The sequence below is a fragment of the Rhodovulum euryhalinum genome (assembly GCF_004342445.1).
GTDB lineage: Bacteria > Pseudomonadota > Alphaproteobacteria > Rhodobacterales > Rhodobacteraceae > Rhodovulum > Rhodovulum euryhalinum.
Window position 1 is genome coordinate 1 of record NZ_SLWW01000007.1, and the last position, 57383, is coordinate 57383.

47 protein-coding genes, 1 tRNA gene and 1 pseudogene (1 of these 49 running past the window's edge) are annotated in these 57383 nt (G+C 68.4%); 30 read left to right on the plus strand and 19 right to left on the minus strand.

Annotated elements, in window-relative coordinates; genetic code table 11:
* Nucleotides 1-83 (plus strand): annotated as a pseudogene (locus EV655_RS09510) (IS5/IS1182 family transposase); the annotation flags it as partial.
* Between the two features lie 50 nt (nt 84-133).
* Here EV655_RS09510 and EV655_RS09515 read toward each other — a convergent pair.
* From EV655_RS09515 to EV655_RS09530, 4 genes are all read right to left on the minus strand, one after another.
* Nucleotides 134-916 carry a DUF3825 domain-containing protein gene (locus EV655_RS09515; RefSeq protein WP_132544190.1) on the minus strand — a complete coding sequence of 261 codons (783 nt, stop codon included), beginning with the start codon at nt 914-916 and terminating at the stop codon, nt 134-136.
* 156 nt (nt 917-1072) lie between these two features.
* Nucleotides 1073-2740, minus strand: coding sequence for an energy-dependent translational throttle protein EttA (gene ettA / locus EV655_RS09520; RefSeq protein WP_132544192.1), 1668 nt, complete (start codon nt 2738-2740; stop codon nt 1073-1075).
* A gap of 146 nt (nt 2741-2886) precedes the next feature.
* Nucleotides 2887-4377, minus strand: coding sequence for a D-alanyl-D-alanine carboxypeptidase/D-alanyl-D-alanine endopeptidase (dacB, locus tag EV655_RS09525; protein ID WP_132544194.1), 1491 nt, complete (start codon nt 4375-4377; stop codon nt 2887-2889).
* A gap of 54 nt (nt 4378-4431) precedes the next feature.
* The gene (locus EV655_RS09530) at nt 4432-5040 is read right to left on the minus strand and encodes a nicotinate-nucleotide adenylyltransferase (RefSeq protein ID WP_132544196.1); all 609 of its coding nucleotides are present in this window, start codon (nt 5038-5040) and stop codon (nt 4432-4434) included.
* A 134-nt stretch (nt 5041-5174) separates the two neighbouring features.
* Between EV655_RS09530 and EV655_RS09535 the strand changes: the two genes are divergently transcribed.
* Together EV655_RS09535 and metG are read left to right on the plus strand one after the other, a co-directional pair.
* Nucleotides 5175-6413, plus strand: coding sequence for an MFS transporter (locus EV655_RS09535; RefSeq protein ID WP_132544198.1), 1239 nt, complete (start codon nt 5175-5177; stop codon nt 6411-6413).
* Nucleotides 6414-6469: 56 nt separating this feature from the next.
* The gene (gene metG, locus EV655_RS09540; protein ID WP_132544200.1) at nt 6470-8185 is read left to right on the plus strand and encodes a methionine--tRNA ligase; all 1716 of its coding nucleotides are present in this window, start codon (nt 6470-6472) and stop codon (nt 8183-8185) included.
* 97 nt (nt 8186-8282) lie between these two features.
* On the opposite strand, the gene EV655_RS09545 is transcribed toward metG, so the two are convergent.
* From EV655_RS09545 to EV655_RS09560, 4 genes are all read right to left on the minus strand, one after another.
* Nucleotides 8283-8726, minus strand: a complete 444-nt coding sequence (locus EV655_RS09545; protein WP_132544202.1) for a universal stress protein — start codon at nt 8724-8726, stop codon at nt 8283-8285.
* Nucleotides 8723-11332 carry a TRAP transporter permease gene (locus EV655_RS09550; protein WP_132544204.1) on the minus strand — a complete coding sequence of 870 codons (2610 nt, stop codon included), beginning with the start codon at nt 11330-11332 and terminating at the stop codon, nt 8723-8725. Before EV655_RS09550 ends, EV655_RS09545 begins: the two co-directional genes overlap by 4 nt.
* A 134-nt stretch (nt 11333-11466) precedes the next feature.
* On the minus strand, nt 11467-12435 hold the full coding sequence (locus EV655_RS09555) for a TAXI family TRAP transporter solute-binding subunit (RefSeq protein WP_132544206.1): 969 nt from the start codon (nt 12433-12435) through the stop codon (nt 11467-11469).
* A gap of 43 nt (nt 12436-12478) precedes the next feature.
* Nucleotides 12479-13351, minus strand: a complete 873-nt coding sequence (locus EV655_RS09560; RefSeq protein ID WP_132544208.1) for a MurR/RpiR family transcriptional regulator — start codon at nt 13349-13351, stop codon at nt 12479-12481.
* 129 nt (nt 13352-13480) lie between these two features.
* Between EV655_RS09560 and EV655_RS09565 the strand changes: the two genes are divergently transcribed.
* The 3 genes from EV655_RS09565 (at nt 13481) to draG (ending at nt 16577) form a co-directional block, all read left to right on the plus strand.
* Nucleotides 13481-14800 carry an aspartate aminotransferase family protein gene (locus tag EV655_RS09565; protein ID WP_132544210.1) on the plus strand — a complete coding sequence of 440 codons (1320 nt, stop codon included), beginning with the start codon at nt 13481-13483 and terminating at the stop codon, nt 14798-14800.
* 67 nt (nt 14801-14867) lie between these two features.
* Nucleotides 14868-15686: an NAD(+)--dinitrogen-reductase ADP-D-ribosyltransferase gene (locus EV655_RS09570; RefSeq protein ID WP_132544212.1), complete on the plus strand. Its 819-nt coding sequence runs from the start codon at nt 14868-14870 to the stop codon at nt 15684-15686.
* A gap of 9 nt (nt 15687-15695) precedes the next feature.
* Nucleotides 15696-16577 (plus strand): ADP-ribosyl-[dinitrogen reductase] hydrolase, encoded by an 882-nt coding sequence (draG, locus tag EV655_RS09575; protein WP_132544214.1) that lies wholly within the window; start codon nt 15696-15698, stop codon nt 16575-16577.
* 15 nt (nt 16578-16592) lie between these two features.
* Here the strand turns inward: draG and EV655_RS18875 are convergent, their stop codons facing one another.
* Nucleotides 16593-17816, minus strand: a complete 1224-nt coding sequence (locus EV655_RS18875; protein ID WP_132544216.1) for a cyclin-dependent kinase inhibitor 3 family protein — start codon at nt 17814-17816, stop codon at nt 16593-16595.
* 374 nt (nt 17817-18190) lie between these two features.
* Here EV655_RS18875 and EV655_RS09585 point away from each other — a divergent pair, with 374 nt between their 5' ends.
* The 9 genes from EV655_RS09585 (at nt 18191) to EV655_RS09625 (ending at nt 24606) form a co-directional block, all read left to right on the plus strand.
* Complete coding sequence (locus EV655_RS09585) at nt 18191-18694, plus strand: type III secretion system chaperone family protein (RefSeq protein WP_132544218.1); 504 nt, start codon at nt 18191-18193, stop codon at nt 18692-18694.
* A gap of 31 nt (nt 18695-18725) precedes the next feature.
* Nucleotides 18726-19547: a pyrroline-5-carboxylate reductase gene (proC, locus tag EV655_RS09590; protein ID WP_132544220.1), complete on the plus strand. Its 822-nt coding sequence runs from the start codon at nt 18726-18728 to the stop codon at nt 19545-19547.
* Nucleotides 19544-19882, plus strand: coding sequence for a tRNA-binding protein (locus tag EV655_RS09595; RefSeq protein ID WP_132544222.1), 339 nt, complete (start codon nt 19544-19546; stop codon nt 19880-19882). The genes proC and EV655_RS09595 overlap by 4 nt, the downstream gene beginning before the upstream one ends.
* Complete coding sequence (locus tag EV655_RS09600) at nt 19882-20835, plus strand: 2-hydroxyacid dehydrogenase (RefSeq protein ID WP_132544224.1); 954 nt, start codon at nt 19882-19884, stop codon at nt 20833-20835. Before EV655_RS09595 ends, EV655_RS09600 begins: the two co-directional genes overlap by 1 nt.
* Nucleotides 20836-21015: 180 nt before the next feature.
* Nucleotides 21016-21987 (plus strand): class II fructose-bisphosphatase, encoded by a 972-nt coding sequence (glpX, locus tag EV655_RS09605; protein ID WP_132544226.1) that lies wholly within the window; start codon nt 21016-21018, stop codon nt 21985-21987.
* A 3-nt stretch (nt 21988-21990) separates the two neighbouring features.
* Nucleotides 21991-23739 (plus strand): single-stranded-DNA-specific exonuclease RecJ, encoded by a 1749-nt coding sequence (recJ, locus tag EV655_RS09610; RefSeq protein WP_132544228.1) that lies wholly within the window; start codon nt 21991-21993, stop codon nt 23737-23739.
* A 79-nt stretch (nt 23740-23818) separates the two neighbouring features.
* Nucleotides 23819-23893: transfer RNA gene (locus EV655_RS09615), tRNA-Glu, on the plus strand.
* A gap of 276 nt (nt 23894-24169) precedes the next feature.
* Nucleotides 24170-24352: a YodC family protein gene (locus EV655_RS09620; RefSeq protein ID WP_132544230.1), complete on the plus strand. Its 183-nt coding sequence runs from the start codon at nt 24170-24172 to the stop codon at nt 24350-24352.
* The gene (locus EV655_RS09625) at nt 24349-24606 is read left to right on the plus strand and encodes a DUF6953 family protein (RefSeq protein WP_132544232.1); all 258 of its coding nucleotides are present in this window, start codon (nt 24349-24351) and stop codon (nt 24604-24606) included. The genes EV655_RS09620 and EV655_RS09625 overlap by 4 nt, the downstream gene beginning before the upstream one ends.
* A 229-nt stretch (nt 24607-24835) precedes the next feature.
* Here the strand turns inward: EV655_RS09625 and EV655_RS09630 are convergent, their stop codons facing one another.
* Genes EV655_RS09630 through EV655_RS09655 form a run of 6 tightly spaced genes read right to left on the minus strand, consistent with a single transcriptional unit; the run spans nt 24836 to nt 36128 of the window.
* On the minus strand, nt 24836-26710 hold the full coding sequence (locus EV655_RS09630) for a 4-alpha-glucanotransferase (RefSeq protein WP_132544234.1): 1875 nt from the start codon (nt 26708-26710) through the stop codon (nt 24836-24838).
* Entirely contained in the window at nt 26707-28797 is a 2091-nt protein-coding gene (gene glgX, locus EV655_RS09635; protein ID WP_132544236.1) for a glycogen debranching protein GlgX, read from the minus strand. Before glgX ends, EV655_RS09630 begins: the two co-directional genes overlap by 4 nt.
* On the minus strand, nt 28794-30221 hold the full coding sequence (gene glgA, locus EV655_RS09640; protein ID WP_132544238.1) for a glycogen synthase GlgA: 1428 nt from the start codon (nt 30219-30221) through the stop codon (nt 28794-28796). The genes glgX and glgA overlap by 4 nt, the downstream gene beginning before the upstream one ends.
* Nucleotides 30218-31483, minus strand: coding sequence for a glucose-1-phosphate adenylyltransferase (gene glgC, locus EV655_RS09645; RefSeq protein ID WP_424511311.1), 1266 nt, complete (start codon nt 31481-31483; stop codon nt 30218-30220). Before glgC ends, glgA begins: the two co-directional genes overlap by 4 nt.
* 21 nt (nt 31484-31504) lie before the next feature.
* A complete protein-coding gene (glgB, locus tag EV655_RS09650) occupies nt 31505-33706 on the minus strand; it encodes a 1,4-alpha-glucan branching protein GlgB (RefSeq protein ID WP_132544242.1) in 2202 nt (733 codons plus the stop codon).
* Nucleotides 33707-33749: 43 nt separating this feature from the next.
* The gene (locus EV655_RS09655) at nt 33750-36128 is read right to left on the minus strand and encodes a glycogen/starch/alpha-glucan phosphorylase (RefSeq protein WP_132544244.1); all 2379 of its coding nucleotides are present in this window, start codon (nt 36126-36128) and stop codon (nt 33750-33752) included.
* A gap of 549 nt (nt 36129-36677) precedes the next feature.
* Here EV655_RS09655 and EV655_RS09660 point away from each other — a divergent pair.
* The 7 genes from EV655_RS09660 to EV655_RS09690 all read left to right on the plus strand — a co-directional run bounded on the left by EV655_RS09660 (nt 36678) and on the right by EV655_RS09690 (nt 45097).
* Nucleotides 36678-38555 (plus strand): PhoX family protein, encoded by a 1878-nt coding sequence (locus tag EV655_RS09660; protein WP_132544246.1) that lies wholly within the window; start codon nt 36678-36680, stop codon nt 38553-38555.
* A gap of 91 nt (nt 38556-38646) precedes the next feature.
* Entirely contained in the window at nt 38647-40626 is a 1980-nt protein-coding gene (locus tag EV655_RS09665) for a hypothetical protein (RefSeq protein ID WP_132544248.1), read from the plus strand.
* Between the two features lie 248 nt (nt 40627-40874).
* Complete coding sequence (gene rpsD, locus EV655_RS09670) at nt 40875-41495, plus strand: 30S ribosomal protein S4 (RefSeq protein ID WP_132544250.1); 621 nt, start codon at nt 40875-40877, stop codon at nt 41493-41495.
* Nucleotides 41496-41637: 142 nt separating this feature from the next.
* A complete protein-coding gene (locus tag EV655_RS09675; protein WP_132544252.1) occupies nt 41638-42174 on the plus strand; it encodes a TIGR00645 family protein in 537 nt (178 codons plus the stop codon).
* 72 nt (nt 42175-42246) lie between these two features.
* Nucleotides 42247-43332 carry a histidinol-phosphate transaminase gene (gene hisC, locus EV655_RS09680; RefSeq protein WP_132544254.1) on the plus strand — a complete coding sequence of 362 codons (1086 nt, stop codon included), beginning with the start codon at nt 42247-42249 and terminating at the stop codon, nt 43330-43332.
* The gene (locus EV655_RS09685; RefSeq protein WP_132544256.1) at nt 43329-44249 is read left to right on the plus strand and encodes a prephenate/arogenate dehydrogenase family protein; all 921 of its coding nucleotides are present in this window, start codon (nt 43329-43331) and stop codon (nt 44247-44249) included. Before hisC ends, EV655_RS09685 begins: the two co-directional genes overlap by 4 nt.
* A complete protein-coding gene (locus EV655_RS09690; protein WP_132544258.1) occupies nt 44246-45097 on the plus strand; it encodes an extensin-like domain-containing protein in 852 nt (283 codons plus the stop codon). The genes EV655_RS09685 and EV655_RS09690 overlap by 4 nt, the downstream gene beginning before the upstream one ends.
* On the opposite strand, the gene EV655_RS09695 is transcribed toward EV655_RS09690, so the two are convergent.
* A complete protein-coding gene (locus EV655_RS09695) occupies nt 45098-46099 on the minus strand; it encodes a DUF2125 domain-containing protein (RefSeq protein ID WP_132544260.1) in 1002 nt (333 codons plus the stop codon).
* Nucleotides 46100-46164: 65 nt separating this feature from the next.
* On the opposite strand from EV655_RS09695, the gene EV655_RS09700 reads away from it, so the two are divergent.
* The 3 genes from EV655_RS09700 (at nt 46165) to EV655_RS09710 (ending at nt 49663) form a co-directional block, all read left to right on the plus strand.
* The gene (locus tag EV655_RS09700; RefSeq protein WP_132544262.1) at nt 46165-46704 is read left to right on the plus strand and encodes a gamma-glutamylcyclotransferase; all 540 of its coding nucleotides are present in this window, start codon (nt 46165-46167) and stop codon (nt 46702-46704) included.
* Nucleotides 46705-46773: 69 nt separating this feature from the next.
* Nucleotides 46774-47976 carry a biopolymer transporter ExbB gene (locus EV655_RS09705; protein ID WP_132544264.1) on the plus strand — a complete coding sequence of 401 codons (1203 nt, stop codon included), beginning with the start codon at nt 46774-46776 and terminating at the stop codon, nt 47974-47976.
* A 4-nt stretch (nt 47977-47980) separates the two neighbouring features.
* Nucleotides 47981-49663 (plus strand): peptidoglycan -binding protein, encoded by a 1683-nt coding sequence (locus EV655_RS09710; RefSeq protein ID WP_132544266.1) that lies wholly within the window; start codon nt 47981-47983, stop codon nt 49661-49663.
* Between the two features lie 64 nt (nt 49664-49727).
* Here the strand turns inward: EV655_RS09710 and EV655_RS09715 are convergent, their stop codons facing one another.
* Nucleotides 49728-50540 (minus strand): protein-disulfide reductase DsbD domain-containing protein, encoded by an 813-nt coding sequence (locus EV655_RS09715; protein WP_165905316.1) that lies wholly within the window; start codon nt 50538-50540, stop codon nt 49728-49730.
* A 136-nt stretch (nt 50541-50676) separates the two neighbouring features.
* Between EV655_RS09715 and EV655_RS09720 the strand changes: the two genes are divergently transcribed.
* Nucleotides 50677-51234 carry a YqgE/AlgH family protein gene (locus tag EV655_RS09720; protein ID WP_132544601.1) on the plus strand — a complete coding sequence of 186 codons (558 nt, stop codon included), beginning with the start codon at nt 50677-50679 and terminating at the stop codon, nt 51232-51234.
* A 3-nt stretch (nt 51235-51237) separates the two neighbouring features.
* On the opposite strand, the gene EV655_RS09725 is transcribed toward EV655_RS09720, so the two are convergent.
* Nucleotides 51238-52197, minus strand: a complete 960-nt coding sequence (locus EV655_RS09725; protein ID WP_243645050.1) for an L-threonylcarbamoyladenylate synthase — start codon at nt 52195-52197, stop codon at nt 51238-51240.
* A 135-nt stretch (nt 52198-52332) separates the two neighbouring features.
* Here EV655_RS09725 and EV655_RS09730 point away from each other — a divergent pair, with 135 nt between their 5' ends.
* The 4 genes from EV655_RS09730 (at nt 52333) to mobA (ending at nt 56669) form a co-directional block, all read left to right on the plus strand.
* Nucleotides 52333-54042: an acyl-CoA dehydrogenase gene (locus EV655_RS09730; protein WP_132544270.1), complete on the plus strand. Its 1710-nt coding sequence runs from the start codon at nt 52333-52335 to the stop codon at nt 54040-54042.
* On the plus strand, nt 54042-55091 hold the full coding sequence (locus EV655_RS09735) for an MBL fold metallo-hydrolase (protein WP_132544273.1): 1050 nt from the start codon (nt 54042-54044) through the stop codon (nt 55089-55091). The genes EV655_RS09730 and EV655_RS09735 overlap by 1 nt, the downstream gene beginning before the upstream one ends.
* A gap of 279 nt (nt 55092-55370) precedes the next feature.
* The gene (locus EV655_RS09740) at nt 55371-55997 is read left to right on the plus strand and encodes a hypothetical protein (protein WP_132544275.1); all 627 of its coding nucleotides are present in this window, start codon (nt 55371-55373) and stop codon (nt 55995-55997) included.
* Between the two features lie 81 nt (nt 55998-56078).
* Nucleotides 56079-56669 carry a molybdenum cofactor guanylyltransferase MobA gene (gene mobA, locus EV655_RS09745; protein WP_132544277.1) on the plus strand — a complete coding sequence of 197 codons (591 nt, stop codon included), beginning with the start codon at nt 56079-56081 and terminating at the stop codon, nt 56667-56669.
* A gap of 227 nt (nt 56670-56896) precedes the next feature.
* Here the strand turns inward: mobA and EV655_RS09750 are convergent, their stop codons facing one another.
* Nucleotides 56897-57383, minus strand: partial view of a CIA30 family protein gene (locus EV655_RS09750; RefSeq protein WP_132544279.1) — the 3' portion only. The gene runs 53 nt beyond the window's last position; the window shows 487 of its 540 coding nt (coding positions 54-540); the start codon falls outside the window, past its right edge; the stop codon is at nt 56897-56899.

A 57383-nucleotide genomic window follows, 5' to 3' on the forward strand; every position in this document is an offset into this window, starting at 1 on the left:
GCATCGCCACCCGCTACGACCGCTGCCCGATCCTATTCCTCTCGGCCTGCGCTCTGGCCGCGACCGTCATCTATTGGTTGTGAGTCCTGACTCTAAGCTGCCGACGGTTCCTTTGCGATCGTCGACCTCCAAATTACGGCTGCAGCCAGTCCTTGTCTGGCCGAGCGAGTTGCCGTGCGTTGTTGTAGGCCATGTCCAGGGTCAGGCATGTCGAAGCACGGTAATGGTCGCCAAACAACTCCACCGTAAGGGCTAAATCGGCAACTTTGGGATTGCTCAGGCAAATTGGCAGCAAGAGCTGTATTCGGCCTTTATAGTATTGCGGAATAGCCGTTTTATAGTTGCGCTTTACCCTGATCTTGAAAGAGTCAACAGCACCGCTTAGGAAGTTACGAAGTGCAAAAGCATCGAGGGTATTGTATGGAGTAGGAAATCTTTCGCGGTTATCTTCAATGATGTGATCTAGGTTTACCCTTAGCTCTTTGCGCGGGTCGAAAATCAGTAGTTCTGGGTTGTCGTAGTATTGGGCCAAGTCGGGCAGTGCAGAAAACCGTGAAAGCGCGTGCGAACTACGCTTTTCCCATCCTTGAAGGAACCATTTCTGGCCGGCAGTCTCCCTTTTGTTTGGCTCGAACACTGCATATATTTCTTCCTGGTTATTGGTAACAAGGCCAGTGTTGAAGCAAAGGTGTAGGCCGTCCGGACTAATGGCAATCTTGCGCTCTTCAACCAGCCGCCTGTAGGTGTAAACAATATAGTTTGTCAGGACCGGGTTAGTGCGATCGGTTTGGGCGTTCTTGTAATCCCAATCTTCGTCTTCAGCCAATTCGGCCAAGTCTGTGAGGCCTTCTTGATATCCGCCTACGAAAGCTAGTTTGAGAAGGTCGGGTGGGAATTCGTCGAAGTCACTGTCCATTCTTTCGTTGCTCCGCGGATTTCGCGCTTGAAGTTCAGCGTTTAGAAGGGTTTCGTATCCAAGGGACTTTCCGTCTCTAATAGTGCACTTATATCCAATCTGTCACCCCCGCGGCGCGTTCCTCGGCGCATGGCCGATCCGGGGACGTCCTATGGATTACCTCGCAAACTTCTTGTACTTCACCCGCTTCGGCTCCACCGAGTCCGGGCCGAGGCGGCGGATCTTGTCTTCCTCGTAGGCCTCGAAATTGCCCTCGAACCATTCGACATGGGCCTCGCCCTCGAAGGCCAGGATATGGGTGCAGAGGCGGTCGAGGAAGAAGCGGTCGTGCGAGATGATGACGGCGCAGCCCGCGAAATCCTCCAGCGCCGCTTCCAGCGCCTGCAGGGTTTCCACGTCGAGGTCGTTGGTGGGCTCGTCCAGCAGCAGCACGTTGCCGCCGGATTTCAAGAGCTTGGCCATGTGGACGCGGTTGCGCTCCCCCCCGGACAACAGCCCCACCTTCTTCTGCTGGTCGCCGCCCTTGAAGTTGAAGGCCGAGCAATAGGCGCGGGAGTTCACCTCGGCGTCGCCGAGAACGACGATGTCGAGCCCGTCCGAGATTTCCTCCCACACGGTCTTGTTCGCGTCGAGCGCGTCGCGGGACTGGTCGACATAGCTCAGTTTCACCGTGTCGCCGAAGGTGATGGTGCCCTCGTCGGGCTGTTCCTGGCCGGTGAGCATGCGGAAGAGGGTGGATTTGCCCGCGCCGTTGGGGCCGATCACGCCGACGATGCCGCCGGGGGGCAGCGCGAAGGAGAGATCCTCGATCAGCAGCCGGTCGCCATAGCCCTTTTTCAGCCCCTCGACCTCGATCACCTTGCCGCCGAGGCGGGGGCCGTTGGGGATGATGATCTGCGCACGGGAGAGTTTTTCGCGTTCCGACTGGCTGGCCAGTTCCTCATAGGCCTGGATGCGGGCCTTGGATTTGGCCTGGCGGGCCTTTTGGCCGGCGCGGATCCAGTCGAGTTCGCGTTCCAGCGTCTTCTGCTTGGCCTTGTCCTCGCGGGCCTCCTGGGCGAGGCGCTTGGATTTCTGTTCCAGCCAGGCGGAATAATTGCCCTCGTAGGGGATGCCGCGGCCGCGGTCGAGTTCCAGGATCCAGCCGGTGATGTCATCCAGGAAATAGCGGTCGTGGGTGACGATCAGGATGGTGCCCTTGTAGTCGATCAGGTGGCTTTGCAGCCAGGCGACGGTTTCGGCGTCGAGGTGGTTGGTGGGCTCGTCCAGCAGCAGCATGTCGGGGGCTTCGAGCAGCAGCTTGCAGAGCGCGACGCGCCGGCGTTCGCCGCCCGAGAGGGTTTCGACCGGGGCATCGTCGGGCGGGCAGCGCAGCGCCTCCATCGCGACGTCGATCTGGCTGTCGAGATCCCAGAGGTTCTCCGCGTCGATCTGGTCCTGGAGGGCGGTCATCTCCTCCATCAGCTCGTCGGAATAGTTCTCGGCCACCTCCATGGCGATCTCGTTGAAGCGGTCGATCTTGGCCTTCTTGCCCGCGACGCCCAGCATGACGTTCCCGCGCACGGTCAGGGTCTCGTCGAGCTGGGGTTCCTGCGGCAGGTAACCGACGCGGGCGCCCTTGGCCGCCCAGGCCTCGCCCGAGAAGTCCTTGTCCCAGCCGGCCATGATGCGCAGCAGAGTGGATTTCCCCGCGCCGTTGACGCCGACGACGCCGATCTTGACCCCGGGCAGGAAGTTCAGGCGGATGTTCTCAAAGCACTTCTTGCCGCCCGGATAGGTCTTGGAGACGCCGTCCATGTGGTAGACATACTGGTAGGAAGCCATCGGGAACCGCCTTTGTGGGGTGAGTGTCTGGGTTGGGGCGTGACATAGCGACTCCGGGGGGCGAGGGCAATGTGGGGCGGTGCCAACGGGGACAACGCCTGCCTGACATTACGCGTCCGGTCTCGCGATTGCGGCCCTGTCGCCGGTCACCCGAAGGACGTGATCCAGCTCTCGAGCAGGTCCGTCTGCAGACGCCGGGCGCGGGTGATCCAGCTTTTGCCGCCTGCGGGGTTCTCGAGTTCCTGCGGGCCGAGATGCGCCCGGCGCTCGGTGTCGGCGGCGAAGATGGCGAAGGCAAGCTCGCGCCCCGAGGGGAAGGTGACATAGCCCGCCAACCCCGAGACGAAGTTCAGGGTGCCGGTCTTGGCGCGGATCGAGACCGGATGATCGTAAAGCGGGCGGCCCTTGGCGTCGCGCAGATAAACCTCTTTCATCAGGCCCTTGAGCCGGGCGTCGGGGGCGACCGCGGCCAGCATCCGCGCCATCTCGACCGCGGTCAGCCGCGAGGCGTCGCCGAGGCCCGAATGGTCGACGAAGCGGGCCTTGCGCGCGCCGCTGCGCGCCGCGAGCCATGCCGCCATCGCCTGCCCCGAGTCGGTCAGCGTCAGCGGGTGCCCGCCGCGGGCCAGCGTCGCGGCAAGCCCCACGGTCTCGGCGGTCATGTTGGTCGAGAATTTCATCATGTCGCGCAGGATGTCGGTCAGCGGCTCGCTGAGATGCCGGGCCAGCACTGTGCCTGTCACGGGGGCCGCCGCCTCTTGCGGGCGGGGCAGGGCGATCCCGGCGGAACGGGCAAGGGTGTGGAACACCTCGGCGCAGTACAGCGCGGGCTGGCGCACCGGCAGCCAGCGCGCGCCGCCATTGCCCAGCGCGCCCTGGGCCACCGTCCATTCATCGACGCCGCCCTTCGAGGAATAGGTGTAGACCGGCCCGGGACGGTCCACCACCTGCATCCGCGCGACGTTGACCTGCGGGGCAAAGCGGCGCGCGCGGGCGTCCAGCGTGACGTCATAGCCCGCGCCCTCGCGCTTCCACTCGAAATGCACGCGGTTGAAGTTGAGGTTCAGCCCCGACACCGCCGGGTTGTAGCCGACATGGGGCGGCTGGGCCGGGTCGATCGCGGGCAGGCGGGGCAGGTCGCCGGCATGGAACAGAAACCGCCCCGTCACCTCGCGCAGCCCCGTTGCACCCAGCCGCGCGGCCAGATCGCCCAGCATGTCGGTGTCGAGCGTCGGATCGCCGCCGCCCGCCAGCACCAGATCGCCCAGCAGCCGCCCGTCCACCACCGGTCCGGTCGCCAGCACCTGCGTGGCGAACCGGTGATCCGCCCCCAGCGTTTCCAGTGCGTAGAGCGCGGTCACCGATTTCGCGACCGAGGCGGGCGGCAGGCCCAGCACCGGGTTGCGCAGGTCCAGCATCTCGCCCGTGGCGGCATCGGCCACGGCATAGGCAAGCTTGCCATCCAGCCGGGCGCGGCGGATCAGCGCCTCGGCCTCGGCAGCCTGACGCTGCCGTTCGGGCCGCGGAACGGGGCGCAGGCTGCGGGCCAGCGGCCCGGCCAGCGCGGGAGAGGCCGCGCCCGCCATCAGCGCGGCCAGAACCCAGCGCCGGGACAGGGGGCTTGGGGGCATTGTCATGGGCAGGAGTGAAGCAAATCGGCCGGTTCCGGGCAAGTCCGCAGATCCGGCGGGTCAGGGGGCGCGGTGCCACTGGCCGCGGGCGCGGATCTGGGACGACGAGATGTCGATCAGCGGCAGGTTCAGATAGCACCAGGCGGGCGGGGGATGGGTGGCCAGGCTGCGCGCGCGCGCGGCCGGCAGGCGGTGGCGCGCATAGGCCAGCGCCGCACTGGACTGGCGCTGCGCGATGCCGTGGCCCGGGCGGGCCAGCACGCCCACGGGCACGGTGTCGAGGATGGATTGCCAGCGGTCCCAGCGGTGAAAGCTGGCCAGGTTGTCCGCCCCCATCAGCCAGACGAAATGGACGCCGGGGTAAAGCGCCTTGATCCGGGCCAGCGTCTCGGCGGTATAGCGGGTGCCGATGCGCGCCTCGATATCGGTGATGGTCACGCGGGGGTGGTGCATGACTCGTTGTGCCGCCGCGATCCGTCGGGCCATCGGCGCGGGGCCTTCGGCCTTGAGCGGGTTGCCGGGACTGACCAGCCACCAGACGGCATCCAGCCCGAAGCGTTTCAGCGCCTGCCGGGTGATGTGGGCATGGCCCTCGTGGGCGGGGTCGAACGACCCGCCCAGAAGGCCGATGCGCTGGCCGGCCACGGCCCTTGGAAACCCCGCTCTCATGTCCCGCGCATATCCTGTCGGCCCGCCGCAGGGAAGGGGCAAGGCTGGACGCCGCGGATGCCGGGCCGGAAACGTCACGCGATGTCGGATTCGGCCCTGCACGCGGCGCCCGGGGGCGTTAGCAGGGAAGGGTCATGCGCCTGATGATCTCGTTCGCCGCCCTGTTCCTGTCGATCATCCTGCTGCAACTCGCCTCGGGGGGCGTGGGGCCGCTGGATGCGCTGTCGGGGCTGGCGCTGGGGTTTACCACGGCCGAGGTCGGCCTGCTGGGGTCGGCGCATTTCCTGGGCTTCTTCATCGGCTGCTGGTGGGCGCCGCGGCTGATGGGGACGGTCGGCCATTCGCGCGCCTTCGCCGCCTTTACCGCGCTGGGCGCGATGGGGCTGATGGCGCACATGATGGTGGTCGGCCCGCTGGCCTGGGCGGTGATGCGCGTGGGCATCGGGCTGTGCGTCGCGGGCTGCTATACGGTGATCGAGGCCTGGCTGAACGCGCGGCTGACCAACGAGACCCGCGGCCGGGCCATGGGTATCTACCGGATCGCCGACATGGGCGCGTCGCTGGCCGCGCAATTGCTGATCGCGGTGCTGCCGCCCGCCGCCTATGTCTCGTACAACCTGCTGGCCATCATCTGCTGTGCCGCGCTCTTGCCGCTGACGCTGTCGCGGCTGCGCCAGCCCGAGACGCCCGAGGCGCCGCGGCTGCGGCCCGGTCTGGCGCTGCGGCTGTCGCCGCTGGCCACGGCGGGGGTGATCGTCGCGGGTCTGACCTCGGCGGCGTTCCGCATGGTGGGGCCGGTCTATGGTCAGGAGGTGGGGCTGGCCCCCGACCAGATCGGGCTGTTCCTGGCGGCCTTCGTGGGCGGGGGGGCGCTGGCGCAGTACCCGGTGGGCTGGCTGGCCGACAAGATCGACCGGCGGCGGGTGCTGGTCTGGCTGTCGCTGGCCGCCGTCGCCTCGTGCGGGGTGACCGTGGCGGTCTCGGACGGGGGCGCGGTGGCGGTTTTCCTGGCGGCGGCGCTGTTCGGCGCGGTCAGCTTTCCGGTCTACTCGGTCGCGGCGGCGCATGCGAACGACTGGGCCGACAGCGCCGAGCGGGTGGAACTGTCGGCGGCGCTGATGTTCTTCTACGCGATCGGGGCCATCGCCTCGCCGCTGGCCGCCTCGGGCCTGATCGAGCGGTTCGGGCCCGAGGCGCTGTTCTGGCTGATCGGGGCGGGCCATGCGGGGCTGGTGCTGTTCGGGCTGGCCCGGATGCGCAGCCGGCCCAGCCTGGGTCCGCGCACGGCCTATGTCTGGACGCCCCGTACCTCGTTCCTGATCGGCCGGCTGACCCGTGCAAGCCGCGAGAAGGGCGACCCCGAGAGCCGCTAGCCATCGCCCGGCCCTTGGGCTAAACGGGGCGCCGACGCTCGCAAGAAGGCAGGCCCATGGCACGCATCCTGATCACCTCGGCGATCCCCTACATCAACGGGATCAAGCATCTTGGCAACCTGGTCGGCAGCCAGTTGCCCGCCGACCTCTATGCCCGCTATGGCCGCGCCCGCGGCCACGAGGTGATGTTCCTGTGCGCCACCGACGAACACGGCACGCCCGCAGAACTGGCCGCCGCCAAGACCGGCGAACCGGTGGCCGGGTATTGTGCGCGGATGCACGCGGTGCAGGCGGACCTGGCGCGGGGGTTCCGGCTGTCCTTCGATCATTTCGGGCGCTCGTCGAGCCCCCAGAACCACAAGCTGACGCAGTATTTCGCCGGGCGGCTCGCAGAGAACGGCTATATCGAGGAGCGGGTCGAGCGGCAGGTCTATTCCAACGCGGACAAGCGGTTCCTGCCCGACCGCTATATCGAGGGCACCTGCCCGAATTGCGGCTACGACAAGGCGCGCGGCGACCAGTGCGAGAACTGCACCAAGCAACTGGATCCGACCGACCTGATCGCGCCGCGCTCGGCGATCTCGGGGTCCACCGATCTGGAGGTGCGCGAGACGAAACACCTCTACCTGCGACAGTCCCTGATGAAGGACGAGCTGGAGGCCTGGATCGATTCCAAGACCGACTGGCCGATCCTGACGACCTCGATCGCAAAGAAATGGCTCAATGACGGCGACGGGTTGCAGGACCGCGGCATCACCCGGGATCTCGACTGGGGCATCCCGGTGAAGCGCGGCGAAGAGGACTGGCCCGGCATGGAGGGCAAGGTCTTCTATGTCTGGTTCGACGCGCCCATCGAATACATCGCCGCCGCCGCCGAATGGGCCGAGGCCCACGGGCGGCCCGCCGCCGACTGGCGGCGCTGGTGGCGCACGGACGAGGGCGCGGCGGATGTTCGGTATGTGCAATTCATGGGCAAGGACAACGTGCCCTTTCACACGCTGTCCTTTCCGGCCACGATCATGGGCTCGCGCGATCCGTGGAAGCTGGTCGATTACATCAAGTCGTTCAATTACCTGAACTATGACGGCGGCCAGTTCAGCACGTCCCAGGGCCGCGGCGTCTTTATGGACGACGCGCTGGAGATCCTGCCCTCGGACTACTGGCGCTGGTGGTTGCTGAGCCACGCACCCGAAAGTTCGGATAGTGAATTCACCTGGGAGAATTTCCAGGCCTCGGTGAACAAGGATCTGGCCGATGTGCTGGGCAATTTCGTCAGCCGCGTGACCAAGTTCTGCCGTGCGAAATTCGGCGAGGCCGTGCCCGAGGGCGGCAGCCTCGGCGACCGCGAGACCGAGCTGATCGATGACCTCTACATCCGCATCCGCGCCTATGAGGCGCATATGGAGGCGATCGAGGTGCGCAAGGCGGCGGGGGAATTGCGCGCGATCTGGGTGGCGGGCAACGAATACCTTCAGGCGGCCGAGCCCTGGACCGCGATCAAGACCGATCCCGAGGAGGCCGCGACCATCGTGCGGTTCTCGCTGAACCTGATCCGGCTTTACGCGGTGCTGTCCGCGCCCTTCATCCCGGATGCCAGCGAGACCCTGCTGAAGGCGCTGAACACCGATGGCGACTGGCCCGACGACCTGCCCGCCGCGCTGAACCGTCTGGCGCCGGGCCATGCCTTTGCCACGCCCGACATCCTGTTCCGCAAGATCGCCGACGAAGAGCGCGAGGGCTGGCAGGCGCGGTTCGCGGGCCAGCGGCGCTGAGGGGGCAGGGGGCGGTTCCCGCCCCCGGGGACCGCGCGGCGCGTGGCCGCGCGGCGCCTCCGGCGGGAGTATTTTCGCCAAGAAGAACCGGGCGGCCTTAGCCCGGCTGGCGCACCACGTAGACCGAGCAGTCGGAATGGCGCACCACGCGCGCGGCATTGGGGCCGAGCAGGTAGTCGCGCAGGTCCGGCTTGTGCGATCCGATCACGATCAGGTCGGTGCCCGCCTCGTGCGCGGCGTGCAGGATTTCCTCGTAGGCCTTGCCGGTCGCGATGATGTGGCGGACGGCGGTGTTGGCCTCGGCGCCGATCACCTCGATCACGAAATCATTCAGGATCTTCCGCGCCTTGGCCACCGCCCGGTCATGGAAATCCTTGTCGAAATACTGGCCGACCACGCTCATCCCGAAATCGGGGACGACGGTGATCACGTCCAGCCGCGCGCCGTCGAGGCGGGCGAGCCGTTCGGCCACGCGCAGCACCTCGCGGTCGACCTCGGGCTGGCTGACATCGATGGCGGCAAGGATCGAGGTGGTGGTCATGCGGGGACTCCCTCGCGCTGAAGGCGGCCGCGTTGCAGCCAGGCGACTCCGGCCAGCAGCAACAGCGCCGGCAGGAACATCAGTTCCTGCGGAAGCTGCGGCCGGGGCACCCGCAGCGCCGCGATCCGCACCGGATCATCGCCGTAGAAGTCGAAGCCCTGCAGCGTCGTGGCAAAGGGCGTGCCGAGCATCGGTTCCTCGAGCGTAATGGCGTCGTCCATCTCGACGGGCAGGAGGCCGGTGGCCTGAAGCCGCGCGGCGCCACCCTGTTCGTCGCCGACGGTGATGGCGAGGCTGGTTTCCTTGGGCGACAGGGTGACGTAATCGGGCCCGGCCACCCGGATGCGGATCGTGTCGCCGGGCGCGGCCTCGGCCAGCGCCTGTTCCAGCTGGGCGGGCGGCAGGTCCTCGAAGGGCGGCTGCAACTGGTTCATGAAATAGTCGGGGCGGAACAGCATGAACGCGATGAGCACCAGCGCCACGCTTTCGTGGATGCGGTTCTTCGTCAGGAACCAGCCCATCGTGCCGGCGGTGAAGACCAGGATCGCCACGGTCGCGACGACGAAGACGAGGATGCCCTGCACCCAGGTCACGTCGATCAGCAGCAGATCGGTGTTGAAGATGAAGACGAAGGGCAGGGCGATGGTCCGCAGGCTGTAGAAGAAGGCAGTGATCCCGGTGCGGATCGCGTCGCCCCCCGAGACCGCGGCGGCGGCGAAACTGGCCAGCCCCACCGGTGGTGTCACATCCGCCATGATGCCGAAGTAGAAAACGAAAAGATGCACCGCGATCAGCGGCACGATCAGGCCCGATTGCGCGCCGAGTTCCACCACCACGCCCGCCATCAGCGACGAGACGACGATGTAGTTGGCGGTGGTCGGCAGGCCCATGCCGAGGATCAGCGACAGCAGCCCCACGAAGATCAGCATCAGGACCAGGTTGCCGCCCGAGACGAATTCGACCAGATCGGCCATGACCTGCCCGATGCCGGTCAGCGTCACGGTGCCGACGATCACGCCCGCGGTCGCGGTGGCCAGCCCGATGCCGATCATGTTGCGCGCGCCGGCGATCAGCCCGGCGATCAGATCCACGGCCCCGGCCCGCGCCGCCGCGCCGATCTCGCGCCCGCCGCGGAACAGCGCCTTGAGCGGGCGTTGCGTCAGCAGGATCGCGAACAGCAGCGCGGTCGCCCAGAAGGCCGACAGGCCCGGCGATTTCTGCTCGATCATCAGGAAGTAGACCAGCACGATGATCGGCAGCAGGAAGTACAGGCCGGACTTGTAGATTTCCGACACGACTGGCAGGCGCACGTCCTCGGCGTTCGGATCGTCGGGTTCCAGGTCGGGGCCGGTGGCGGCCAGCGCCAGAAGCGCCACATAGGCGACGAAGACCGAGGCCGCCAGAACCCAGCCCGCGCCCTCGGGCACCAGCGCCACGACCCAGCCGATCGGGTATTGCACGAGGTAGCAGAGTGCCGCGAAGCCGACGAAGAAGGCGAACATGCCGCCCACCGTGCGGCCCAGCGACACCACGCGGTCGCCCAGCGTCGGCATGTTCCGCTTCACCGCTTCGAGATGTACGATATAGACAAGTGCGATGTACGAGATCATCGCCGGCAGGAAGGCGTGCTTGATCACCTCGACATAGGAAATCCCGACATATTCGACCATCAGGAAGGCCGCGGCCCCCATCACGGGCGGCATGATCTGGCCATTGACCGAACTTGCCACCTCGACCGAGCCCGCCTGTTCCGAGGTAAAGCCCACGCGCTTCATCAGCGGAATCGTGAAAGTCCCGGTGGTCACGACGTTGGCGATGGACGAGCCCGAGATGAGGCCAGTGGCGGCCGATCCGACCACCGCCGCCTTGGCCGGGCCGCCGCGCAGGTGGCCGAGCGCGCCGAAGGCCATCTTGATGAAGTAGTTGCCTGCGCCCGCCTTTTCGAGCAGCGCGCCGAACAGCACGAACAGGAACACGAACTTGGCCGAGACCCCCAGCGCGATGCCGAAGACACCCTCGGAGGTGATCCACATGTGGCTCATCGCCTTTTGCAGGCTGGCGCCCTTCCAGCGGATCACCTCGGGCACCCAGGGCGACGCGCCGAAGAAGACATAGACCAGGAAAATGGTGGCGATGATCGCCATGGCCGGGCCCAGCGCCCGGCGCGCGGCCTCGAACAGCAGGACCAGCCCGGCCAGCGCGACCCATTTGTCGGTGTTGTCGGCCAGCCCGCCCGACTGCACGATCTTGTCGTAGAAGACGTAGCCATACATCGCGATGAAGGCGCCAGAGGCGGCGAAGATCCAGTCCTGCACGGGGATGTGGCGGCGCGGGCTGGATTTCAGCGCGGGGTAGGCGCAGAAGGCCAGGAAGATCGCGAAGGCCAGGTGGATCTGGCGCGAATTGTTGATGATGTCGCCGGGCAGGATCACGTTGACCAGCGGCGAGGCCAGCGCGACCTGGAACAGCGACCAGGCCAGCGCGACCGCGGCGAGGAACAGGCCGACCGATCCGGCGGGGTTGCGGGCCCCGGAATCGGACGCGGCGACGAGCTCCTGGAGTTCCGCCTCGGAAAGGGCACGACCTCTTGCGCTGGTCTCGGCCATCGGCTCCGTTCTCCCCGCTGTGGCCGCTTTATCGTTGCGCGGCCTTGTCGTTCACCGGCGCCGTTTCCGCGCCTTGGGTGGAACGGGGCACGCCGCGGCGCCCCCCGTTCCTGGTTCGATAATGGCAGACCGGATTACTCGATCCAGCCTTTTTCGCGGTAGTAGCGCGCCGCGCCGTCATGCAGGGGCGCGGACAGGCCGTCCTTGATCATCTCTTCGGGCTTCAGATCGGCAAAGGCCGGGTGCAGGCTCTTGAAATCCTCGAAATCGTCGAAGACCGCCTTGACCAGCTGGTAGACTGCCTCTTCCGAGACATCGGTCGAACTGACCAGCGTGGCGCCGACGCCGAAGGTGGCGGTTTCCGAGTCATTGCCGCGATACATGCCGGCGGGGATGCTGGCCTTGCGGTAATAGGGGTTCTCGGCCACCAGCTTGTCGATCGCTTCGCCGGTCACGTTGACCAGCACCGAATCGCAGGCGGTGGTCGCCTCCTGGATGGTGCCCGAGGGGTGGCCGACGGTGAACACGATCGCATCCACCTGGTTGTCGCACAGCGCGGCGGATTGTTCCGCCGGTTTCAGTTCGGCCGCGAGGGCGAAATCGTCCACCGTCCAGCCCAGTTCGGCCATCACGATCTCGAACGTGCCGCGCGCCCCGGAGCCGGGATTGCCCAGGTTCACGCGCTTGCCCTTGAGATCCTCGAACGCGCCGATGCCGCTGTCGGCGCGGGCGACGACGGTGAACGGTTCGGGATGCAGCGAGAACACGGCGCGCAGACCCTCGAACGGCCCGTCTGCCTCGAAGTTCTCGGAACTGCCTTCAAAGGCGTGGAACTGCCAGTCGGACTGGACGACGCCGAATTCCAGTTCGCCCGCGCGAATGGTTTTCAGGTTGTAGACCGAGCCGCCCGTGGACTCGACCGAGCAGCGAATGCCATGTTCCTTGCGGCCCTTGTTGACCAGCCGGCAGATCGCGCCGCCGGTGGGGTAGTAGACGCCGGTCACGCCGCCGGTGCCGATGGTGATGAATTCCTCTGCGGCCACCGGGGCGGCCATCGCGGTCAGTGCGGCGGCGGCCGCGGTCAGTTTCAGTCGTGCGAACATCTGTTCAACTCCCTTGGTTGGGTTTGGGTTTCTTGGTCTCGGGTCACGCGCTCCAGAATTCCTCGAGGTGGTGGTTGCGCGCTTCCACCTCCTCGATCCGGGCCTTGCCGGCGGGCCCTGCACGGGCCGCCAGCATGCCCACGATCGTCTCGGCCAGCACCAGGCTGGCCGCGTAGGACGAAAAGAACTGCGGGCTGTCGGAGGGCAGGATAAAGCCCTGATCGGCCCATTTCAGCGCCGGGCAGGTATGGGTGTCGGTCATCACCAAAACATAGGCGCCGCGCGCGCGGCCCATCTCGGCGGCGCGGATCGCCCGGCGCGCGAAGGGCGGCTTGGTCAGCACTATCAGCGCGTCGTCGGCGGACAGGTCGGCCATCGCGGTCGCCAGCGAGGCGCCCATCCGCCCCGCAAGTTGCCAGTTCGGGGCGAAATAGCTGGCCGTATAGGCCATGTATTCGACGATTCCCGTGGACCCCAGCGCGCCGAACAGCACCACGCTGCGGGCCCGGTGAAGACGGTCGACCGCGGCTTCCAGCCGGGTGGGGTCGATCAGGCGGGTCATCGCCTCGATATTGGCCGCGCAGGCGCTGGCCTGCCGGGTCAGAAAGGGCGGCTGCCGGCCGGTCTCGGCTTCGGCCTGCAGGCGGCGGACCCGTTCGGAAAAGCTGACATAGCGCCGGCCGACCGCGTTGCGGCTGAGTTCGCGCATTTCCTCGTAGCTGGCGAATCCCAGCGCGCGGGCCAGCCGCGAGAAGGTCGCGGGCGCCAGCCCCGAGGCGGTCGAGATCGACCGGAGCGAGCGGGTCGCCACGTCGACCGGGTTGGTGGCCACGTAATCGGCCGCATCGCGCAGCTTGGCGCTGAGCTTGGCGTATTCGGCGGCGATCTTGTCCTCGATGGACGGCGTGTCCGGCATTCCACCCCCTGGAAGGAATCATTGAAACATAGCGTTTCAACCGTTTTGCTCGTTGTCAATTCCTGAAACGTCTGTTTCAATTTCCGCCTGAATGACCGACCGCGCGACTCGCGCCCCGAGGGTTGCCCCATGTCCCACATCTTTCCCCGCAATTCCCGTGCCGCCCTGCCGATGGTTGCCCGCGGCGAGGGGGTCTATCTGTTCGATACGGACGGAAAGCGCTATCTGGACGGCTCGGGGGGGGCTGCGGTGTCCTGCCTTGGCCATTCCGACCCCGACGTGACCGCGGCGATCAAGGCGCAACTGGACAGTGTGGCCTTTGCCCATACCGGGTTCTTCACCTCGGAACCGGCCGAGCGGCTGGCCGACCTGCTGATCGAGCACGCGCCCCACGGCATCGACCGGGTCTATCTGGTCTCGGGCGGGTCCGAGGCGATGGAGGCGGCGCTGAAGCTGGCGCGGCAGTATTTCATCGAGACCGGCCAGCCCGGCCGCCACCGGGTGATCGCCCGGCGGCAAAGCTATCACGGCAACACGCTGGGCGCGCTGGCGACGGGGGGCAACATGTGGCGGCGCGAACCCTTTGCGCCGCTGATGATCGAGACCAGCCATATCGCACCCTGCTACGCCTATCGCGGGCAGGCGCCGGGCGAAAGCGAACGGGAGTATGGCCAGCGCGTCGCGGACGAGCTGGAGGAGGAAATCCTGCGCCTCGGGCCCGAGACGGTGATGGCCTTCGTTGCCGAACCCGTGGTGGGCGCGACGGCGGGCGCGGTGCCGCCAGTCGCGGGGTATTTCCAGAGAATCCGCGAGATTTGCGACGCTTACGGCGTGCTTTTGATCCTGGACGAGGTGATGTGCGGGATGGGGCGCACCGGCACGCTGTTCGCCTGCGAGCAGGACGGCGTGGCGCCCGATATCGTGATCATCGCCAAGGGGCTGGGCGCGGGCTATCAGCCGATCGGCGCGATGCTGTGCTCGGGCGCGATCCACGACGCGATCGCCGCGGGCTCGGGCGCCTTCCTGCACGGGCATACCTATATGGGCCACCCCGTCGCGGCGGCCGCCGCGCTGGCGGTGCTGACCCGGCTGACCGCGGGCGGGCTGGCGGATCGGTCCCGGGTGATGGGCGAGCGGCTGAACGCGGCGCTGGAGGCGGGTTTCGGCCAGCACCCCCATGTCGGCGACATCCGCGGCCGGGGTCTGTTCCGTGCGCTGGAATTTGTCGAGGACCGCGAGACGAAGCGGCCCTTTCCCCCGGAAAAGGGCCTTCACAAGCGGCTGAAGGCGGCGGCGTTCGAGGCGGGACTGATCTGCTATCCGATGGGCGGCACCATCGACGGGCGGCAGGGCGACCACGTGCTGCTGGCGCCGCCCTTCATCCTGGAAGACGCCCATGTCGACGAGATCGTGGACAAGCTGGGCACCGCGATCGCGCGGTCGATCTGACGGGCAATCTGGCCCGCCGCGGCAGGGAATCCTTGCCCGCGGGCCGCGGCGGCGCATGATGCAAGCCATGAGGGACGCGGGACATCCACGGCGCAGCATCGGCCATTCGACCAACATGGTGGGGCGCTCGCCGGACTGGCTGGCCAGTGCCGGTTTCAACGACGCGCCCGAACCCCTGCACATCTGGGGCGTGCGCGAGATGAACCCCAGCCTGTTCGCCATGCTGGACCGGGCCGGGGATCCGGCCGAGGCGGGGGCGGCGTTCCTGGCCTACATGATGGCGATGTTCGGCATCGACCCCGAACAGCGCGACGAGGGTGCCGGGGGGCGGCGCTTTCGCGCGTCCTTCCTGCGGCTGATACAGGGCTGGAGCTTTGACAGCAACGGCCCCGAGGGCGCGGTGCTGAAGGGCTGGGTCGAAAGCCGGTTCGGCCTGTGCCCGTCGTTCCACAAGGCGATCATCGACGAGGCCGCGGGCCCCGCCTGGGCGGCCTATGTGGACGAAAAGATGGCAAGCCGGTTCCACGCCAATGCCATCTGGGTGCAGCTCGACCTGCTGTTCGAGTTCTGCCAGTGGGCGGTCGCGCGCTTTGCCTTTCCGGGCCAGACGCATCTGACGCTGTTCCGCGGGGTCAACGCCTTCGACGCGCATGGCATCGCCGAGTGGACCGGGGGCCGCGGCGCGGTGGTCCGGCTGAACAACCTTGTCTCGTTCACCTCGGACCGCGAGGTGGCGGATTGTTTCGGCGACCGGATCCTGACCGTCCGGGTGCCGCTGTGCAAGGTGCTGTGGTTCGGCGGGCTGCTGCCCTCGCACCCGCTGCGCGGCGAAGGCGAGGTGCTGGCGGTGGGCGGCGATTTCCGGGTAAGCGCGGATTATGTGTAGGGCAAGGCCATGACCGGGACGGGTGTCGAGGACAGGGCGCTGGCCGCCTATCTGGGCTTTGCCATCGGCGATGCGCTGGGCGCCACGGTCGAGTTCATGACCGCGCGCGAGATCGCCGCGAAATACGGCACGCACCGCGAGATCATGGGCGGCGGCTGGCTGGGGCTGCGGCCGGGGCAGGTGACCGACGACACCCAGATGGCGCTGGCGCTGGGCTGGTCGATGCTGCGGGTGGGCGGGCTGGAGCCCCGCGATGTCTGCGAGGAATTCGCCGCATGGCTGCGCACCGGCCCTGCCGATGTCGGCAATACCTGCCGCCGGGGCATCCGCCGCTACATGCAGACCGGTACGGTCGAGGGCGCCTTTGCCGAGGGCGATGCCGGGAACGGCGCGGCGATGCGGGTGCTGCCGGTTGCGCTGGCGACGCTGGGCGATCCGGCCCGCGCCGCGGAGTGGACGCTGGCGCAGGCGCGCACGACGCATCACCATCCGCTGTCCGATGCCGCCTGCCAGACGCTGGTGCGCATGGTGCAGGGGCTGGTGCACGGGCAGGGGGTGCAGGCGGTGCGCGACGAGGCCGCGGCGCTGGTGGCGCGCCACCGGGTGTTCCGGTTCGATCCCTTCCCGGGGCAGAGCTCGGCCTATGTCGTCGACACGATGCAGACGGTTCTGCATCACTACATGGGCGCCGAAAGCTTCGAGGCCTGCGTGGTGGGCACCGTCAATCAGGGTGGCGACGCCGATACCACGGGTGCGCTGGCGGGGATGCTGGCGGGCGCGACCTGGGGGCTTGGCGCGATCCCGGCGCGCTGGCTGGATGTGCTCGACCCCGAGGTGGCCGGGGACATCCGGGCGCAGGTGCCGCGCCTGCTGGCGCTGGCGCGGGGCTGAGGCGGCGGTTGCCGGTCAGCCGAGGCGCCGGGCCATATCGGCCTTGCGCGCGATCATCCGGTCCGCCAGCACGGGCCGGCCGCCCATTCCGGCCACGGCCCGCCGGATCGCGTCGTCGGGCAGACGCGTCACCACCCGGATCGCCACCGTGACCGCGGCATCATCCATGTCGCCGAACAGGCGGGCGGCGTGCGGGTTGTCCGGGTCGGTGCGCAGCCGGTCCAGTTCGTCGACGGTGGTGCCGAACGCGCGGCCCTTGGGATCGCCGCTGGCGCGGTACTCAAGCGCCCCGCCCATGTCGAGCGTCAGCACCACCCCGCCCGCCACCCCCTGGTTGTCGCCATCGAACCCGGCCGCGTCCCAGTTCGCCGTCCAGGCATGCACCCCCAGCCAGCCCTGCGCCTGCCGCCGTTCGCCGGGGCTGAACCCGGCGATGTGGCGCTTGTCCAGATCGACGAAGGCGGTCGCCACCAGGGCCGGGTCGGTCATCGGCAGGTAGTTTAGCGTCGGCGCCCCCGCCAGGCGGTAAAGCCGCGCCGCGATCCGTTCGTTCAGGGCGTGCGCCGCGCTTTCCAGTTCCTTGACATAGATCCGGCGCCCAGCGCTGTCGCGGTAGAGGCCGCCGGGCGTGCTTCCCAGCCGCCCGCCGATCCGCTCCAGGTCCGCGATGTCGAGGGGGCCCTCGTCGGCCAGCGCCAGCGTCCGGCGCACGGCGGCCAGTTGCGAGGGCGTCTCGATCGCGCCCGGCCGCGCGCGGCGCACCGCGCGGATGGCCGCGTCGGGCGCCATGCCCAGTTCGGCCAGCAGGCGCGCCGCGATCATCCCCGCGCGGCCCAGCCCGCCCTTGCAATGCACCAGCACATCGCCGCCCCCGCGCAGGATGGCGCGGATATCGCGGCCATCGGCCTGCCATGCGGCCTCGAACGCCGGGGTCGGCACCGAGTAATCCGCGATCGGCAGGTGGCGCCAGTCAAGCCCCCGGGCCACAGACTCGGCGCCCAGATCGGGCACCTTCAGCGCCACCAGTTCGGCGGGTTCCACCAGCGTCAGCACAAGCCGCGCGCCCCAGGCGGCGATCGCGTCCAGATCGGTGGCCAGGTCGCGCGCCCAGGCCCCGGTGGCGGCGGCCGGGTCCTGCTTGCCGGGGCAGAAGGTGATGCCGATCCGGCCCAGGCCGGGGCCCGCCCGGACCTCGGCGATCTGAAGGGGGTGGGTCAGGCTTGTCCGTGACCGGGCCATTCCGTCATCCTGTTGCACAGGGGGCGTCGCGCCGTCACGATAGCGCCGCCCGCCGCGCCGCGCCATGGCGGGCTTTGCCGCTGTCCCGTTGGCGCTCAAATCAACCCAAGATTGATTCGCGACCTTGTCATTTCGCGCGGCGGTATTCGCTGCAACATCTGGTGGTTCACGCCGCAGATCCCGGCATCCCGCGCCAGTTGTCCACAAGATATTGCGTTACCAGCCAGCGCTGTCACGAAAATACTGCTTTACAGCCACCCCCTTTGGCCCCACCATATCTGGTAAGGGCTGGCGGGAAATTTCCACACCCTTGAGCAGGCACCTAAGCCTTGTAGGGTGCGCGCCCAGCAAGGCTACAACCGAAGAGGCCGGGCATGTCGCTTTCCGAAGATTTCCTGCATGGCGAGGACCTTCACCCCATCGACATCGTCGAACACCTCGCCGAACACCGCGACTGGGAGTTCGACCGGGTCACCGACGACCAGATCGCGATGGCGGTGACCGGGCAGTGGCGGACCTATTCGATCACGCTAGCCTGGTCGGGCCATGACGAAATGCTGCGGCTGATCTGCACCTTCGAGATGGAGCCGCCCGAGCACCGGGTGCAGGCGATCTACGAGACGCTGAACGCCACCAACGACATGTGCTGGGCCGGCGCCTTCACCTATTGGCACGAGCAGCGGCTGATGGTGTGGCGCCACGGGCTGATGCTTGCCCCGGGCCAGCCGGTCGCGGCCGAACATGTCGAGCGGCTGATCCGCACCGCGGTCGCGGCGTCCGAACGGTTCTATCCGGCCTTCCAGCTTGTCGCCTGGGGCGACCGAACGCCCGCGGATGCGCTGCAAGTCGCCATTGCAGAGGCCTACGGCCGCGCCTAACCTCGGCCCCCGGAAACCAAGGGGGCACGCGATGAGGATGGACGATATCGCGGCCCGGGGGCTGGTGCTTCTGGGCTGTGGCAAGATGGGTTCTGCGCTGCTGGAGGGCTGGCTGAAACAGGGCCTGCCCGCCTCTGCGGTCTGGGTGGTCGACCCGGGCCCCTCCGACTGGCTGGCGGCGCTGGCGGCCGAAGGGCTGCACCTGAACGAGCCGCTGCCCGAATCCCCCGCCGTCGTGCTGATCGCGGTCAAGCCACAGATCATGGACGCCGCCCTGCCGCAGGTTGCGGGGCTGGCCGATGGGCGCACGCTGTTCCTGTCGGTCGCGGCGGGCAAGACGCTGGACTACTTCGCCCGGCATCTCGGGGATCGCGCCCCGGTCATCCGCTCGATCCCGAACACCCCGGCCGCCATCGGCCGCGGCATCACCGCGCTGATCGGCAACGCGCGGGTGGACGAGACGGGCCTTGCGCTGGCCGAAGGGCTGCTGGCGGCGGTGGGCCAGAGCGTCCGGCTGGAGACCGAGGACCAGATGGACGCGGTGACCGCCGTCTCGGGATCCGGCCCGGCCTATGTGTTCCACCTGATCGAGGCGCTGGCCGCCGCGGGCGAGGCGCAGGGGCTGCCACCCGGCATGGCGATGACGCTTGCCAGGGCGACGGTCGGCGGCGCCGGGCAACTGGCCGAGGACTCCGCGGACAGCCCCGCGCAACTGCGCGCCAACGTCACCTCGCCCCAGGGGACCACCGCCGCTGCGCTGGCGGTGCTGATGGACCCCGAGACCGGCTTTCCGCCGCTTCTGCGGCGCGCGGTCGCCGCCGCGACGGTCCGTAGCAAGGAGTTGGGATCGTGACGGAAATCAGCTTCGATGACTTCCTCAAGGTGGATATCCGCGTGGGCCAGATCGTGCGGGCCGAACCCTATCCCGAGGCGCGCAAACCCGCGATCAAGCTCTGGGTCGATTTCGGCCCGGAGATCGGCGAGAGGAAAAGCTCGGCCCAGATCACCGCGCATTACGCCCCCGAGGATCTGCCCGGCAAGCGGGTGCTTGGCGTTGTCAACTTCCCGCCCCGCCAGATCGGCAAGTTCCTGTCCGAAGTTCTGGTGCTGGGCTTGCCGGACGAGACCGGCGAGGTAGTTCTGATCACGCCGGACAAGGATGTGCCGATCGGGGGGAGGATGTTCTGATGACACGAATTCTGGTGACCCGGCCGATGCCGGGGCGGGTGGGCCCGGCGGTGCAGGCGCTGGGCGAGGTCGAGATGCGCGACAGCAACCTGCCGCTTTCCGACGCGGAACTGCGCCGGGCGCTGACCGATTTCGACATCGTCCTGCCGACGCTGGGCGACCGCTTCTCGGCCGGGGTCTTCGCCGATGCAGGCCAGCCCCGGGCACGGCTGCTGGCCAATTTCGGCATGGGCTACAACCATATCGACGTGGCCGCCGCACGTGCGTTTGGCATCGCGGTGACCAACACGCCGGGCGCGGTGACGGATGCGACCGCCGATGTCGGCATGCTGCTGATCCTGATGACCTGCCGCCGCGCCTCCGAGGGCGAACGGATGCTGCGCGCAGGCCAGTGGACCGGCTGGCATCCGACCCAGATGCTGGGCCTGCACGTGACCGGCAAGACCGTGGGCATCATCGGGATGGGCAATATCGGCCAGGCGCTGGCGCGGCGCTGCCATTACGGGTTCGGGATGAACGTGGTCTATTACACGCGCTCGCCCAGGGCGCTGGATTTCCCCGCAACGCCCGTCGACAGCCTCGCTGCGCTGGGGGCGGCGTCGGATGTCGTTGTGTCCTGCGTGCCGGGCGGTGCCGAGACGCGGCACATGATGGGGGCCGATCTCTTTGCGGCGATGCGGCCCCATGCGCATTTCGTCAACATCTCGCGCGGCGACGTCGTGGACGAGGCGGCGCTGGTCGCGGCACTGTCCGAGGGCCGGATCGCGGGTGCCGGGCTCGACGTATACGAGTTCGAACCGCAGGTGCCCGAGGCACTGGTCGCGATGGAGAACGTGGCGCTGCTGCCCCATCTCGGCACCGCCACGCTTGAGGTGCGGGACTCGATGGGCATGATGGCGGTCGAGAACATCCGCGCCTTCCTCGCGGGCGCGGCGCTGCCGAACCCGGTCTAGCCTGCCGCTGGTTCGCGCCCGCCTTCTTCTTGGCGAAAATACTCCGGGGGTCTGGGGGCAGCGCCCCCAGCCGGTCGGCCGGGCGAAACCCGGTACGCCCCCGCGGCCCTGCGCCCCCTTGTCTCACCCGTCCCCGAGGGGCTAGATGCCCGCAACCGGATTTGCCCTGCAGGATTTCTCATGACCGACACGCAAGCCTACGATTTCAACGACCGCATGCTCTCGCTGGGCCTCGCCCGCGTCTCCGAGGCCGCCGCGCTGGCCTCGGCGAGACTGATTGGCCATGGCGACGAAAAGGCCGCCGACCAGGCCGCGGTGGACGCGATGCGCACCCAGCTCAACAAGCTCGACATCGCGGGCGTCGTGGTGATCGGCGAGGGCGAGCGTGACGAGGCGCCGATGCTCTATATCGGCGAAGAGGTGGGCTCCGGCCAGGGCCCCGCGGTCGATATCGCGCTCGACCCGCTCGAAGGCACGACGCTGACCGCCAAGGACATGCCGAACGCGCTGGCCGTGATCGCGATGGGCCCGCGCGGCTCGATGCTGCACGCCCCCGACGTCTACATGGAAAAGCTGGCGATCGGGCCGGGCTATCCCGAGGGCATCGTGACCCTCGACATGCCGCCCGCGGAACGGGTGCGGACGCTGGCCCGTGCCAAAGGCGGCGATCCCGACGACATCACCGTCTGCATCCTGGAGCGCCCGCGCCACGAGGCGCTGATCGCCGAGGTGCGCACGACCGGCGCGGCGATCCGGCTGATCACCGATGGCGACGTGGCAGGCGTGATGCATTGCGCCGAGGCGCAGCGGACGGGCATTGACATGTATATGGGGTCGGGCGGCGCGCCCGAGGGGGTGCTGGCGGCCGCGGCGCTGAAATGCATGGGCGGGCAGATCTTCGGCCAGCTTCTGTTTCGCAACGACGACGAACGCGCGCGGGCGGCCCGCGCCGGGATCACCGACCTGAACCGGGTCTATGCCCGCGACGACATGGTGCGTGCCGACGTGATCTTTGCCGCGACCGGGGTGACCGACGGCTCGCTGCTGCCCGGCATCCGGCGCGAGGTGGGCTGGCTGACCGCCGAAACCCTGCTGATGCGGTCCAAGACCGGCTCGGTCCGTCGGATGACCTACCGCACCCCTGCGAAATAGCGGATGGCGAAAGCCTTTCTCGACGTCGAGTGTTCCGCGACGGGCCGGCGCTGGACCGGCCCCTCGCCCGAAGAGGCCCGTCAGGCCGAGGCGCTGGTGCAGGCCACGCGCCTGCCGCCCGCCGTGGCCGCCGTGCTGGCGCGGCGCGGTGTCGGCCCCGAGGCGGCCGAAGGCTTTCTCGACCCCACGCTCAAGGATCTGCTGCCCGACCCGTTGTCCCTGCGCGACATGGGGGTGGCGGCCGAACGGTTCCTGGCCGCGGTCAAGGCGCGCCAGCGGATCGCGGTCTTCGCCGATTACGATGTCGATGGCGGCGCCTCGGCCGCGCTGATCCTGACCTGGCTGGCCGCGCAGGGGCACGGGGCCACGCTCTACATCCCCGACCGGATCGACGAGGGTTATGGCCCGAACGAGCCCGCGATGGAACAACTCGCCCGCGACCACGACCTGATCGTGTGCGTCGATTGCGGCACCCTCAGCCATGGCCCCATCGCCGCCGCCCGGGGCGCCGACGTGATCGTGCTGGACCATCACCTGGGCGCCGAGACGCTACCCCCCGCGCTGGCCGTGGTGAACCCCAACCGGCAGGACGAGACCGGCGATCTGGGCCATCTCTGCGCGGCGGGGGTGGTGTTCCTGATGCTGGTCGAGGTCAACCGCCAGATGCGCGCGGCAGGGCAACGCGGCCCCAACCTGCTGGGGTATCTCGACCTCGTGGCACTGGCCACCGTGGCCGATGTGGCGCCGCTGGTGGGCCTCAACCGGGCGCTGGTCCGACAGGGGCTCAAGGTGATGGCCGGGCGCGGCCGCCCCGGCCTGGTGGCGCTGTCGGACATCGCGCGGATGACCAGTGCGCCCACGCCTTATCACCTGGGCTTCCTGCTGGGCCCCCGGGTCAACGCGGGCGGTCGGATCGGCCAGGCCGATCTGGGCGCGCGGCTGCTGGCGACGGCCGATCCGCATGAGGCAGCGGCCCTGGCCGAGCGGCTGGATCTGCTGAACACCGAGCGGCGCGAGATCGAGGCGCGGGTGCGCGACGCCGCGCTTGCCCAGGCCGAGGCCCGCGGGCTTGAGGGGCCGCTGGTCTGGGCCGCGGGCGAGGGCTGGCATCCCGGCGTCGTCGGCATCGTCGCCAGCCGCCTGAAGGAGGCCACCAACCGCCCCGCCGTGGTGATCGGACTGGAGGGTGACCAAGGCAAGGGCTCGGGCCGGTCGGTGTCGGGCGTCGATCTGGGCGCGGCGATCCACCGGCTGGCGGCCGAGGGGCTGCTGATCAAGGGCGGTGGGCACAAGATGGCGGCGGGACTGACCGTTGCGCGCGACCGGCTGGATGCGGCAATGGACCGGCTGGGCGACCTGCTGGCGCGCCAGGGGGCAGGGGCGTCCGGTCCACGCGAGCTTCGGCTCGACGCGCTGCTGATGCCGGGGGCGGCCTGCGTCGAACTGGTCGACCAGATCGAGGCCGCCGGCCCCTTCGGCGCGGGCGCCCCCGCGCCCCGCTTTGCCTTTCCGGGGATGGCCGTGACCTTCGCCCGGCGCGTCGGCGAGAGCCACCTCAAGATCGGCTTCGGCGACGGCACCGGGCCGCGGCTCGACGCGATCGCCTTCGGCGCCTTCGACGGCCCGCTGGGCCCGCTGCTTGAGGCCCATGGCGGCGCCCGCCTGCACCTCGCCGGGCGGCTCGAGATCAACGACTGGGGCGGCCGGCGCCAGGTTCAACTGCGCCTTGAGGACGCGGCGCGGGCAGACTGAAGGGCGGCGGAAAAATCCGCGAAATACCCCCTTGCGCAGCCCCGCCAATTTATCTAGGAAACGCCCCACAAGCCTTCACGGCCCGTTCGTCTATCGGTTAGGACGTCAGGTTTTCAACCTGAAAAGAGGGGTTCGACTCCCCTACGGGCTGCCACTTTTATTGCTTAAACTATTGATTTCATTGAGAAATCAGCAAGCAAGAAGATCTCTACCCACAATCCACCCACAGCATCCCGCCGCTAAGATCGACGGTCGCCAGCGCGTTGCAGGCCGGGAAACGATCACGCATTCGTGAACACGGCGCGGCGAGCGCAATGGGCTTCTGCGGTCATTACGATGACGTTTCGTAACATTTGGCCCTAGCGCGACGGCTTCGCCCGCCCTATCTTTGCACAAGATACGGTCACTTATTACGAGGCGAGCACTACACATGGCATCGACGTTCAAACCCGGCGATATCGTTCAACTGAAATCCGGCGGTCCCGCGATGACCATTTCTAGCAGCGGTTCCGGCGACGGCTATTGGTGCGAATGGTTCAAGGGCGCTTCGAAAGAGCGGGCGCACTTCAACGAAGAAACGCTTCAAGCTTACGTCGCGCCGAAGAAAGCATGACGGAAGACGAAGCCGCCCGTTGGATGCTGGCAGAGTATGAACGCGACGGTTTTCTTTATCAGGAAGCTGCCGCAAGCCACCTGTTCCAACTTCAAGATGAAACCTTGGCGTATTTCGACAAGTCTTCGAACCTATGCGTCGGCAAAGGCGTGTTGAAGATTTTCAATACACTTACGCCGGATGCGGTCTATGAACGCGCGGGCAAGTTCTGGCGCATTCGCTTGGAAACCGACCAACCGGGACGCCAGCAATGAAAAAAGCCCCGACGCGGTGAAGCGCCGGGGCAAAGCCGTTCGGAACAATCCCGAAGAACGAACGGCCATCGGGCAGACAGGCCATGCCGCCCGAATTCGAAGGTTATTCAATCGCGTTGACGATGACCTTCACCCGACTCGCGCAGTAGAGGCGTCTGGAAGCGGGCCAGCAGGTCGCGCGGGGCGCGGTGCGCATTGGTCGGGTTTCCGACGCACCGGTGAACCGCGCCTATCGCCCCGTCTGGGTCATCGCGTCTGCACTTTGCAGGACCGCGTTGGCATGCGCCAGCGCAGCCGATCCCGTCCCGATCCGTCTGCGCCAGTTCGGATGGGTCTCTACCGTGCCCGGCAGGTTCGCCTGGGCCGTGGCGCCAAGGATGTCCTCGATCTGAAGCGCGACAAGGCGGGCCGGTGTGTCGCCCAGATACCGGTGAAGCGCGTCGATGTCCGCACCGCCCGCACGCCGGGCCAGGCCGGCCACCTCGTCCGCGCGGCGCCGGAGCAGGTCTTGCGCCCGATCCGGCGCGACATGGCCGAGGCGGGTGTGCCAGCCGATGTCGGTGCCCTGCTTCCATCCCTCGAACGGCGGCAGGTCATGGGTTCCGAAACTCGCCATCACCGCCTCGGGCCAGTTCTCGGGGTGCGGGTCAAACATCGCGAGCCGGCAGCCGAGAATGCCCGAGGCGGCAAGGTCGGCCTGCAGCCCCTCGGGGATAACGCCGAGATCCTCGCCCACGATGGCCGCCCCGGCGCGCGCCGCCTCGATCCGCGCGACGGCCAGCAGCGCGGTTTTCGGCATGGCGACATAGGCGCCCGGGCCGTCCACGGGCACCCAGAAGGCGCGCTCGAAGCCCAGGATGTGGTCGATCCTGAGAAGGCCTGCGAATTCCAACTGGGCGCGCAGGATGTCCGCAAGCGGCCGGAACCCGCGGGCCACCAGCGCCGACGGAATCATCGGCGCCAGCGACCAGTCCTGGCCCTGGGGGGCAAAGGGGTCGGGCGGTGCGCCCAGCGTGGCACCGCGTGCGAAGAGGCCGGGATCGGCCCAGGTTTCGGCGCCCGCGGGGTGGGTGCCGACGGCGAGGTCGAGATAGAGCCCCTGTGCCATCCCTGCGGTGCGGGCGGCCGCGCGGATATCGGCCAGCTGGCGTCCCGCCCGGTATTGCAGCCAGGCGTGGAAGGCAAGTTCGCCGGGATGGGCGGCGGCAAAGGCCCGGGCGGCGGCGCTTTCGGGCGTTCGATACGCCTCGGGCCAGTCGGGCCAGTAGGGTCCGAACCTGTCCGACAGCGCCTGGTGCAGGGCGAAACGCTCCAGGTCCACGCCTTGCGCCGTGCGGAACGCGGCCAATGCGGTGGCGTCCTCGGGGTCGATCGCGGCAAAGGCGGCGCGCAGACAGGCCAGCCGCGCGGCGATCGCGGACGGATACTCGACCAGCGCCCCGCCTGGGGCGCAGGACTCACCCGGGCAGGCGATATGCGCGACATTGAACCGGCGGCGGCTGGACGGGGAATAGGGGCTGATCGCCGCCGGGTCGCCGGGAAACCCCGCATGGATCGGGTTGATGCCGACGAACCCTGCGCCCAGCGCGCCGAACCCCGCAACCGCCGTGCGCAGATCGGCGAAATCGCCGAGCCCGCCGGTTCCGGCATCCCGCAGGCCGTAAAGCGGCAGCGTCACGCCCCAGCCGCGCGGGGGCAAGGGCAGGCGGGGCGGCGCGGACAGCACGGTAGTTCTGTGGCCCCGCAGCGTGAGTTCGTGGATGCCGGGCGGCAGCGGCGGCAGCGACAGGCGGTCGGCTGCCCGGCCCTCGCGGCAGGTGCCGTCCTCGAGGTCAAGGCGCCAGTCGGAGGGCTGCTCCACGGAGAGGACGGCTGCCGTTCCCGCCTCGACGACGATCCAGGCGGGCAGGGGGCGCGCCGCCTCGGCTGCCCGCAGGGCCGCCAGCGTCTCGGTCAACTCTGCCTCGGACCCTGCGGCCAGCCCCATGGCGCCCAGCAATGCGCGCGCCGTTTCGGGCGAGGTTTCCTGCGTCGTCCCGGTCAGATCGACATAGCGTGGCAGGATTCCCACATGGCAGGCCAGGGCCGTCAGCGCAGCACTCATGGCACGGGCTCCAGCACCAGAACCGCCACGGCCTCGGCAGGCATCGCGAGGCGGCCCCGCACGGGTTCGGGTGCGCTGTCGGGGCGCGAGCTGTCCAGTTGCAGGCTCCAACTCTGACCCGGGGGCGCCTCGGGCACCGATACCTCGACCGCGGCGCCTGCGTTCAGCACCGCGAAGATCGCGTGTTCCTGCGCGGCATATTCCGGCGTGCCGGCGGCGGTGCGCAGTTCGACCGCGATCAGCCGCAACTCCGGGTTCTCCCAGTCGGCCCGCGTCATCGGCGCCCCGTCCGCCCGGCGCCAGAACAGATCCTCGATCCCGTCGATTGCCCGCTCGTGCGAATGAAGGAACAGCTTTTGCCGCAAAACGGGATGGGCCTTGCGAAAGGCGATCATCCGGGCGGTAAAGCGCAGGAAGGCGTCATCCGTCCCGTGCCAGTCGATCCACGAGATCGCGTTGTCCTGGCAATAGGCGTTGTTGTTGCCCTGCTGCGAATTGCCAAGCTCGTCACCCGCAAGGATCATCGGCGTGCCCTGGCTCAACAGCAGCGTCGCCATCATGTTGCGCCGCCGCTGCGCGCGGGCGGTCAGGATCGCGGGGTCGTCCGTCGGACCCTCGGTGCCGAGATCGTCCGAATAGTTCGCATCATGCCCGTCGCGCCCGTCCTCGCCATTGGCAAGGTTGTGCTTGGTGGCAAAGCTGACGACATCGGCAAGGGTAAAGCCGTCATGGGCGGCGATGAAATTGACTGAGGACGTCGCCGGGCGGCGGGAATGGTCGAACTGCGCGGCCGATCCCACGAGGCGTCCGGCAAGATCGGGCGCCCGCCCAGGATCGCGCCGCCAGAAGCTGCGGACAGCGTCGCGAAAGCCGTCGTTCCATTCAAGGAACGGTGCGGGAAAGCCGCCCAGCTGATACCCGCCGGGGCCGATGTCCCAGGGTTCGGCGATCAGCTTCACCCGCGACAGAACCGGATCCTGGCGTACCGCCTGGAAGAACGGCGCGCGCGTGTCGAAACCCTGCGGCCCCCGGCCCAGCGCCGCGGCAAGGTCAAAGCGGAACCCGTCCACATGCATGACCTCGACCCAGTAGCGCAAGCTGTCCATCACCATGCGCAGCACCATCGGGTGCCCGATGTTCAGCGTGTTGCCGCAGCCCGTATCGTCGATGTAGTGGCGCCGGTCGTCCGCCAGCCGATAGTAGCTGGCATTGTCGATGCCGCGAAAGCTCAGCGTGGGGCCCATCTCGTTGCCCTCGCCGGTGTGGTTGTAGACCACATCGAGGATCACCTCGATCCCTGCCGCATGCAGCCGGGCGACCATCCGCTGGAACTCGGCGATGTCGCCGTTTTCCATGTAGCGCGGTTCCGGCGCGAAATAGCCCAGAGTCTGGTAGCCCCAGTAGTTCCGCAAGCCCTTCTCGACGAGGAAGCGGTCGTTCAGGAAGGCCTGGACCGGCAGCAACTCGATCGCCGTGATCCCGAGCCGCGCGTAATGTTCCAGCATCTGGTCCGAGGCCAGCGCCCGGAACCTGCCCGGCGCATGGACCTGGGGGTGGCGGATGGTCAGCCCCCGGACATGGGCTTCGTAGATCACGGTATCGGTCAGCGGTGTGCCGGGCGGCCTGTCGGCGCCCCAGTCGAACCCGTCGGCCACGACGATCGAGCGCGGCACATAGGGCGCGCTGTCGCGCTTGTCGAAGCTGAGATCAGCGCGCGGCGATCCCATCTCGAAGCCCATCAGCGCGTCATGCCAGACCGGATGCCCCGAAAGACGCCGCGCATAGGGGTCGACCAGCAGCTTGTAGGGGTTGAACCTGTGGCCCTGGTCGGGACGGTAGGGGCCATGGACCCGATAGCCGTAATGCTGGCCGGGTTTCAGCCCGGCGATATGGCCATGCCAGACATGATGCGTGCATTCGGGCAGGTCGATATTGGCGACCTCGTTGCGGCCGGTTTCGTCGAACAGGCAAAGGGTGACGCGGCTCGCATGTTCGGAGAACAGGGCAAAATTCACGCCTTCGCCGTCGAAACGGGCGCCGAGAGGCTCGTTGCGGCCGGCGGTGATCGTCGTGGGGATCGTCGTCATTTCCTGGTTGTCAGCTCTCGGAAAAGCGTGGCATAGGCGGCGGCCGACGGCCCCCAGCCCACCGGCGCACGCATGCCGTTGCGCTGGAGCTTCCGGAACGCCGTCCTGTCGGCGTAAAGGTCGCAAAGCCGGTCGAGCGCGGCCCCCAGCGCCTCTGCTGTGGCCGGGGCGAACTGGATCCCCGTGGCCACCCCCGCCGCCAGCGCTGCCGGATTGGCGTCGATCACCGTATCGGCCAGCCCGCCGGTCCGGGCGACGACCGGCACGGTGCCGTAGCGCAACCCGTAAAGCTGCGTCAGCCCGCAGGGTTCGAAGCGCGAGGGCACAAGGATCGCGTCGCCCCCCGCGATCATCCTGTGCGACAACGCCTCGTCATAGCCGATGCGCACCGCGACGGCGTCATTTGCCTCGGCCTCGGCGTGCCAGGCCGCTTCCAGCCCGGAATCGCCCGCGCCCAGCAGGGCGACCCGCCCGCCGCGCGCGATCAGCCCCGGCAGGGCCGCCAGAAGCAGGTCGAGCCCCTTCTGTTCACTCAGCCGCGAGACGACGACGCAAAGCGGGCCGTCGCCGTCGGACAGGCCCATTTCCCCGATCAGCGCGGCGCGCGCCTTGGCCTTGCCGCGTGGTTCCTTGAAGGGGGCGATGTGCGGGTCCGTGGCCGGGTTCCACAACACCTCGTCGATGCCGTTGAGGATGCCCGAGACATCCGCCCCGCGGGCGCGGATCACGCCGTCAAGTCCGGCGCCGAACTCAGGCATCGCCAGTTCGCGCGCATAGGTCGGGCTGACGGTGGTCACCTTCCAGGCATAGACAAGCCCTGCCTTCAGCGCCGAGATCTGGCCGTAGAACTCCATCCCCTCCGGCTGAAAGGCCCAGGCCGGCAGGGCGAGGGGCGCCAGACGTTCGGCGGGGATCAGCCCGCGAAAGGCCATGTTGTGAACGGTTATCACGCTGGGCAGGTCCACCGCCCGGGCCTTGAGGTACACCGGCGTCAGCCCCGCCTGCCAGTCGTGGCAATGCAGGATGTCGGGCCGCCAGTCGCCCGCCCCTTCGGCACCGATCCGGGCCGCCATCCACGACAGCGCGGCAAAGCGCGCGTCATTGTCGGGCCAGTCCTGTCCGGCCTCGTCCAGATAGGGCCCGCCGGGGCGGTCATAGAGATGTGGCGCGTCTAGCACGAACAGCGATAGCCCCGAAGCCGCACCCTGCACCAGCCGGGCCGGGCCGCCGAACAGGTCATCCGCCTGCCACACCATCTCGGCCGCGGGCAACCGGGCCAGCACGGACGGATAGCCCGGCAAAAGCACCCGCATCTCGACCCCTTCGGCGGCCAGCGCTGCGGGCAGCGCGCCCACGACATCGGCCAGGCCCCCGGTCTTGACCAGCGGCACACATTCCGACGCGACGGAGAGAACCCGGATCATGCCACCGCCGCCCGTCGATCCAGCATCGGCTGGGTGATCAGCGTGATGCCGCCCTCGGTGACGCGGAACCACCGGGCGTCCTCTTCGGGGTCCTCGCCCACAACCAGCCCGTTCGGGATGACCACCCCGCGGTCGATCACCACGTTCTTCAGCCGCGCGTGCCGGCCCACCACGACGTAGGGCAGCACGACCGCGTGATCGAGCACCGAATAGGAATTGGTATGCACCATCGTGAACAGCAGCGAGTTGCGCACCTCCGTCCCCGAGATCACGCATCCGCCCGATACCATCGACGACACCGCCGAGCCGCGCCTGTCCTCCTCGTCATGGACGAACTTGGCGGGCGGGACGCTTTCGGAATAGGTCCAGATCGGCCAGTTGCGGTCCCAGAGGTTCAGTTCGGGCGTGAAATCGGTCAGGTCGATATTGGCCTTCCAGAAGGCGTCCACCGTGCCGACATCGCGCCAGTAGGCGTTGGATTCGGGGTGGTCCCGGACGCAGGACTCGGCGAAGCGGTGCGCCATCGCCTTGCCATTCTTCACGATCTGCGGGATCAGGTCCTTGCCGAAATCGTGGCTGGAACTCGGATCCTCTGCGTCGCGGATCAGCAGATCGCGCAGAAAGTGCCAGTCGAAGACATAGATGCCCATCGAGGCGAGGCAGGTCTCGGGATCACCGGGCAAGGTCGGCGGATCGGCCGGTTTCTCGACGAAGGCGGTGATCCGGTCGGTCGCGTCCACCTGCATCACGCCAAAGGCGCTGGCCTCGGCGCGCGGCACGGTCAGGCAGCCCACGGTCACGTCGGCCTTGTTCGCCACATGCTGGCGCAGCATGATCTCGTAGTCCATCTTGTAGATGTGGTCGCCTGCGAGGATCAGGACGTAGTCCACGTCATAGCTGTCCACGATGTCGATGTTCTGGGTCACCGCGTCGGCGGTTCCCAGATACCAGGTGGTCTCGTCCACCCGCTGGCTTGCCGGCAGGATGTCCAGGTATTCGTTGCGCTCGGCGCGGAAGAAGCTCCAGCCGCGCTGGCAGTGGCGGATCAGGGAATGGGCCTTGTATTGCGTGGCCACCGCCATCTTGCGGATCCCCGAGTTCAGCCCGTTGGATAGCGCAAAGTCGATGATCCGCGTCTTGCCGCCGAAATAGACGGCCGGTTTCGCGCGGGTGTCGGTCAGTTCCATCAGGCGGCTGCCACGCCCCCCGGCCAGCACGAAGGCCATGGTGCGGCTCGACAATCGACTGTAACGCATTTCCATTTTCCGATCCCCCCTGTGAAATCACACCCCGTCCGGCATCAGGTAAAGCACGCTCAGGGGCGGCAGCGTCACTTCCGCCGAGGCGGGCAGCCCGTGATGCGGCTGTTCGGTGGCCGAAACGCCGCCGAAATTGCCGCGATTGCCTCCGCCATAGGCGGCGGCGTCGGTGTTCAGGACCTCGCGCCAGCGCCCCGCATGGGGCAGGCCCAGCCGAATTCCTGTCCGCTCGACCGGGGTCAGGTTACAGATGACAGCCACCGGCGGGTCGCCGGGTTCGCCCGTGCGCAGCCACGCATAGACCGAGATGTCGGCCGCGTTCGCCTCTATCCAGCGAAAGCCGTCCGGTTCGCAATCCTTGACGTGCAGCGCGGGCGTGGCGCGGTAAATCGCATTCAGATCGCGCACCAGGCGTTGCACGCCGGCATGCCACTCGGCACCGAGGACGCCCCAGTCAAGCTGCCCGGCATGGTCCCATTCCGCGCGCTGGGCGAATTCCTGTCCCATGAACAGCAGCTTCTTGCCCGGATGCCCCCACATGAAGCCGAAATAGGCGCGCAGGTTGGCGAATTTCTCCCAGTCCGTTCCGGGCATCTTCGCAAGTATCGACCCCTTGCCATGCACCACCTCGTCATGGCTGATCGGCAGGACGAAATTTTCCGAGAACGCGTAGAGCAGGCCGAAGGTCAGCTGGTGATGGTGATGCTTCCGGTGCACCGGCGCCCGCCCGAAATAGTCGAGCGTGTCGTTCATCCAGCCCATGTTCCACTTGTAGCCGAAGCCAAGCCCCCCCGCGTCCACCGGTTGCGAGACGCCGGGAAACGACGTGCTTTCCTCGGCCACGGTCAGGATGCCCGGCACCTCGCCATAGGCAAGCGTGTTCATCCGCTGCAACATGGCGATGGCTTCTAGATTCTCGCGCCCGCCATGGGCGTTCGGGATCCACTGGCCCTCGGGCCGGGAATAGTCGCGGTAGAGCATCGAGGCCACGGCATCCACGCGCAGACCGTCGACATGGTATTCCTCCAGCCAGAAAAGCGCGTTGGAGAACAGGAAATTGGCAACCTCGGTGCGGCCGAAATTGTAGATCAGCGTGTTCCAGTCGTGGTGGAACCCCTCGCGGGGATCGGCGTGTTCGTAGAGCGCGGTGCCGTCAAAGCGCGCCAGCCCGTGCGCATCGGACGGGAAATGCGCGGGCACCCAGTCCAGGATCACGCCCAGCCCCTTGCGATGCGCAGCGTCGATCAGGTCGCGGAACTCGTGCGGCGGGCCATGGCGGATGGTGGGCGCGAACAGCCCGACCGGCTGATACCCCCAGGATCCGTCGAACGGATGTTCCGACAGCGGCAGGAACTCGATATGGGTGAATCCCATGTCGGCGGCATAGTCGACCAGATCTTCGGCCGCCTCGCGATAGGACAGCGGGCGGTTGCCCTCGTCCGGCTTGCGCCGCCAGGATCCCAGATGCACCTCGTAGACCGAGATCGGCGCGCTGCGGGCGTTCCGCGCGGCGCGGTCCGCCATCCAGTCGGCGTCATGCCAGCCATAGCCCGCGATGTCGCGCACCACGCTGGCGGTGGCGGGCGGGTGTTCCGCGCCAAAGCCGACCGGGTCGGCCTTGAGCGGCAGGACGACACCATCCGCCCCGAGGATTTCGTACTTGTAGACCGTGCCCTCGCCCAGCCCGGGCAGGAAGATCTCCCAAATGCCCGTCGCGCCCCGGCGCCGCATCGGGTGGCGCCGCCCGTCCCAGCCGTTGAAAGGCCCGACGACGGACACGCGCCCTGCGTTCGGCGCCCAGACGGCGAAATGGGTGCCTTCCACGCCCTCGTGCCTGCACGGATGGGCGCCCAGAACCTGCCAAAGCCGGCGGTGGGTGCCTTCGCCCAGCAGGTATTCGTCGATCTCGCCGATCACCGGACCAAAGCGGTAGGGGTCGTCGAACTCCCAGATCTGGCCCGCGCCATCGGTCGCCCGCAGCCGGTAGGGGCCCTCTCCCGGGACCGGCCCGGCGAAAAGATCCGGCGCGTCGGGATGGCGTGTCAGGGGAGTGCTTGCCGCGTCGGAAACGGCCTCCAGCGTGGCGATGCCGGGATGGAACGCCGCCACGCAACCGCCGTGCCGCCCCAGCACCGCGAACGGATCGTTATGGGTGCCGGCCTGTAACCGCCGCGCATCCTCGGGCGAGGGGAAGGACGGGATATCGTTCTGCGCGGCGCGGCTCATGCGGGCAGCCTATGCTGCGCGCGGCAAGTTGCAAGGCCTGCCGTCACGCAGGGTCAATCGGAACCGCGCCCCAGATATCCGCCATGTAGCCCCGGATCGTCCGGTCCGACGAGAACCAGCCGGTGCGCGCGGTGTTCCGCGCGGCCATGGGCCACCATACCCCGGGATCGGCAAAGGCCGCGTCGACGCGGCGCTGGGCGTCCCAGTAGGCGGTGAAATCCGAGCAGACGAGGAAATAGTCATGCCCCGTCAGGTTGCCGACGAAGCCGCGATAGCGGTGCCGGTCGCGCGGCGAAAAGACGCCCTGCGACACCGCCTTGAGCGCGCCGCCAAGCCGCGTGTCGGCGGCAATCGCCTGGCGGGCGTGATCGGGCGCCGCGCGGCGGATCTCGGTCTCTTCGGCGGTCATCCCGAACAGGAAGAAGTTCTCTTCCCCCACCCGGTCGCGGATTTCCACGTTGGCGCCGTCCAGCGTGCCGATGGTCGGCGCACCGTTCAGCGCGAATTTCATGTTGCCGGTGCCGGACGCCTCCTTGCCCGCGGTCGAGATCTGTTCCGACAGGTCGGCCGCAGGGATCAGCCGCTCGGCCAGACTGACATTGTAGTTCGGCAGGAACATCACCTTGAGGAACCGGTTCGTCTCGGGGTCGGCGTTCACCACCGTGGCGACATCGTTGATCAGGTGGATGATCTCCTTGGCGAAGGCATAGCCGGGGGCGGCCTTGCCCGCAAAGATCTTGACGCGCGGCACCCAGGGGCCGTTCGGGTTCGCCTTGATCTCGCGCCACAGCGCGATCGTTTCCAGGATGTTCAGGTGCTGGCGCTTGTATTCGTGGATGCGCTTGATCTGGACGTCGAACAGCGCCTCGGGGTCGACCGTGATGCCATGCGCCTCTGCCAGCCAGGCCGCCAGGTCTGCCTTGTTCGCCCGCTTGGCCGTGGCATAGGCGTCCAGAAAGGCCGGATCGCGCAGGCTCGGCTCAAGTGTCTCGAGCTGATCAAGGTCGCAGACCCAGCCCTCGCCGATGGCCCCGGTGATCAGCCGGCTGAGCCGCGGGTTGGCCGAGAACAGCCAGCGGCGCGGGGTGACCCCATTGGTCTGGTTCACGATCCGGTCGGGATGCATCCGGTGCAGTTCCGCGAAAACGGTCTGTTTCATCAGATCGGTATGCAGCGCCGAGACTCCGTTCACCTTGTGCGCCATGACGAAGGCCAGTTCCCCCATCCGGACCTCGCCATGTGCGGTCAGGGCCACCTTGCGTCCGGGGTTCTCGGCGGCATGGGCCGCGTCGATCCGTTCGATCAGCTGCATGTGGCGGGGCAGCAGGCGGGTCATCAGGTCCTCGGACCAACATTCCAGTGCCTCGGGCATCAGTGTGTGGTTGGTATAGGACAGACAGCCCCGCGCGGTTTCGATGGCCTGGTCCAGGGGCATGCCGCGTTCGTCATGCAGCAGGCGCACCAGTTCCGGCCCGGCGATGGCCGGGTGCGTGTCGTTCAACTGGATCGCGGCCTTTTTCGGCAGGTCGGCCAGCGCACCGCCTTCGTCCTCGAAGCGGTGCAGGATGTCCTGCAGGCTGGCGGCGGTGAAGAAGTATTCCTGCTTCAGCCGCAACTCCTTGCCCCGCTCGGTCGTGTCGTCGGGATAAAGCACGCGGCTGATCGTGCGCGCCAGCGCCTCGGCCTCGGCGGCGGCGGCATAGTCCCCCCGGTTGAACCGGTCGAGGTCAAAGCCATGCAGGGGCTCCGCAGACCACAGCCGCAGCGTGTTCGCCCAGCGCCCCTGCCAGCCGATCATCGGCGTGTCATGGGCCTGCGCCATCACCGCCTCGGCGCCGCGCCAGACGGCCTTGCCCGCTTCCTCGACCACCTCGCCGCCGAAGCAGAGCCGCAATCGCACGTTGCGGCGCTTGAATTCCCAAGTGTGGTACTGGGTCAGCCAGTCCTCGGGCTCCTCGACCTGGCGCCCCTCGACAAAGCTCTGGCGGAACAGCCCGTGCTCGTAGCGGATGCCATAGCCGATGGCGGGAACGCCAAGGCTGGCCAGCGATTCCATGAAACAGGCGGCCAGGCGCCCCAGCCCGCCATTGCCCAGCGCGGCGTCGGGCTCGTCCTGGATGACGGCCTCGGGCGACAGACCAAGGGCGCTCAGCGCCGCCCTCACCTCATCCTCCAGCCGGAGGTTGACGATCGCGTCCTCCAGCAGCCTGCCGATCAGGAATTCCATCGACAGGTAGTAGACCCGCTTCGCCCCGGCCTTTCGCGCGGCATGCGAGGCGGCCAGCCAGCGGTCCACGAGGCGGTCGCGCACCGCCAGGGACAGCGCGATCCGCCAGTCGCGCAGCGTGGCGTGGTCCGGGTCCGTGCCCAGCGCGTAGATCAGGTGACGCGTGATGGTGTCGCTGAAGCGTGCATCGATCATGGAAGAAGGTCCAGGGTATGGGGGACAAGCGGTAGTGTTGTCTCTATGGGCGAGAAATCTATCCAGCCGCAAGAGTGCAGCGGGGTTTTCCGGGACCACGGACACTTGGTGCCGCCGATGTCCGGAAACCATCCTGTCTGGCCGCTTGCGGTTTGAGCGTCCAGCGTGCCCGGGCATCACTTTGCGAAGGATCGGTCCAGCGCGCGCCGAACCCGTCCGGTGTCAATTCGAACCGACCGGTCCGCGCGCATGGCTCCTGCGCGGCAGGGCTTGCTCGCGGAATCCGGTGCGCTTGTCGGAAGCAGTCATGCGCCCTGCCTGCGGACGCGGCGTGTCCTGACCGCTGACGCTGGTGGCTTTCGCAGACCGGTCCGGTTTCGCCTTTCGAATTGCGGGGTGCCGGAATCCGACGGGATATCCCGGCGGTCGCGGCCGACCGGGGCGCCTGTGCCGGGTGTCACACGGATGTCAGACAACTCCAATACCCGGAGCGCTGGAATTGGAAAAGTTCCGTGAGCCAGACCCTCAGCCACACAGGAAACCCCCGACATGACCAAGTTCTCCCTACTTTGCGGAACCGCGGCGCTGGCGCTGTCTGCCGGCGCCGCGCTGGCTGCCGACATCGTCGCTGTCGAGTTCACCGACACGCCCGCGCCCACCGATGCCGCCGAGATGGTAACGACTCATTCGAAATCCTCGGCCATCGTGCGCTACAGTGACGGCACGACCCGGGAATTTCCGCTGTCCTATGTCTCGATCTTCAAGAACATCGACACGATCGGCGGTCAGGCCGCTGCGCAGCTTTACAACGCCAAGGGCGAGCCGCTGGTCGACCCGAACGGCGATCCCGTCATCGCCGAGACGCCGGATGCCAACAGCCTGCTGGAAATCGACGGCAAGCCGTTCCTCGTGACGCATTACGAATACGATTGGATCCTTGCCAACGGTGCCGAGGCGCGCCGCGTCGAGGGCTGGTATTCGCGCATGCCCATGTCGATGAGCGTCGCTACGCTGGACCAGGGCGCCGATGGTGCGTTGGTGGCCAAGTCGGTCAAGCCGATCGACTTTTCGGGCGTGAACGGCCTGTGGATCCCCTGTGCCGGCGGCCCGACGCCGTGGAACACCCATCTCGGCTCGGAAGAGGATTACGACCTCTACTTCCAGGCCGTCTCGGGCGAGAAGAACCTCAAGACGACCACCGAGGGCCTGCGCGCGCTGAGCGAGATGTATCTGGGCGGCGCCGCGGCCAACCCCTATCACTACGGCTTTATCCCCGAGGTGACGGTCAAGGCCGACGGCTCGACCGAGGTGGTCAAGCACTACTCGATGGGCCGTGCCACATGGGAACTGGCCCGCGTGATGCCCGACAGCCGCACCGCCTATTTCGGCGATGACGGCGACCATGTCGCGCTGTTCATGTATGTCGCCGATGCGGCCGAAGATCTGTCCGCCGGCACGCTCTATGCCGCGCGCTGGAACCAGGTCTCGGGCCAGGGCGGCGGGTCCGCCACGCTGGACTGGGTCAAGCTGGGCCATGCGACCGATGCCGAGGTCAAGGCGATCATCGACGGCGGCGTGACCTTCGACGACATCTTCGAGTCCACGACCGCCGAGGCGACGCCGGATTGGGAAGCGCAGGGCTACAAGATGATCCGCGCCGGTCATTCGGGCGACGAGATCCTGCGCCTGAAAGACGGCATGGAACAGGCCGCGGCGTTCCTGGAATCGCGCCGCTACGCGGCCTGGGTGGGCGCCACGACCGAGTTCAACAAGATGGAAGGCGTCGCCGCCGATCCGAAGAAAAAGAACCTCTACGTCGCGATGTCCTACAACGAAAAGGGCATGCAGGCCGAAGAGGGCGCCGCGCAGGACCACATGCAGGTCGAGAAGATCAAGGCCGGCGCCACCTACGAGGTCGCGATGGACGGCGGTCGCGTCGACACCAACGGCGAGGCGATCAATTCGGACTGGGTCGGCACCGCGATGCGGGTGCCTGCCGCGCTTCTTGGTCAGGACATCGAGGCCGACGCGCTGGGCAACATCGCCCATCCCGACAAGGTCGCGAACCCCGACAACCTGCACTTCTCGCCCGCGATGCGCACCCTTTTCATCGGCGAGGACTCGGGGACGCATGTCAACAACTTCGTCTGGGCCTACAACGTCGATACCGGCAAGCTGAGCCGCATCCTGTCCCAGGCCTCGGGTGCCGAGGCCACCGGCCTGCAGGTCGTCGACAACATCGGGGGCCATGCCTACGTGATGGCCAACAACCAGCACCAGGGCGAGTGGATTTCCTCGATGCCCGAGGATGTGGTGGCCCGGCTGGAAGCCAAGGCGATCGAGCTTTACGGCACCAATGACAAGGGCACGCCGAACTACAAGCTTGAGGCCCATGTCGGCTATCTGGCAGGTCTGCCCGGCCTCTGATCCGGTCTGCTGATCCCGGGGCCGGGCCCGTCACAGGGCCCGGCCCCGCTCCGTTTCCCTGGCGTTTCCGACAGGCACAAGGGGTGATCCCATGCACCGCAATCCGCTTCGATCTGTTCTTCTGGCCGGAACCGGCCTTGTCGCGCTGACCGGCGCCGCCCCGGCGGGGGATTATGCCGCGCCGCTGATCGGCGACTACATCTCGCGCGCGCAGTTCCCGAACCCCTATGCCCACATTCCCGCCCAGTGCTACATCGAGACCGCGGGCGGCACCCAGAACCCCTGTCAGGTCTGCCATACCGACGGGCTGGCCAATCGCCGTTTCGGCAACAACGCGCCGCAGGGCGGGGCGTCGCCTTTCATCGGCGATCTGACGGCGGAATACGCCTTCGCCGCGCTGAACCATCCGTTCCGGCCCAACGGGTCGATCAACCCGTGGGAAAACACGCTGTTCCCAGAGAAGCTGCGCGCCGCCGTGGCCGAGGCGGGCCATGACCCCGCCGCCTGGGACATGGAGACCTGGATCCGCCAGGACAACTGGTCCGCCGCCGCCGCGCGCCGCCCCGGCGATGCGCGCGTCTGGGATACCGGCGTGCGGGACAACCCGTTCCGCCTGTTCCCGGCGCTTTCACCGGCCGATCTGCCCGCCGACGAGGACGGCTTCGTGCGCAGCGACCGTGAAGAGGGCACATTTTTTAACGACGGGCGCGGCGGGATCACCGGCTGGCGGTCGGTCAATTTCGTCCCCCACGGCATCTTCACGCCGCTGACCGGGTCAGTCTCGGGGATCTATATCCGCCTGCCCGAACGCTTCATGCAGGATGCCGAGGGGCGGTTCGACCTGCCCACCTATGCCGCCAATCTCGACCTCGTGGCCGCTGCCGTGTCCGACCACCTGCCCGAGGATGCACCGGCCACCTACCTGGGGGCGGCCGGCGGTGATCCGGTCCAGCCCGGCCTTTATCCCATCGGCACCGAGTTCGCCCATCCCCTGCACTATGTGGATACCGAGGCCGACGGAACCGAAGGCGCCTCCGGCCGCTTCCCCGGGGCCCGCGCCGACCGGGTCAAGGAAATCAGGTACATGTACAAGATCCGGCGGTTCGATCCCGAATATGCCGGTCCCGAGATCAAGGAGGAAAGCGCGCCTGCCTATGCCAGTCGCACCGAAGGCTGGATCGACAATGGTGCGGGCTGGATCCTCGCCGGCTGGATCGAGGATGCGGACGGCACCCTGCGTGCCCAGACGCCTTCGGAACTGGTGCAATGCGTTGGCTGCCATTCCGGGCATGAACCGCAGCGCGAAACCGGGGGGCACGCCACCTTTCAGTCCGGGGTCGGCGTGACCATCGACAGCACCTGGGCACTGCCCCGCCGCCTGCCCGGCGATACGGGCTGGGGCGAGAACACCGCGATGGGCTATCGCGCGCCGGAGGCAGAGGGCGGCATCGGCCAGTCCGCCTTTCCCGACCCGATCAACCGGGCGATGGGAAAGGGCGAATTCGCCCACTTCCTGGAACATGTGGTGGGTGTCAGCCTCTATGGCGACATGCCGGCCAGCGTCGAGGCGTTCCTTGTCCGGACGATCCGCGCGGGGAACGGCTATTCCGCCGATTGGCCCGCGCTCGTGACCGGCACGGCTGAGGGCTATGTCGGCGCGCAGCGCCACCGCGCCGCGCTGTTGAAAGAGTTGATCGCACGGGGCGATCATCTGGACGCGGAGGGAAACCTGGCCGGTGCGCTGCTCTACCCGCCGCACTCCGCTGCACTGGCTGCGGCGCGCGGCTATCGCATGGTGGTGGCCACCCAGCGCTACGATTTCGGCAAGGACGCCTTCCCGGAAACGCCCGTGACCTTCCGCTATTTCCGCGGCGAAGAGACCGCGTTTGCCCACCGGGACGGCACGCCCTACACCGTGGGGGAGATCGTGCTCGACCGCCCGATCGACGAGGACCGCACCAGCCTGACCTGGGGCGTCGGAACCGCCGCGACCGAGATCACGGAGTCGCCCGACTATCAACCGATCCTGGACTATCTCTCCGCGCACGAGCTTCCGGCCAGCGCCCGCTGACCGGACCTGCCCCGCATGTCGCCTTGCGGGGCAGGCCGGTCGGATTGCCCGTCATCATGGCCCGCGCGCCATTGACAGCCCGCGTACCGTCTGTATAAGCGCGCCATCCCGGCCCCTGCGGCCGGGTCTTTCATTGGTGTTGGTGGCCCCCGCAAGGGGATGCCTGTCGGCCCCGGATAAGACCGGGGGCAAAGGACAACGCCCTTCATTGCCGCGCTTGCGCGGCGCCCGATTGAAGGAGATCAGCCGTGACCAAACGCACGTCTGCCAAGTACAAGATCGACCGCCGGATGGGCGAGAACATCTGGGGCCGTCCGAAATCCCCCGTCAACCGCCGCGAATACGGCCCCGGCCAGCACGGCCAGCGCCGCAAGGGCAAGCTGTCCGACTTCGGCATGCAGCTGCGCGCCAAGCAGAAGCTCAAGGGCTATTACGGCGACCTGACCGAAAAGCAGTTCCGCCGCATCTATGCCGAGGCCGAGCGTCAGCGCGGCGACACCGGTGAGCTGCTGATCGGCCTGCTGGAGCGCCGGCTCGACGCGGTGGTCTACCGCGCCAAGTTCGTGCCCACGATCTTTGCCGCGCGGCAGTTCGTGAACCACGGCCATGTGACCGTGAACGGCGAGCGGGTGAACATCCCGTCCTACCGCGTCAAGGAAGGCGACGTGGTCGAGGTGCGGCAGAAATCCCGCCAGATGGCCGCGCTGCTCGAGGCCGTCCAGCTGGCCGAGCGCGACGTGCCCGACTACATCGAGGTCGACCATTCCAAGATGACCGCGAAATTCGTGCGCACGCCCGGCTTGGGCGACGTGCCGTACCCGGTCATGATGGAACCGAACCTCGTCATCGAATTCTACGCGCAGAACTAGGGTTCCGCGCCACCGACCGATCGTTGCGGCCCGCTCCGGCATCCCCGGGGCGGGCCGTTTCCGTTCGGCCCTCGGGCCGCTTGCCAGCCTGTCGCGCGCGCAGTAGATCACGAACGGAGCGCGCTGAAACGGGAAAGGCGAAATGGCCGGAAAACCGCCTCTGGAAAGCAGCTTCGAACGCGGGATCTTTGCCTCGCGCTGGCTGATGGCGCCGATGTATCTTGGCCTTGTGGTCTCGCTGGGCATGCTCGCGGTCGTGTTCCTGCGCGAACTGGCCTATTACGCGCCGCAGGTGCTGACCATGAGCAGCGAAAAGGCGATCCTAGCAATCCTGACGCTGATCGACCTGACGCTGGCGGCCAACCTTCTGCTGATCGTGCTGTTCTCGGGCTACGAGAACTTCGTCTCGAAACTCGATATCGGCGAGCATGTCGACCGCCCCGACTGGATGGGTGCGGTGGATTTCTCGGGGCTCAAGATGAAGCTGATCGCCTCGATCGTGGCGATCTCGGCGATCCACCTGCTGAAACGGTTCATGGAGATCGGCCAGCAGGCGGCCGACGCGGTCTTCGGCCGGGAAGAACTGTTCTGGCTGGTGGTGATCCACATGGTTTTCGTGCTGTCGGGCGTCTTGATGGCAGCGATGGACTGGCTGTCGGCGCGGGCAAAAAAGGGCTAGTGTCACGGCCCTTTTTCCCGCTGGCCTCGTCCCGGCCTGTCGGCTAGGGATGCCCGGCAAGGAGAGACGCCAATGAACCAGATCACGCCCCAGCCCGGCATCCTCGAGATCGCCCCCTATGTCGGCGGGCAGTCGAGGATCGCGGGCATGTCCGACGTGATCAAGCTCTCGTCGAACGAGAACCCGTTCGGACCGTCGGAAAAGGCCAGGCTGGCCTTCACGCGGACAGTGCACAGCCTGCACCGCTATCCCTCGACCGACCACGCCGAGTTGCGCGCCGCGATCGGCGAGGTGCACGGCCTGGATCCGGCGCGGGTGATCTGCGGCGTGGGGTCGGACGAGATCATCACCTTCCTCTGCCAGGCCTATGCGGGTCCCGGATCGGAGGTGATCCATACCGAGCATGGCTTTGCCATGTACCGCATTTCGGCGCTTGCGGCCGGTGCGACCCCCGTCGAGGTGCCCGAGCGCGAGCGCGTGGTCGATGTCGATGCGATCCTTGCCGCCTGCACCGAACGGACGCGGCTTGTCTTCATCGCCAACCCCGCGAACCCCACCGGCACGATGATCCCGGCCGATCAGGCCGCGCGGCTGGCCGAGGGGCTGCCGCCGCAGGCAATCCTGGTGCTTGATGGGGCCTATGCAGAGTTCGTCAACGGGTTCGACGGGGGCGCCGGTCTGGTCGAGACGCGGCAGAACGTGGTGATGACGCGCACCTTCTCCAAGATTTACGGGCTGGGCGGTCTCAGGATCGGCTGGGGATATGGTCCGGCCGAGGTGATCGGCGTTCTGGACCGCATCCGGGGGCCGTTCAACCTGTCCACCACCCAGCTTGAAACCGCCGAGGCGGCGCTGCGCGACGTCGACTACACCCGCCACTGCCAGACCGAGAACGGGCGCCTTCGCACCTGGCTGGTCGAGGCGCTGAACGCCGCGGGCGTGCCGACCGATGTCTCCTTCGCGAATTTCGTGCTTGCACGCTTTGCCGATGCGGCCGAGGCGCAGGCTTGCGACGGTTTCCTGAAATCCCAGGGTTTGATCGTGCGCCAGGTCGCGGGCTACAAGCTGCCCAACGCGCTGCGCATCACCGTGGGCGACGAATCCGCCTGTCGCCGTGTGGCCCATGCCATCGCGCGGTTCCGCGAGGGGGCCAGATGAGCGTCCTTTACGACCGCGTGGCCCTGATCGGGCTGGGCCTGATCGCGGGCTCGATGTCGCTGGCGATGCGGCGCGCGGGGATTGCGGGCGAGATCGTGGGCACCGCGCGCTCGGCCGAAACCCGCGCCGTCGCGGCCGAGATCGGCCTGGTCGACCGGGTGACCGAAACCGCGGCCGAGGCGGTGCAGGGCGCTGATCTCGTGGTGCTGGCCGTGCCCGTGGGCGCGATGGACGCGGTGGCAGCCGAGATCGCGCCCAATCTGAAACCCGGCGCCACGGTGACCGATGTGGGGTCGGTCAAGCGCGCGGTGGTCGATGCCGTCACGCCCCATATCCCCGAGGGCGTGCATTTCGTCCCGGCGCACCCGCTGGCGGGCACCGAACATTCCGGACCCCGGTCGGGATTTGCCGAACTCTTCGACAATCGCTGGTGCCTGCTGGTGCCCGTGGAAGGCGCGGATCCCAAGGCGGTGGACCGGCTGCGCGCATTGTGGGAAGCTATGGGCGCCAATGTGGAGGAGATGGATGCCGACCATCACGATCTGGTTCTGGCGGTGACAAGCCATGTGCCGCACCTGATCGCCTATACGATGGTGGGCGTGGCCGACGATCTGCGGCGGGTCACCGACAGCGAGGTGATCAAGTATTCCGCCGCCGGGTTCCGCGACTTTACCCGGATCGCGGCCTCGGACCCGACCATGTGGCGCGACGTGTTCCTGACCAACAGGGACGCGACGCTGGACATCCTCGGTCGCTTTACCGAGGAGCTTTTCGCCCTGCAACGGGCGATCCGGACAGGGCAGGGCGAGATGCTGTTCGACTATTTCACCCATACCCGCGCGATCCGCCGCGGGATCATCGAGGCCGGCCAGGACACCGACGCGCCGGATTTCGGCCGCGCGAAGAAGGTGCAATGAGCGTGCGGCGTCTGACATGCGCGCTGGTGCTGGCGCTTGCCGCAGGGCCGGTGCAGGCCGCGCTTGAAAGCTCGCCCCGGCCGGAACCGCGCCCCTCCGATGCGGCAGAGATCGTGAGCCGGGCCGCCGCGGCTGACCGGCCTGCCGAGATGCCCGCGACATTCCTAAAATCGCCGCCCCCGGCGGCCGAGGCCCTTGCGGTGTCCGCCATGGCGCTGGGCCGCTCGCTTCGTCCGATGCCGCGCCCCGTCCTGCCCTACCGCACCGCCGCGCTTTCGGCCTCGGGCCTGCGCAGCCAGCCTTCGGCCGTGCTGACGGCCAGGCGCGGCGCGGTCTGCGGCGATCCCGGCATAAGGGGCGAGGCGATGGCGCCGATCCCCGGCCGGGTCAAGGGCTGCGGGGTGGACCGTCCCGTGAGGGTGATTGCGGTGGACGGCATCCCGCTGACCCGTCCCGCGGTGATGGACTGCCCCACGGCGCAGGCGCTCAAAAGCTGGGTCGCGACCGGGGTCAGGCCGGCGGTCGGCGGCTTGGGCGGCGGGGTCGCCTCGGTCAATGTGGTTGCGGACTATGTCTGCCGGACCCGAAACAACAAGTCCGGCGCGAAGATTTCAGAGCATGGGCGCGGCCGCGCGGTGGACGTCGCCGCGGTGAACCTGAAGAACGGGGCGGCGCTGACCGTGCTGACCGGCTGGCGCGATCCCAGGCACGGCAAGGTTCTGCGGCAGATGCACAAGGCCGCCTGCGGTCCCTTCGGCACGGTGCTGGGGCCGGAGTCGGACCCCTATCACCAGGACCATTTCCACCTGGACACGGCGCGCTACCGCAGCGGCGCGTATTGCCGCTAGCTAGCGGATCGTGAAATCCGGCGCCGGGCCTACCGGCACGGGGCCCAGCCAGGTCTGCCCGGCGGCAAAGCGCAGCGGAATGTCCAGCGTCTCGGGCCGTCCGCCCAGCCCGGCGAGCAGGCCCAGCGCATCCTCGACCCGGTCGGCAAGCCCCGGCGGCAGTCGCCCCGACCCCCGCGCGATCGCCACCATCTCGCGCCAGTTCGTCGCCCGGACGGTCAGCAGCCCCGCGGGCAGCCCCTCGGCATCGACATCGAGATCGCCCGCGGCCCGCAATTCCAGATCGCCCCATTTCGCGTCAAGCCCGCCAAGCTCGATCCGCGTGATCTGCGGCCGCCGGTCCTCGATGGCGTGGCGGTCCCAGGGCGCATCGAAGTCCAGTACCGCCTCGATCCGGACATGCTCGAACAGCGCGGGCAGAACGCCGGCCCGGTCCAGCAACGCCACCAGCCGCGCGGGCGGGCGCATCTCTTCGGCGGAAAACGCGATGCGGTGGGCGTTCTTCCGCCCCTCGACCGCCGCCGAGCCGAGTTCGGCCTGCGCCATGCTCGCCTGCCAGCCCAGCGTCGAGGCCAGCGAGACCTGGTCCAGCACATAGGACGCGTGTGCCACCTCCAGCGCGGGGCCGGGCCGAAAGGCCAACTGCCCCTCCATCCGTGCGGCACCGATGGCGATCTTCTCGGCGGGGGTTGCGATCTGCTGGGCCTTGGGCCAGATCGCGGTGATGCGGTTGGGCCGGTGCGCCGCGGCCTCGATGCGAAAGCCGGGTGCCGACCAGGCAAGCCCGGTGTCCGGGTCGGCCAGCATCAGCCCGTCGAAAGCGATGTCGAACCGCGTGGGAAAGCCCGCAACCTCCAGCGCCGCATAGTCCGCGGCCCAGCCCTCGGCCCGGCGCGCCTCGACCCAGGCGGCAAGCCCGGTTTCCAGCCCGCGCGCCGCGACCGCCCAGTAGCCCGACCAGAGCGCCGCGCCCAGCACCACGAGTGTCAGCAAGAGCCGCATGCGCGCCCCCTTTCGTCCGCCCCTCGAATACGGTTTACAGGGGGCGTGCAATCAGGACCAGAACGATGCGCGACGGGCTATGGGTGTTCGGCTACGGCTCGCTTCTGTGGAAGCCGGGCTTTGCGGTGGCCGAACGGCGGCTGGCGCGGCTGGATGGCTGGCACCGCAGCTTCTGCATGCGCTCGATCCACCACCGCGGGACCGAGACCGATCCGGGTCTGGTGCTGGCGCTGGACGCCGCGCCGGGGGCGAGCTGTCACGGCGTGGTGCTGCGCGCCGAGACCGGCACCGAAGAGGCGACGCTCGCCTACCTGCGCGAGCGCGAGCTGATCTCGTCGGCCTATTTCGAGACCGAACTCGACGTCGTCTTCGAGGACGGCAGCGGCGGGCTGAGCGCCGTGGCCTACGTGATCGACCCCGACCATGTTCAGTATTGCGGCGGCCTGCCGCTCGAGGAACAGGCGCAGATCATCGCGCGGGCGCAGGGCGGCATGGGGCCGAATGACGAATACCTGTTCAACACCGCCGACCACCTGGCGGAACTGGGTATCGAGGATGCCGATCTGGCCTGGCTTGCCGCGCGGGTTCGGGCGCTCAAGACCTAATGGTTGTTGTTCGGCCGGGGTCCATGCCCTAGACTTGGGGGCGACGTCAACCGGGGCGGGGCTCCTTCCATGGCCATGACCGAGCGCGAAACCGAGCCGCAATTCTCACGGCCCCTGCGCCAGATCCTGCTGATGCTGGTGTCGGTCGGGCTGTTTTCGGCGGGGGCCTATCTGGCCTATCCGCAGGTCGCCCCGGTTTTCCTGGCCAACCCCTATCTCAACGGCGCGATCTTTTTCGTCTTTGTCGTCGGTGTGCTGGCGTGCTTCCTTCAGGTGATCCAGCTGATCTCGTCGGTGCAGTGGATCGAGGATTTCGCGGCCGGCCGGCCGGGGCATGAATTGACCCGCGCGCCCAGCCTGCTGGCGCCGCTGGCCGCGCTGTTGCGCAAGCGGCGGGGCAAGCGGATGCAGATCGGCACCGCCTCGGCGCGGTCGATCCTCGACTCGGTGGCAACCCGGATCGAGGAAGCGCGGGACATCACCCGCTATATCGTCAACCTGCTGATCTTTCTTGGCCTTCTGGGCACCTTCTACGGGCTTGCGACGGTCGTGCCCGCGGTGGTCGAGACGATCCGCTCGCTCGCCCCGCAGGAGGGGGAGGGCGGGGTCGAGGTCTTTGGCCGCCTGATGACCGGGCTCGAGGCGCAACTGGGCGGTATGGGCACGGCCTTTGCGTCATCGCTGCTGGGGCTGGCGGGGTCGCTTGTCGTGGGGCTGCTGGAACTTTTCGCAGGCCACGGCCAGAACCGGTTCTACCGCGAGCTTGAGGAATGGCTGTCGGGCATCACCCGGCTTGGCTTTACCGCAGGCGAGGGCGAGGGCGAGACCGGCACGGAAAGCGGCCTGCTGGCGGCGACGCTGGACCAGCTTGCCGAGCAGATGGAGGGGATGCACGCGCTGTTTTCCCGCGCGGACGAGGGGCGCAAGTCGCTGGAAACGCGGGTCGGCGCGCTGGCAGACGCGGTCGAGACGCTTGGCGTCGCGCTTGAGGCCCAGTTGGGCTACAGTCAGGACGTGACCGCGGCGCTTGCCCGCGTCGCCCAGGGGCAGGAGCGGGCGGCCAGCGCGATCGAAGCGCGGATGGGCGAGGAAGGCGCGATGGCGGATGCCGAAGCGCGGATGCGCCTGCGCTCGATCGACGTGCAACTGTTGCGCATCCTGGAAGAAATTTCCTCGGGCCGGCAGGAGACGGTGACCGACCTGCGCGGCGATCTGGCGGCGCTGGGCCGGGTGCTTGCACGGCTTGCCCCCGGGGACCAGAAGTGGAGCTGAGCCGATGGCCCTGACCCGGCGCGGCAACCGCTTTCAGGCGTCGATCTGGCCGGGCTTCGTCGATGCGATGACGGCGCTGTTGCTGGTGCTGATGTTCGTCCTGTCGATCTTCATGATCGTGCAGGAGATGCTGCGCGAGACGATCACCGGCCAGGAAAGCGAACTTTCCCAGCTTGGTGCCGAGCTTGCCGCGCTGTCCGACGCGCTGGGGATGGAGAAGCGGCGCGCCGCCGATCTTGAGGCCGAGATCGGCAGCCTGACCGGCGCGCTGGGTGCGGCGCGGGCCGAGGCCGACGAACGCGCGGCCCTGATCGAAACACTGGAGGGGCGGGTCGACGCGCAGGCGGCCGATCTTCGGGCGGCGCGCGCCTCGATCACCGATTTCGAGGCGCAGGTGGCGCGCCTCTTGTCCGAGCGGGACGCCGCGCGGGACAGGGGGGCCGCGCTGGCCGACGAGGTTGCGGCGCTTGACGCGCAGCGTGCCGACCTGATGTCCGAGCAGGAGCGGCTGTCGCTCGCACTGGCCGCCACCCGCGACGAGGTGGACGCGCAGCAGGAGGCGGCGCGCCTGGCGGCCGCCCGGCGCGAGGCGCTGGAGGCGCTGGTGGCGGACCTGCGGGCGCGCAATGCCGAGACCGAAACGGCACGGGCCGCGCTCGCGGGCGAGGTCGAGGCGTTGCGCACGGATCTGTCCGAGGAGGAAGCAGCGCGGCTGGCCGAGGCCGCGGCGACCCAGGCGCTGCGCGAGCGGCTGTCCGGTGCAGAGGACGAGCTGACCGCGATGACGATGGCGCTTGAGCAGGAGCGCCAACGCGCCGAAGACACGCTGACCCTGCTGGCGGCGGCCGAAGCGGCCAGGGATCAGGCCGCGGCGGCGGCGGCCGAGACCCTGACCGAGGCCGAGCGTCGCGCGGCCCTGCTGGCGCAGGCGAATGCAGCGCTGGCCGAGGAAGAGGCGGCCTCGGCCGAAAGCCAGCGCAAGATGACGCTGTTGAACCGCCAGCTTGCCGCGCTCAGGGCCGAGTTGGGTGGTTTGCAGGCGCTTCTCGAGGAATCCGAGGCGCGGGATGCCGCCGCGCAGGTCCAGATCGAGACGCTGGGAAATCGGCTGAACGCGGCACTTGCCCGCGCCGCCGCCGAGCAGCGCGCGCGCGCCGACCTGGAAGAGGCCGAGCGCAGGCGGCTGGAGGAAGAGACGCGGCGGCTGGCCGAGGAGAAGAAGAACCTCGAGGCCTACCGCTCGGAATTCTTCGGCGAGTTGCGCCGCCTGCTGGCCGGCCGCGAGGGCGTGCGGATCGTCGGCGACCGCTTCGTCTTCTCGTCCGAGGTGCTGTTTCAGCCCGCGCGCGCACGTCTGTCGCCCGATGGCGAGACCCAGATCGCGAATGTGGTCGCGATCCTGCGCGATGTCGCGGACCAGATCCCCGGGGATATCGACTGGATCCTGCGGGTCGACGGGCATACCGACGACGTGCCGCTGGCCGAGGGGGCAGACTTCGCCGACAACTGGGAACTCAGCCAGGCCCGCGCCCTGTCGGTCGTGCGCTACATGGTCGATGATCTGGGCTTTCCGCCCGACCGGCTGGCCGCCGCGGGGTTCGGCGAGTTCCAGCCCGTCGCCCGGGACGACAGCCCCGAGGCGCGCGCCCAGAACCGGCGGATCGAGCTGAAGCTTACCGAACGCTAGGGGATGGCCGCTGCGGACCCGGCCGGGGGCCTCCCGGGTCACAGGGCCGACGCCTGCCCTCCGGTCATCGCCCTGCGCAGCCGTGGATGTCGACACCCCGCCCCTCGCCCAGCAGCGTGATCCGCAGCCCCGATCGGTCCAGCGCAAAGGGCGTACCGGCCGCGGGCACCAGGTCGGATCGTGCGACAAGCCGCCCGCCCTTTCGTGCCATCTCGGCCTCGGAGACCCAGATCGAGGGATCGGGCAGTTCGAACACCACCGTTTCCTGGGCGCCGAGTGCGGAAACGTCGATCTCGGCGGTCAGGCGCAGCCCGTCGGCGATCGGCTCCAGCGTGCAGGTCACGGTGCCCACCCGCGCCTCCTGCGCCGTCCGCGGGCGTGCGTCCAGCGCCGCGCGAATCGCCTCGGCACCGCCCTCGGCCGGCAGTAGGCCGGTCAGCCGCAATTCCATCGGCATGCAGATCTCGTGGCAGACTCCCAGCTCGACCCGGGCGTGAAGTTCCATCGGGCGGCCCGGGTCGCGCGGGGTCAGTTCCAGCGGCAGCACCACCTCGTGCTCGTAGCCGATGGTGCGAAGCCCGTTCGACGAGAACACCTTGGGCGTGGGCCAGTGTACCCGGACGGCGGCCATGTTTCCCGACCCCGCCCAGTCAAAGCGCGGCGGGATTCCGGCGTCGCCGGGCGCCCGCCAGTAGGTCTTCCAGCCGGGGGCGAGGTGCAGGTGCAGCCCGGCCATGTAGGTGCCATCGGCCGTCTGCCAGCCGGGCAGGAACCGCGCGCTGATGACGCCCTCGGGGGCACCGGCCAGAGCGGATTGCGAAAGCCCCAGCGCAAGGGCCGCGGCTGCGGCAAGGCGTTGAATGATGTGCAAATCCATGGAGCGAAAATAGGCATCCCCGCGCCGGCGGGAAATCACATTCGGGCGAGAGGTTCGCGAAAATTGTCGCGTCCCGCCCTTGCGCGGCGGCGGCGGCGGGCACATGCTTGCGGACATGGCGGACCGGACGGTCGAAATGCAACTCGGCGGCAAGCTGCTGATCGCGATGCCCGGCATGGGCGATCCCCGCTTCGAGAAGAGCGTGGTCTTTCTTTGCGCCCATTCCGACGAAGGGGCGATGGGGCTGATCGTGAACAAGCCCATGGCCGAGCTGTCCTTTTCCGATCTTCTGAGCCAGCTTGATATCCCGCGTGCCCCCGGTGCGCGCGACATCCGCGTGCATTTCGGCGGGCCCGTCGAACATGCGCGCGGCTTCGTGCTCCATTCGGGCGACTACAATTCCGACAGGGACACGACGTTGCGCGTCGACGGCCGGTTCGGCATGACAGCGACGCTCGACATCCTCGAGGACATCGCCCGGGGGCAGGGGCCTGCGGCCTCGCTTCTGGCGCTGGGCTATGCCGGCTGGGGCCCGGGGCAGCTTGAGGGCGAGATCGGGCAGAACGGCTGGCTGACCTGCGAGGCCGCCCCCGAGATCGTGTTCGACAGCCTGGACGCCACCAAGTGGGAACGCGCGCTGCGCACCCTCGGGATAGACCCGCTGATGCTGTCCGCGACGGCGGGCCGGGCCTGAGGCTCAGCCCCGTGGCGCGGCGGCCCGACGCAGCCGGTCATTGATCGCCCGGCCGAGCCCGCGATCGGGGATCGGCGCCACGGCGATCGTCTGTCCCGGTGCCGCGCGCGAGTCGAGTTCCCTGAGTGCGTCGAACAGGTTGGCCGCGGCCTCGACCAGGTCGCCCGCCGGCGACAGGTTCAGCGCCGCCCCCTTGCAGCCCGGGCCAAAGCCCAGCCACAGCGCGCCCGCGGGCGGCGTGGCGGCCTCCAGAAGGACGGCGGCGCCGGGGGCGTAGTGCGACGACAACTGCCCGGGGGCGGTCACCGGGGCCGCCGCGCCGCGCATGGCCAGCGGGCCGCCCAGGCAGGCCTCGATCGCTTCGACGGGCAGGCCGCCCGGGCGCAGCAGAACCGGGTCGGGATCGAACCCCACGATGGTCGATTCCACCCCCACCGGGCAGGCGCCGCCGTCGACGACCGCGGCGATCCGGTCGCCCAGCCCGTCCAGCACATGCGCGGCGCGCGTCGGGCTGACCGCGCCCGACGGGTTCGCCGAGGGCGCGGCCACCGGCCCGCCGAAGGCGGCAAGCAGGGCATGGGCCACCGGATGATCCGGCACCCGCAGCGCCACGCTCGGCAGCCCCGCGGTGACCAGCGGCGACAACCCGGCCTCGGGGCGCAGCGGCAGAACCAGCGTCAGCGCGCCGGGCCAGAAGGTGTCCGCCAGCCGTTCGGCGTCAGAGTCCATCAGGGCGATCCCGCGGGCGGCCGCGACATCGGCCAGATGCACGATCAGCGGGTTGAAGCGCGGCCGTCCCTTGGCCTCGAAGATGCGCGCCACCGCACGATCATTGCGCGCATCCGCACCAAGCCCGTAGACCGTTTCGGTGGGGAAGGCGACCAGTTCACCGCTGGCCAGCAATCCGGCCGCGCGGGCGATGCCCTCGGGTCCGGGGTGAAGGATTTCCGCGCTCACGGGCAGCGCCTCCGGTGACGTTGCGTTCGCCTTGATGGGGCCGGGCGTTGCTTTACGCTTCCTGCGAAGCCTGCCACAACTCTGCCGGTCAGTTACAGCCGTGCCGGTTCCGGAACAAGGCTCGGCGCGAGGGAGGACGCGATGACATACCGGGCACCCGTCGAAGAGTTCTTGTTCCTGTTCGACCATGTGGTCGGCCTGGCCCAGGTGGCCGAGACCAAGCGGTTCGCCGAGGCCACCCCCGACCTGACGGCCGCGATCCTGACCGAGGCGGGCAAGCTGTGCCGGCAAGTGCTGGCGCCGCTGCAACGCGCGGGGGATCTCCACCCGGCCCGTCTGGAGAACGGCGTGGTCCGCACGCCGCCCGGGTTCGCCGGGGGCTGGCGCGCGATCGCCGAGGGCGGCTGGGTCGGTCTGGCCGCCCCGGCCGAGCATGGCGGCATGGGCCTGCCGCAGACGCTGGCGGCCGCGGTGCACGAAATGATGAGCGGCGCCTGCCTTGCGCTGCAGATCTGCCCGCTGCTGACCCAGGGACAGATCGAGGCGCTGACGCATCACGCAAGCGACGCGCTCAAGGCGTTGTACCTGCCCAAGCTGATCTCGGGGCAATGGTCGGGCACGATGAACCTGACCGAACCCCAGGCGGGTACCGATGTGGGGGCGCTCAGGACAAGTGCGGTCCCGAATGGCGACGGCACCTACGCGATCACCGGGCAGAAGATCTTCATCAGCTGGGCCGATGCCGAGTTCATGGAAAACGTCGTCCACCTGGTGCTGGCCCGCCTGCCCGACGGCGTGCCGGGGACCGGCGGGATCAGCCTGTTCCTCGTGCCGCGCAACCTGCCCGACGACGAGGGCCGCCCCGGCCCGGCCAACAGCCTGCGCGTGGTCAGCCTGGAACACAAGCTGGGGCTGCATGGCAGCCCGACCGCGATGATGGAATACGACCGGGCGACAGGCTGGCTGGTGGGCGCGCCGCACAAGGGCATGGCGGCGATGTTCACCATGATGAACAACGCCCGGCTGGGCGTGGGCATGCAGGGGATCGGCGTGGCCGAGGCCGCTTATCAGAAGGCGCTGGCCTATGCACGCGACCGCCAGCAGGGACGCACGCCAATGGGCGAGGGAGGCATCGTCGAGCACGCGGATGTGCGCCGGATGCTGGCCACGATGAAGGCCGAACTCTTCGCGGCCCGCGCCATCGCGCTGTCCTGTGCGGTGGCGATCGACATGGCCACGGCAACGGCGGATGCCGACTGGTCGGCGCGGGCGGCGTTCCTGACGCCGATCGCCAAGGCCCACGGCACCGATATCGGCCTCGAGGTGGCCTCGATGGGGGTGCAGATCCATGGCGGCATGGGGTTCATCGAGGAAACCGGCGCCGCGCAATTCCTGCGCGATGTCCGCGTGGCCCCGATCTACGAGGGCACCAACGGCATCCAGGCAATGGATCTTGTCGGGCGCAAGCTGATGGATGGCGGCGAGGCGGCCTGGCGCCTGCTGGAAGAGGTCGAGCAGGCGGCCGAGGCGGCCCGCCCGGTGCTGCCGGATCTGGCCGAAGAGGTCTGGGCCGCGGCCGAGTCCCTGCGCGAGACGACGGAATGGATGCTGACACAGGAGCCCAACGACCGCTTTGCGGGCGCGGTGCCCTATCTGCGCGCCTGGGCGCGGGTTCTGGGCGGGCACGCCCATCTTGCCGCCGCGCGGGCCGAGGGGGGAACCGGGCGGCGTACCGCGCTTGCCCGGGTCTTCGTTTCGCGCCTGTTGACCGAGCATGGGGCGCTGCTGGCGCAGGCGCGCTCCGGCGCGGCCGGGCTCTACGCGCTCAGCGCCGACGATCTTGCGGCATGATGGACGGCGCCCGCCCCCCGATCCGCTATCCCTTTGCCGAACCGCCCGGACCCGGCGGTGCGGTCGAGATCGCAGAGGGCGTGCTGTGGCTGCGCCAGCCGCTGCCGATGCCGCTTGACCATGTGAATGTCTATGCCCTGGACGATGGCGACGGCTGGACCGTGGTGGATACCGGCATTGCCTCGCGCAAGAGCCGGGAATTGTGGCAGGAACTGCTGACGGGCCCACTCTGCGGCAGGCCCGTGACGCGGGTCATCGTCACCCATCACCACCCCGACCACGTGGGCCTGGCCGGCTGGTTCCAGTCCGACCACGGCGCCGAGCTTTGGACCAGCCGCGTGGCCTGGCTGTTCGCCCGGATGCTGCAACTGGACGAGCAGGCGCGCCCGGTGCCCGAGACCCTGGCCCATTGGCGGGGCGCGGGGATGGACGCCACACTTTTCGACGAACGCGCCGCCCAGCGCCCGTTCAACTTTGCCGACACGGTGGCGCCGATGCCGCTGGGGTTCCGCGACATGGCCGAGGGCGGCGTGATCCGCGCGGGCGGGCGCGACTGGGACGTGCGGCTGGGCGACGGCCACGCCCCCGACCACGTGACGCTGTGGAGCCGGGACGACACCCTGGTGATCGGCGGCGACCAGCTGCTGCCCTCCATCTCGCCCAACCTGGGCGTCTACGCGACCGAGCCGCTGAACGACCCCGTTGCGGGCTGGATGGAAAGCTGCAGGCGGCTCGCGGTCCATGCCCGCGAGGATCACCTTGTCCTGCCGGGGCACAAGCTGCCCTTTACCGGACTGCCCACGCGGCTGGCGCAACTGATCGAGAATCACGAGGGCGCGCTTGCCCGGCTGATCGACCATCTCGCCGAACCGCGCACCGCCTGCGACTGCTTCGTGCCGCTGTTCCGGCGCGAGATCGGGCCGGGCGAATATGTTCTGGCGCTGGGCGAGGCGGTCGGGCATCTGAACCACCTTTACCTGACCGGCCAGGCCCGCCGCTGGCGCCGCGCGGACGGCGCCTGGCTGTTCCAGAGCGCCACGGCGGGCTAACCCGGCCACCCGAGGACGCGCCGCCGATGGCCGCATCGGCTCGGGCGTGACAGCCTGCGGGCGATCGTCTAGGCTGCGGTGCAGCGAACGGGAACGGGGATCAGCGGCGATGGGTCCACAGGGCGTGCTGAGAGCGGAAAAGATGCGTGCGGCGGACGGCGTTCCCATGCATCCGCGGCGCTGCCTGTCCGGCGGGCAGGCGGCACGGTTCCCCGGTCTTCACCCGCCTCTGCCATAGCCAGGCGGTCGCCCCTCCCTGCTCCAACGGTTCCAGGTCCCATGCGTCGAATTCTGTCCGTTCTCCTGCTTCCCATCCTTCTTGCCGCCTGCGCCGCCGAACCCGTCTGGGCTCCGGACGAGGCAGTGGCCCGCGCGACCTATCGCCAACCCGGCCCTGCGACGATCACGCTGTTCACGGTGATCTCGAACGGCACGAACTCGGGCGGACATTCCGCGCTGATGATCAATGCCAACCGGCGCGTGATCTTCGATCCTGCCGGCACCTGGTGGCACCGCGCCGCCCCGGAGCGCAACGACGTGATCTACGGGATCACGCCGCAGCTTCTGGAGTACTACATCGACTACCACGCGCGCGAGACCTACCGCGTCGTGACCCAGACCGTCGAGGTCAGTCCCGATGCCGCCCAGCGCGCGCTCCGGGCGGCCGAAGCCCATGGCGCGGTTCCCAAGGCGATGTGCGGCCAGTCGGTCAGCGCGGTGCTCCGGCAGGCGCCGGGCTTCGAGTCCATCCCGCGGACGGTTCGGCCCAAGGCCATCATGGAGGCCTTTGCCGCCCTGCCCGGGGTTCGCACCGAGACGATCTACGACGACGACCCGGATGCCAACGAGGCCGTGCTCGAGGAACAGCGCCGCGCCCGCGTGGCCGAGCTGGCGGCGTCGGACTGAAGCCCGGTCGGCTGTTGCCCGGCATGCGCTGGCCCGGGTGCGTCCGGTGGTTTGATGCGATCGGTGAGCCGGAGGGCAGGGATGAAGGTGGTTGGCGTGATCCTCGCGGGGGGGCGGGGGCGGCGGCTGGGCGGTGCGGACAAGGCGCTGGTCCGTCTGGCCGGTGAAACGCTGCTTGTCCGGGTCGCGGCGCGGTTTGCGCCCCAGGTCGCGGCGCTGGCGCTGAGTGCGAATGGCCCGGCTTCGGCCTATGCAGCGGCCGGTCTGCCGGTGTTGCCTGACGCACCTCCGGATGATCGGGGGCCGCTTGCGGGTGTGCTCGCCGGGCTTGACTGGGCGGCGGCCGAGGGGGCGGAGGCGCTTGCCACGGTGGCGGTCGACACGCCCTTTCTGCCGCTCGACCTGGTGGCACGGCTTGTGGATTCGGGGGCGCCGCTGGCGATGGCCGAAAGCGGCGGGCGGCGGCATCCGACCGCCGCGCTCTGGCCGGTCGCGGTGCGGCAGGCCTTGTCCGCCGCACTGGATCGCGGCGACCGCCGCCTTGGCGATGTCGCCGAAAGCCTGGGTGCGGTTGCGGTTGCGGTCGACGGCGACGGGATCGATCCGTTCTTCAACATCAACACGGCCGAGGATCTTGCCTTGGCCGAGGCCGTTCTGCGCAGCGAGGGGTGAGCGGGTTCAACCCCGGTGGAGCAGGGGCGCGCATGGCGCGGCTGTGCCGGTTTCGCCTTGGCCATGGCCAAGGCGACCCGCGCGGGGGGCGCTGCCCCCCGCGACCCCCCGGAGTATTTGGACCAAGTAGAAGGCCATGGGTCCGGCACGCTGGTCCCCCGGGCGGGACCGGTGCCCGGCAGGGCGCTGGAGAACGCGCCGTTCCTTCTTCGGGCAGAGCCTTGCCCTTACCCCGGATAGAAGCCCAGCCCCGAAAGCGACACGTCCGCCTGGTGATCCCGCCCGTAGGCGGCGATGCCGAGGCTTTCGAGCCTTTCCGGGAGAAGGGATACGTCTTGCGCCCCGCCCTGCAGGCGGAACGCGGTGAACGGGATGCGTATGTCGCGCCACGTGGTGCTGGTCTCGAAGGGGGCCTGGAAGAACTGCCAGGGTCTCTGCACCCCACGCAGGCGCAGGTGGACGAAATAGCGCTGCCCGTCGCCGCGGACGCGCAGAGCGATGCCCTCGGCGCCGGGTGGACCCGTGACCCCGCGGCGCATCTGGATGAAGCCGCCGCGATTGGCCGTGCTGACCGCGCCCGAGAGCCGCAGGTAGCCCACGCCGTCCTCCTCGGCATAGGCGGCCGCGCCGGTCGACACGCCGCCCATCACCCGGTCGCTGAGAAAGGACCAGGCGCGGGCTGATTCGGCTGTGACCGGTTCGATCATGTTCTCC

Coding starts and splice junctions, on each gene's coding strand:
- EV655_RS09720 (WP_132544601.1), top strand. CDS start 50,677: ATGCAACTCGGCGGCAAGCTGCTGATCGCGATGCCCGGCATGGGCGAT.
- glgA (WP_132544238.1), bottom strand. CDS start 30,221: ATGATCCGGGTTCTCTCCGTCGCGTCGGAATGTGTGCCGCTGGTCAAG.
- draG (WP_132544214.1), top strand. CDS start 15,696: ATGACCGGGACGGGTGTCGAGGACAGGGCGCTGGCCGCCTATCTGGGC.
- EV655_RS09565 (WP_132544210.1), top strand. CDS start 13,481: ATGTCCCACATCTTTCCCCGCAATTCCCGTGCCGCCCTGCCGATGGTT.
- EV655_RS09675 (WP_132544252.1), top strand. CDS start 41,638: ATGGCCGGAAAACCGCCTCTGGAAAGCAGCTTCGAACGCGGGATCTTT.
- EV655_RS09695 (WP_132544260.1), bottom strand. CDS start 46,099: ATGCGGCTCTTGCTGACACTCGTGGTGCTGGGCGCGGCGCTCTGGTCG.
- EV655_RS09555 (WP_132544206.1), bottom strand. CDS start 12,435: ATGTTCGCACGACTGAAACTGACCGCGGCCGCCGCCGCACTGACCGCG.
- EV655_RS09740 (WP_132544275.1), top strand. CDS start 55,371: ATGCGTCGAATTCTGTCCGTTCTCCTGCTTCCCATCCTTCTTGCCGCC.
- EV655_RS09660 (WP_132544246.1), top strand. CDS start 36,678: ATGACCAAGTTCTCCCTACTTTGCGGAACCGCGGCGCTGGCGCTGTCT.
- EV655_RS09600 (WP_132544224.1), top strand. CDS start 19,882: ATGACACGAATTCTGGTGACCCGGCCGATGCCGGGGCGGGTGGGCCCG.
- EV655_RS18875 (WP_132544216.1), bottom strand. CDS start 17,816: ATGGCCCGGTCACGGACAAGCCTGACCCACCCCCTTCAGATCGCCGAG.
- EV655_RS09705 (WP_132544264.1), top strand. CDS start 46,774: ATGGCCATGACCGAGCGCGAAACCGAGCCGCAATTCTCACGGCCCCTG.
- EV655_RS09625 (WP_132544232.1), top strand. CDS start 24,349: ATGACGGAAGACGAAGCCGCCCGTTGGATGCTGGCAGAGTATGAACGC.
- EV655_RS09655 (WP_132544244.1), bottom strand. CDS start 36,128: ATGATCGATGCACGCTTCAGCGACACCATCACGCGTCACCTGATCTAC.
- EV655_RS09700 (WP_132544262.1), top strand. CDS start 46,165: ATGCGCGACGGGCTATGGGTGTTCGGCTACGGCTCGCTTCTGTGGAAG.
- EV655_RS09715 (WP_165905316.1), bottom strand. CDS start 50,540: ATGGATTTGCACATCATTCAACGCCTTGCCGCAGCCGCGGCCCTTGCG.
- EV655_RS09585 (WP_132544218.1), top strand. CDS start 18,191: ATGTCGCTTTCCGAAGATTTCCTGCATGGCGAGGACCTTCACCCCATC.
- EV655_RS09735 (WP_132544273.1), top strand. CDS start 54,042: ATGGACGGCGCCCGCCCCCCGATCCGCTATCCCTTTGCCGAACCGCCC.
- glgB (WP_132544242.1), bottom strand. CDS start 33,706: ATGAGCCGCGCCGCGCAGAACGATATCCCGTCCTTCCCCTCGCCCGAG.
- glgX (WP_132544236.1), bottom strand. CDS start 28,797: ATGACGACGATCCCCACGACGATCACCGCCGGCCGCAACGAGCCTCTC.
- EV655_RS09550 (WP_132544204.1), bottom strand. CDS start 11,332: ATGGCCGAGACCAGCGCAAGAGGTCGTGCCCTTTCCGAGGCGGAACTC.
- EV655_RS09690 (WP_132544258.1), top strand. CDS start 44,246: ATGAGCGTGCGGCGTCTGACATGCGCGCTGGTGCTGGCGCTTGCCGCA.
- EV655_RS09710 (WP_132544266.1), top strand. CDS start 47,981: ATGGCCCTGACCCGGCGCGGCAACCGCTTTCAGGCGTCGATCTGGCCG.
- dacB (WP_132544194.1), bottom strand. CDS start 4,377: ATGACAATGCCCCCAAGCCCCCTGTCCCGGCGCTGGGTTCTGGCCGCG.
- EV655_RS09620 (WP_132544230.1), top strand. CDS start 24,170: ATGGCATCGACGTTCAAACCCGGCGATATCGTTCAACTGAAATCCGGC.
- EV655_RS09665 (WP_132544248.1), top strand. CDS start 38,647: ATGCACCGCAATCCGCTTCGATCTGTTCTTCTGGCCGGAACCGGCCTT.
- EV655_RS09515 (WP_132544190.1), bottom strand. CDS start 916: ATGGACAGTGACTTCGACGAATTCCCACCCGACCTTCTCAAACTAGCT.
- ettA (WP_132544192.1), bottom strand. CDS start 2,740: ATGGCTTCCTACCAGTATGTCTACCACATGGACGGCGTCTCCAAGACC.
- mobA (WP_132544277.1), top strand. CDS start 56,079: ATGAAGGTGGTTGGCGTGATCCTCGCGGGGGGGCGGGGGCGGCGGCTG.
- proC (WP_132544220.1), top strand. CDS start 18,726: ATGAGGATGGACGATATCGCGGCCCGGGGGCTGGTGCTTCTGGGCTGT.
- EV655_RS09570 (WP_132544212.1), top strand. CDS start 14,868: ATGAGGGACGCGGGACATCCACGGCGCAGCATCGGCCATTCGACCAAC.
- EV655_RS09535 (WP_132544198.1), top strand. CDS start 5,175: ATGCGCCTGATGATCTCGTTCGCCGCCCTGTTCCTGTCGATCATCCTG.
- EV655_RS09730 (WP_132544270.1), top strand. CDS start 52,333: ATGACATACCGGGCACCCGTCGAAGAGTTCTTGTTCCTGTTCGACCAT.
- recJ (WP_132544228.1), top strand. CDS start 21,991: ATGGCGAAAGCCTTTCTCGACGTCGAGTGTTCCGCGACGGGCCGGCGC.
- EV655_RS09630 (WP_132544234.1), bottom strand. CDS start 26,710: ATGAGTGCTGCGCTGACGGCCCTGGCCTGCCATGTGGGAATCCTGCCA.
- EV655_RS09560 (WP_132544208.1), bottom strand. CDS start 13,351: ATGCCGGACACGCCGTCCATCGAGGACAAGATCGCCGCCGAATACGCC.
- glpX (WP_132544226.1), top strand. CDS start 21,016: ATGACCGACACGCAAGCCTACGATTTCAACGACCGCATGCTCTCGCTG.
- metG (WP_132544200.1), top strand. CDS start 6,470: ATGGCACGCATCCTGATCACCTCGGCGATCCCCTACATCAACGGGATC.
- EV655_RS09545 (WP_132544202.1), bottom strand. CDS start 8,726: ATGACCACCACCTCGATCCTTGCCGCCATCGATGTCAGCCAGCCCGAG.
- glgC (WP_424511311.1), bottom strand. CDS start 31,483: ATGGAAATGCGTTACAGTCGATTGTCGAGCCGCACCATGGCCTTCGTG.
- EV655_RS09530 (WP_132544196.1), bottom strand. CDS start 5,040: ATGAGAGCGGGGTTTCCAAGGGCCGTGGCCGGCCAGCGCATCGGCCTT.
- hisC (WP_132544254.1), top strand. CDS start 42,247: ATGAACCAGATCACGCCCCAGCCCGGCATCCTCGAGATCGCCCCCTAT.
- EV655_RS09685 (WP_132544256.1), top strand. CDS start 43,329: ATGAGCGTCCTTTACGACCGCGTGGCCCTGATCGGGCTGGGCCTGATC.